Raw genomic sequence first — 55,319 nt, forward strand, 5'->3', positions numbered from 1 at the left:
TCAGTGAGCTGGCCTTCCCACCCTCAAAAGTGGTGGGTGGCGCGGCAGGGCTGATTGAAGAAGTGGCCGCCAGCAAGATCAGCGGGGAAGAAGATCGCTACAGCCATACCGACCTGTGGGACTTCCAGGCCAACGTCGAAGGCGCGCAGAAGATCGTTGACCTGCTGCGTCCTCAGCTGCAAAAAGATAACAGCGCCCTGCTGGAAAAAGTGGATGCCAACTTTAAGAAAGTGAATACCATTCTGGCGAAGTACCGCACCAAAGAGGGCTTTGAGACTTACGACAAGCTGACCGATGCCGACCGTAATGCCCTGAAAGGGCCGATTACCACCCTGGCGGAAGATCTGGCGCAGCTGCGTGGCGTACTGGGTCTGGACTAAGTTGATGAACAAGCATGACGAGTACGACGTGGCTGAACCTTCACGACGTCGGTTGTTAAAAGGGGTAGGGGCGCTTGGCGGCGCCCTTGCTCTGGCGGGTGGCTGTCCGGTGGCGCATGCGGCAAAACCGCAGAGTGCGCCGGGCACGCTCTCCCCGGATGCGCGAATGGAGACGCAGCCGTTTCACGGCCTGCATCAGGCCGGGATCTTAACCCCGCAGCAGGCTTCGATGATGCTGGTGGCTTTTGACGTGCTCGCCAGCGATAAAAGCGAGCTGGAGCGCCTGTTCCGTCTGCTGACCCAGCGCATTACCTTTCTGACCACCGGCGGCCCGGCGCCTGAGACGCCGAACCCGCGTCTGCCGCCGATGGATTCCGGTATTCTGGGGAGCTATATCGCCCCGGATAACCTCACCATGACGGTGTCGCTGGGGGCGTCGCTGTTTGATGACCGCTTTGGTCTGGCGGCGCAGAAACCGAAATCGTTGCAGAAGATGGTGCGCTTCCCGAATGACTCCCTGGATGCGGCGTTGTGCCATGGCGATCTGCTGATCCAGATCTGCGCCAATACCCAGGACACGGTGATCCACGCCCTGCGGGATCTCATCAAGCACACCCCGGATCTGTTAAGCGTACGCTGGAAGCGGGAAGGGTTTATCTCTGACCACGCCGCGCGCAGCAAAGGCAAAGAGACCCCGGTGAACCTGCTCGGCTTTAAGGATGGCACCGCCAACCCCAACAGCCAGGATGGGCCATTAATGGATCGGGTGGTGTGGGTGACCGCCGATCAGGGCGAACCGGCCTGGGCGGTGGGCGGCAGCTATCAGGCTGTACGCATTATTCAGTTCCGCGTGGAGTTCTGGGACCGGACGCCGCTGAAAGAACAGCAGACCATTTTTGGCCGCGACAAGCAGAGCGGTGCGCCGCTGGGCATGAAGAACGAGCACGACGTGCCGGATTACGCCAGCGACCCGGAGGGCAATGTTATCGCCCTCGACAGTCATATCCGCCTCGCCAACCCGCGCACTCAGGAGACCGAGCAAAACCTGATGATGCGCCGGGGCTACAGCTACTCGCTGGGGGTGACCAATTCCGGTCAGCTGGATATGGGGCTGCTGTTTGTCTGTTTCCAGCACGATCTGGAGAAGGGCTTTTTGACCGTGCAGAAACGCCTGAACGGCGAGGCGCTGGAGGAGTACGTCAAACCCATTGGCGGAGGCTACTTCTTTGCGCTGCCTGGCATACAGGACAAAAACGGCTGGCTTGCTCAGGGGCTGCTTGAGGCCTGAATACCGTCCCGCTTACCCCTTAAGCGGGACAGTTTTTTTCTCGTCCCACTATCTCTTTGTTATAATTCTGTAATATCCCCATAGCAGACTAAGTATCGCTGTCAGGCGAATCTTAAAAGTTGCATTCAGGTAAAAATAATGTTGCATTCATGCTAAATCCTGATGTACTTAAATTAAGAAAGCGGTAAACCTTACAGTGAACATGAATCACTCTGGAGATCGCGAATGGTTGGGTCCTCAACTGGACATGGTAAACGCAACAACCGCAGCACACGGCGCGGAGGCCCACACTCCGGCAGCGATCTCTTCACCGAAAAATTCTCCCCCTCCACAGCAAATCCTGATTTTTCCGACCTAACGAATGGTGAGCATAGCGATTCGGCCGGGTCATTTAACCAAGCAAGCTATGGCTTAGAAGGAAGCCAACCCTCAGATGTTTGTTCGCCTAATCGCACCGACTCTGGTGCGAGTGATGAATACCAACAACTCAAGGTGCTATCCATGGGAAGACAAAAAGCAGTGATCAAAGCTCGTCGTGAAGCAAAACGTGTGCTGAGACGGGATTCACGTAGCCATAAACAGCGTGAAGAAGAGTCGGTCACCTCGCTTGTGCAGATGAGTGGTGTTGAAGCAATTGGCATGGCGCGGGACTGCCGTGATACAACTCCAATTGCGGCACGCAACGACGCTCAGGCGCAGTACCTGAATGCTATTGAGAATAAGTCGCTTATTTTCGCCACCGGTGAAGCCGGGTGTGGGAAAACGTGGATAAGTGCAGCCAAAGCGGCAGAGGCTCTGATTCACAAAGATGTCGACAAGATCATTGTCACCCGGCCGGTGTTGCAGGCCGATGAAGATCTCGGCTTCTTGCCCGGTGATATTTCGGAGAAATTTGCGCCGTATTTCCGGCCCGTTTATGACGTGCTGGTGAAGCGTCTGGGGGCCTCTTTTATGCAGTACTGCCTGCGTCCCGAAATCGGTAAGGTTGAAATTGCGCCGTTCGCCTATATGCGCGGACGTACATTTGAAAATGCAGTTGTGATTCTCGACGAGGCTCAGAACGTAACTGCTGCGCAAATGAAGATGTTCTTAACGCGCCTCGGGGAGAACGTGACGGTTATCGTCAATGGCGATATCACCCAGTGCGACCTGCCGGCGGGGGTTCCGTCCGGGCTGAGCGACGCGCTGGCACGTTTTGAGGAAGATGAGATGGTGGGCATTGTGCGTTTCAATAAAGACGATTGCGTGCGCTCGGCGCTGTGCCAGCGGACGCTGCAGGTCTATTCCCGGTAATGGTATAACCTTCTCGTTTTACTTTCTTCTGCAATCCCTTCCCGGCGCAATGCCGGGAAGCTGCGTCTGTCAAAACACTTCTGTTGGGTTGTCTATTTAAAGATCACATTATGATGATGTCATACTTATTTCGTATAGAAAATGCCGGGTATTACGCAACGTTTTGCTGTATCTATAAGTCTTAACGTTAATTCAAATGGGCTTTTTAATAAAAAAATGCAGAAGTGTGATATTAAATCATAATACCCACAAAATATGTATGAAAATCATGAGCAGGCTAATTATAAATAATCAATTAAACGTGAATGTTGTCACAATTCATTACTGCCATGCGAATATTAAGTTGGTCTCTTTCGGGCTATTATCTATGTTTCGTAGTAATCCAAACACAATTCTATAAAGAAACTTCCAGGGAATCCGTTTTCTCTGGACCATCACGCTGAGGGCCATACATGAACGAACTGGTTGGTGCAATTAATGGTGTTATCTGGAGCCCGGCGTTAATATTTTTATGCCTGGGTGTCGGCCTCTATTTCTCACTGCGTAGTCGCTTTCTGCAATTACGCCATGTTAAACATATGGTCGCGCTGATGTTTCAGGGGCGCGCCACCGATGCAGGGGTGTCGTCGTTTCAGGCACTGACGATGACGCTGGCAGGACGTGTGGGGACCGGGAATATTGCCGGCGTAGCGACCGCCATTACCTTTGGTGGTCCTGGCGCGCTGTTCTGGATGTGGATGGTAGCCTTTTTGGGTGCCAGCTCTGCTTTTGTTGAATCCACGCTGGGTCAGGTTTATAAAGAGAAAATTAACGGTGAATATCGTGGTGGTCCTGCCTTTTATATTGAAAAAGGGCTGGGCGTAAAATGGTATGCATGGTTATTTGCTGTAGTGACTATTTTCTCCTGCGGCTTATTACTTCCAGGCGTACAGGCAAACTCTATTGGTGCCAGCCTGGATATTGCCTTCGGACTTAATCCGAATGTTACCGCCGCAATATTGGCCATACTGTTAAGCTTCATTATTTTCGGTGGTGTAAAAAGGATCGCCAGCTTTAGCAGCATGGTCGTTCCTTTTATGGCGCTCGGTTATATTATTGTGGCCTGCGTTATTATCGCCATTAATATTGAACAGCTTCCTTCCGTTATTCTGCTGATCTGGAAAAGTGCATTTGGCCTCGAAGCGGGCTTTGGCGCCGTTCTGGGGCAGGCGATCATGTGGGGCGTTAAGCGCGGGGTTTATTCCAACGAAGCGGCGCAGGGTACAGGGCCACATGCTTCATCAGCGGCCGAAGTCAGTCATCCGGCGAAACAGGGGCTGGTTCAGGCTTTCTCAGTCTATATCGACACGCTGTTCGTCTGCTCCGCTACCGGCTTTATGCTGTTGATCACCGGCTTGTATAATGTTCAGGGCGTTGATGGCGCGGCAATCTACACCGGCATCGCAGGCGTGGCAGCAGGCCCTGGCTATGTGCAGACCGCGATGGAAAGTATGATGCCTGGTTTTGGTAACTACTTTGTCGCCATTGCGCTGTTCTTCTTTGCCTTCACCACTATTATTGCCTACTACTATATTGCTGAAACAAATATTGCCTTTATCAACCGCAAAATTAACCGCCCATGGCTGACGTTCTTGCTGAAAATATTCCTGTTAACCTCCACGGTATATGGCACCGTGCGTACTGCGGATCTGGCATGGGGTCTGGGCGATATTGGGGTCGGATTGATGGCGTGGCTTAACATTATTGCAATTGTTCTTTTACATAAAAAAGCATTTGCCAGCCTTAAAGATTATGAAACGCAGAAAGCGCAAGGTATCGATCCACAATTTGACCCGATCCGGCTTGGGATTAAAAATGCCGATCACTGGGTTAAGGAACGTAAAGATGAAAAAGGTGTGAACCCGGATCAGACATCTTCTCTGCCGGGAGGCCGTACAATAAGCTGATGGCGCGAAAAAAGCCCGTACGAAAGTACGGGCTTTTTTTTAATAGCGTAGGGAGGGGGGATTGACTCGCTGCTCTCGCCCTACGGGCAGCCCACTCACTGCGTTCGCGGTCTGTCCAACTGGCTGTCGCCAGTTGTCGAACCCCGGTCGGGGATTCTCATCCCCCCCAGCGGAGAATATAAAAGAAAAAAGCCCGTACTTTCGTACGAGCTCTTATCTCGAATATGGCGGTGAGGGGGGGATTGACTCGCTGCGCTCGCCCTACGGGCAGCCCACTCACTGCGTTCGTGGTCTGTCCAACTGGCTGCGCCAGTTGTCGAACCCCGGTCGGGGATTCTCATCCCCCCCACAGGCGAGCAACATGCGAAAAAAAAGCCCGCATTTGCATGCGAGCTCTTCTTTAAATATGGCGGTGAGGGGGGGATTGACTCGCTGCGCTCGCCCTACGGGCAGCCCACTCACTGCGTTCGCGGTCTGTCCAACTGGCTGCGCCAGTTGTCGAACCCCGGTCGGGGATTCTCATCCCCCCCCACAGGCGAGCAACATGCGAAAAAAAAGCCCGCATTTGCATGCGAGCTCTTCTTTAAATATGGCGGTGAGGGGGGGATTGACTCGCTGCGCTCGCCCTACGGGCAGCCCACTCACTGCGTTCGCGGTCTGTCCAACTGGCTGCGCCAGTTGTCGAACCCCGGTCGGGGATTCTCATCCCCCCCCACAGGCGAGCAACATGCGAAAAAAAAGCCCGCATTTGCATGCGAGCTCTTCTTTAAATATGGCGGTGAGGGGGGGATTCGAACCCCCGATACGTTGCCGTATACACACTTTCCAGGCGTGCTCCTTCAGCCACTCGGACACCTCACCATATTGTTTTGCTGCCTTTCTTCTCGGGGGCAACGGGGCGCTACTATAGGGAGTCAGGCTAAAACGGTCAAGCAGATTTTCTGCTTTACTGCGCGTTCGGTTAAGCAATAAGCAGCTCCACGGTTTTCAGGCCGTGGAGCGGGCGATTAGCGCTGTGAATCGAGTGCTTCCCCGTTCTTTACGACCTCTTGCGCTTTACCGTAGCTTTCAATCAGCAGCTGATAAGCCGGGAAGATATGGGTATAGACTTCTGCCCACTGCGATGCATCTTCACGATTCCAGGTGCGCTGGATCTCCGAGGCGACGGCGGCGGTATCCATCGGTACGACGCCAGCCTGGACGATACGTGCCAGGGTAATCTCCTGCGCCATTTTGCTGTAAGTGCCTGACGCATCGATCACCGCAAATACCTTATAGCCGTCGGCCACCGCGCTGATCGACGGGAAGGCCATGCAGACGCTGGTAATGGTACCGGCGATAATCAGCGTCTTGCGCCCGGTCGCCTTCACAGCAGCGACGAAGTCCGGATTATCCCAGGCGTTAATCTCACCCTTACGCGCCACGTACTGCGCATGGGGTGCATTGGCGTGGATCTCCGGGATCAGCGGCCCGTTTGGCCCTTGCGGTACGGAGGCAGTGGTGATCACCGGGATATTCGCAAGAGTAGCGATTTTTGCCAGCGCCGCGGCGCGGGCACGCAGTTCCGGCATCGGCATATCACCCACGGTCTGGAACAGGCCGCTCTGGTGATCGATAAGCAACATCACCGCATCATCGACATCAATGGCCGGACGGGCGCCGTTAAAGTTAGCAGGGGTAGACATGATTTTCTCCTTTATTACCTTCAGATCTGGCCGAAGCGGCCGGAATTGAAATCGCGAACGGCTTCGGCGATTTCGCTTTTACTGTTCATCACAAACGGGCCGTAGCCGACGATGGGTTCATTCAGCGGCTCCCCGGCCATCAGCAGCACTTTGGCATCGCTGCTGGCTTCCAGATGCAGCTTCTCCCCTTGCTGGCTCAGTACCACCAGCTGGGCTTCACCTGCCTGTGCGACGCCGTTCACCGTCACGCTGCCCTCCAGCACCACCAGCGCGGTGCTCCAGCCCTCAGGTTGGCTGAGCGTAAGATGGCTACCCTGATGCAGGGCGATGTCCCAGACGTTCAGCGGGGAGTAACTGTGCGCCGGACCGGTGGTCTCCTCGTAGCGTCCGGCGATCACCCGTAGCGATCCGCCGTCGTCAGGTAGCGTCACCACCGGGATCTGACGTTTTGTTATGCTCTGATAGCCCGGCGCCGTCATCTTGTCCTTCGCGGGCAGGTTGACCCACAGCTGCAACATTTTTAGTTCCCCTCCGTTTTGCGCAAAGGCCCTGGAGTGGAACTCCTCATGCAAAATGCCGGAGCCTGCGGTCATCCACTGCACGTCACCCGGGCCAATCACGCCGCCTTTACCGGTGGAATCGCGGTGTTCAACTTCGCCGGAATAGACGATGGTCACCGTTTCAAAGCCGCGGTGCGGGTGATGGCCCACGCCGCGTTTCGCGCCATCCGCCGGGAACGAGTAAGGCCCGGCGTAATCCAGCAGTAAAAATGGGCTCAGTGGCTCACCATGGGTCTGGTATGAAAACATCGAACGCACCGGAAAACCGTCGCCAACCCAGTGCGGCCGGGGTGCGGTATAAATGCCTGTTACGTTTTTCATCGGTTTCTCCTGATGTTCTGTTGATGTAATTAGCTTATATTCAGGGTTAATATTCCGGTAGATAGTGAAAATGACATGCACTGTTCCATTTATGGAACGATGAGGACGTTATGCAGGATCTCAATGATTTCGCGTGGTTTGTCAAAGTGGTCGAGTACGGCGGTTTCGCGGCAGCCGGGCGGGCGCTCGATCTGCCAAAATCCCGGCTCAGCCGACGGATTGCCCAACTGGAGGCACGGCTTGGGGTACGTCTGATCCAGCGGACAACGCGGCAGTTTACGGTTACTGAAGTGGGGCAGACCTTCTATCAACACTGCAAGGCGATGCTGATAGAAGCCGAGGCAGCGGAGGAGGCGGTCGCGGCCTTGCAGGCGGAACCGCGTGGCCTGGTGCGGATCACCTGTCCGGTCACGCTGCTGCACGTCCACGTCGGGCCGATGCTGGCTAAGTTTATGGCGCATTACCCCGGTATTAATCTGCAGCTTGAGGCGACCAACCGGCGGGTGGATCTGGTGGCGGAGGGTGTTGATATCGCCATCCGTGTGCGTCCTCGCCCATTTGATGACAGCGATCTGGTGTTGCGGGTGCTTGCCGACAGAGGGCACTGCCTGGTGGCGAGTCCGCAGTTGATCCAGCGTCTGGGTGTGCCGGCCACGCCATCGGAGCTCAGCGCCTGGCCGGGCCTGAGTCTGGGGGAGGGGAGACAGGTTCATAAGTGGGCGCTAAGCGGGCCGGAGGGGGCAAAAGCGGAGATCCATTTTCAGCCGCGCCTGATGACCACCGATATGCTGGCGCTGCGGGAGGCGGCGATAGCGGGCGTGGGGCTGGTGCAGTTACCCATTTTGATGGTCAAAGAGCAACTGGCGTCCGGGACATTAATAAAAGTGCTGGAAGAGTGGGAGCCACGCCGGGAAGTGATCCATGCGGTCTATCCCTCCCGGCGCGGGCTGTTGCCGTCAGTCAGGACGCTGGTGGATTTTTTGACCGGGGAGTATGCGCGGATGGTGGAGGAGTGAGGCCGGGTTTGGGTTTCGTAGGTCGGGTAAGCCTGGCGCCACCCGACGCTTCCAGAGCGCGCGGTATTGCATTAAGGCAAAATGCCTGATGGCGCTGCGCTTATCAGGCCTACGGAATCGAGGCTGGATTTGGGTTTCATAGGTCGGGTAAGCGTAGCGCCACCCGACATGTACTGGCTGTCGCCAGTTGTCGAACCCCGGTCGCGGGTTCTCATCCCCCCACAGACGTGCAACATGCGAAAAAAAAGCCCGCATTTTCATGCGAGCTCTTCTTTAAATATGGCGGTGAGGGGGGGATTGACTCGCTGCGCTCGCCGTTACTCGGCCCATCCATGGGCCTCGCCCCTTCGGGGCCAACGCAAGCGTTGTTCAAAAACGCTCCCTGCGTTTTTGTTCGGGCAGCCTGTTCGCTGCGCTCTCAGTCTGTCCAACTGGCTGCGCCAGTTGTCGAACCCCGGTCGGGGGTTCTCATCCCCCCACAGGCGAGCAACATGCGAAAAAAAAGCCCGCATTTGCATGCGAGCTCTTCTTTAAAGATGGCGGTGAGGGGGGGATTGACTCGCTGCGCTCGCCCTACGGGCAGCCTGTTCGCTGCGCTCTCAGTCTGTCCAACTGGCTGCGCCAGTTGTCGAACCCCGGTCGGGGATTCTCATCCCCCCCCCACAGGCGAGCAACATGCGAAAAAAAAGCCCGCATTTGCATGCGAGCTCTTCTTTAAAGATGGCGGTGAGGGGGGGATTCGAACCCCCGATACGTTGCCGTATACACACTTTCCAGGCGTGCTCCTTCAGCCACTCGGACACCTCACCATATTGTCATCCCGTTGTTGCTGGGACGGGCGCTAATGTAAGGAAAAGCCTGACTTACGTCAATCAACTTTTTCAGTAAATTAGCGCGTTCAGACAAACTTCAGCCAACATGATTTTTAATTGCGCTGAAAGTGCCTTTTTTATCAGCAACGACCGCACTCGCAAAATTTGTTATGCTGCAATCCAGTTGATAATGAACATAAAACAGCGCAACAGAAGGCAATCGCAATGGATATTATTTTTTATCACCCAACATTTGATAACGCTTACTGGATAAAAACACTTTCGGCGGCGCTGCCAGGCGCCCGGGTTCGGGAGTGGAAGCGCGGCGATAACGAACCCGCAGATTATGCGCTGGTGTGGCACCCACCGGTTGAGATGCTGCAGGGGCGAAACCTGAAAGCGGTGTTTGCCCTTGGGGCAGGGGTGGACTCTATCCTCAGCAAGCTCAAGGCGCACCCGGAAATGCTGGCGGAGTCGATCCCCCTGTTTCGCCTGGAAGATACCGGCATGGGCCAGCAGATGCAGGAGTATGCGGTCAGCCAGGTGCTGCACTGGTTCCGCCGCTTTGACGATTATCAGGCGCTGAAACAGCAGGCCCGCTGGGAGCCGCTGGCCGACTATCAGCGCGAAGATTTTACTATCGGGATCCTCGGGGCCGGGGTGTTGGGATCGAAAGTGGCCGAAGCGCTGGCACCGTGGGGCTTCCCGCTGCGCTGCTGGAGCCGCACCCGCAAGCACTACCCTGGCGTCACCAGCTTTGCCGGGAAGGAAGAGTTACCGCAGTTTTTAGACGGCACGCGGGTGCTGATTAACCTGCTGCCGAATACGGCTGAGACGGTTGGGATCATTAATAAGGCGCTCATCAACCAGCTGGCGGACAACAGCTACCTGATGAACCTGGCGCGTGGCGTACACGTGGTGGAAGCCGATCTGCTGGCGGCACTGGAGAGCGGCAAGCTGAAAGGCGCGATGCTGGATGTCTACAGCAAAGAGCCGTTACCGGCGGACAATCCCCTGTGGGCGCACCCGCGCGTGGCCATGACGCCGCACATTGCGGCGGTGACGCGTCCGGCAGAAGCCATCGACTATATCGCCCGCACCATCTCGCAGCTGGAGAAGGGCGAACAGGTTACCGGGCAGGTCGACAGACAGCGCGGTTACTGAGTTATACCCGGCGATTGCCGGGTTTTTGCTGATAAACGCCCGTGATAACTGCTATCCTTTGGGAAACACGAGAGGAGAGAACGATGTACCCCGTTGACCTGCATATGCACACCGTCGCCAGTACCCACGCCTACAGCAACCTTCATGACTACATCGCCCAGGCAAAACAAAAAAACATTAAGCTCTTTGCGATCACCGATCATGGTCCGGATATGGCGGATGCGCCGCACTACTGGCACTTTGTGAACATGCGCATCTGGCCGCGGGTAGTGGATGGCGTTGGGATCCTGCGCGGCATTGAGGCCAACATCAAAAATACCCAGGGCGACATTGACTGTACCGGCCCGATGCTCACCTCTCTGGATCTGATCCTCGCCGGTTTCCATGAGCCGGTTTTCGCACCTCAGGATCAAGCCACCCATACCGAGGCGATGATCGCCACTATCGCCAGCGGTAACGTACATATCATCAGCCATCCGGGGAACCCGAAATACCCGATTGATATCCAGGCGGTCGCGCAGGCTGCAGCGGAGCATCGCGTGGCGCTGGAGATCAACAACTCCTCCTTTATTCACTCCCGTAAAGGGAGCGAAGCAAACTGCCGGGCAGTGGCGGCTGCGGTGAAGGAGGCGGGTGGCTATGTGGCGCTGGGCTCCGATTCCCATACCGCCTTCACGCTGGGCGATTTTAGCGAATGCCGCAAAATCCTCGACGCGGTGGACTTCCCGGAAGATCGCATCCTGAACGTCTCCCCGCGCCGGCTACTCGATTTCCTGGCGTCGCGTGGCATGGCGCCAATCAATGAATTTGCTGATTTTTAACTGTGTAATGGACTAAATAAATGAATGAGTTTTCCATCCTCTGTCGCGTACTGGGTTCTCTCTATTATCGCCAGCCGCAGGATCCGCTGCTGGTGCCGCTGTTTACCTTGATCCGCGAAGGCAAGCTGGCCCAGAACTGGCCGCTTGAGCAGGATGAATTGTTGCTGCGTCTGCAAAACAGCTGCGACATGCAGCAGGTCGCCGCCGACTACAATGCGCTGTTTGTTGGCGAAGAGTGCCGCGTGTCGCCGTATCGCTCTGCCTGGGAAGAGGGCGCTACCGAAGCCGAAGTACGCGCATTTCTCTCTGAACGCGGGATGCCGTTGACCGATACCCCAGCCGACCATCTCGGCACGCTGCTGCTGGCGGCCTCGTGGATTGAAGATCATGCGGCGGAAGATGAAAACGAGGCGCTGGAAACCCTCTTCGGGGAGTATATCCTGCCCTGGTGCGGGACGTTCCTCGGGAAGGTTGAAGCGCACGCCACCTCGTCCTTCTGGCGTACCATGGCCCCACTGACTCGCGATGCCATTGCCGCGATGTGGGATGAGCTACAGGAAGAGAATGAAGAGTGATTTAGATCACTATCTGTATGTAACAGCAAATATCAATCTGCATATTATGTGTTCCTGATCTCATTTCATGGCCGCGTATCTGTTAAGATGCGCGCCATGAACATTCTACTTTCTATCGCAATCACGACAGGCATCCTCTCCGGTTTATGGGGCTGGGTTGCCGTCTCTCTCGGACTCCTCAGTTGGGCGGGCTTCCTTGGCTGCACGGCCTATTTCGCCTGCCCGCAGGGGGGCGTGAAGGGGCTGTTTATCTCGGCCTGTACGCTGATGAGCGGCGTGGCGTGGGCGATGATTATCATCCACGGCAGCGCGCTGGCACCCCATCTGGAAATCGTTGGCTACGTTATGACCGGCGTGGTGGCGTTTTTGATGTGTATCCAGGCGAAACATCTGCTGCTCTCGTTTGTGCCCGGCACCTTTATGGGCGCCTGCGCCACTTTTGCAGGGCAGGGGGAGTGGCGGCTGGTGGTGCCTTCGCTGGCGCTGGGACTGGTGTTTGGCTACGCCATGAAAAACAGCGGCCTGTGGCTGGCGGCGCGCAGGGAGAAAACGCGAAACGTCACGGCGTTGAGCGAATAAAAAAGGCGAGACCAGGGTCTCGCCTTTTTAATGCGCTTTCTGTCAGGATTCTGGCGGCGTCGACATCTCGCGGTATTTCACCAGAATATCGTTTTTCACTTCATTTTTGTTTTGCAGGTCCCACAATCCGCGATCGATACCGTCGTTAATCAGGAAGATCACCCCGGTTTCGATAGCAGACATCAGGCAGAGCATGACCGGCTCGTTAGAGGTATAACCGATTTCTCCCTCCAGCAGACGCTGGTAGTCGATGAAACGGAACACCCCGGCCTGCACTTCATACGAGAGAATGGTTTTGCTGGTGGTCACGGACGACAAAATTTCGCCGGTACTGACGTTGACCACACGCAGGTTCACCGCAATCTGGTCAAGCTGGTACTGCGTATCGCCGCCAATACCGAAATACCGGGCCCCCACACCGCCCGATTTCACGTTACTTTCGTAGCCGATAATCGAACCTTCAACCATCACGTTCGCCGCCGTGAGCGAATGCAACGGAATACGGTTGTTCATTGCCACGGTACCGTTATCCTGCGCAGCACGAATGATCTTACGTTCGTTGAGCAGGTTTTGCAGCCCCTGACGTTCCAGAGGAATAAACCAGCGAGAATCTTTTAACGCAGTGACCAGCATGGCGGTGGCGCTCTGCGGTACAGCCGTTGAGAAGTTACTTGCCGGATACGGTTTAAACTGCCCGGTTTCATCCTGAATATTATAAACCGACACGTAGATCTTACCCGTTGGCAATGGCAATTTGGTTAAATCACGATAGCTCTGGGCGCGAGGCATTAATGTCGGTTTCGCTGCTTCTTTCGGAGGAGCAGTTAAACAGCCGCTCAATAAGCACACTGCAACAAGGAGGAGAAAGCGCTGCATGATTATTATCCTTATCTCGACATTATTTAAAAGTCGGTAGAACCGCTTTGCAAGCCAGCAACCTGAATGGTGGACGTTTTCCCCGTTTTGCGGTCTGTCACGTTCAGCTGCATTTGTCCGTCCGCATTAGCGATGTCGACTATAAAGTCGCTGGTCACCATACGGCCGGGTTTGCCGGTGTTAATATTGGTCAGCAGCCCGCCCAGAACCTGGGCCTGGATTGCCTGGGTAAAGTTATCCAGCGCGCTCGGGGTTTCAAACCCGAAGTCGTCAGAATTTGGATCCGTATAAGAGTTTTGTGCCTGGGCCGAGTTTAAAAGAAAAGAACCGTTATTAGGGTTTCCACCAAAGTTCGGGTTGCGGAACTGGAAGGTCATATTTCCGGCCCAACTCAGAGATGGAATAAGCATTAAAGCTACAACTGCATGGACAACACGCATGGATGCCTCCGAATTAAAATTCGTCTGGTGCTAAATCGCCCGTACCCAGCAGAGCTTTATCGATCTGCAGGCGATTTAATGCCTCTTCGGTTTGAGCCAGAGCAAAGACCACATTTTTATCCAGGTCAGTTTTCGTGGGGTATAAAAAGGTCTGGAAAATAACGTCCTGATTAACCGTTATGGTGATCCAGCTTCCCCAACGTGCGCTGGGCCGTTCACTGATAGTTAAGTTACCGGGATAATCACTTTCCCATTTGTCGCTAAAGCCGCGATAAAAAGCATGGCCGACTGCGGAGACGGTGTGGTCAGTTAACAATCCCGGGATCTCTACTTCAACCGCATGAAGATTCCCGGCAGCAAGCCATAAGCCTGCTGCGGCAATCCAACTCACTGTGCGTTTCATAGGGTTAACGCCTGAGGTTATCATTTGCCCATGAAACCGCCTGAGTCCGGTTTTTGACAGCTATCTTCTTGAAAAGATTGTAAAGATGAGTCTTAACCGTATTTTCGCTGATAAATAACGAACGGGCGATTTCATTATTTGAAGCACCGATACGTAATTTATTCAGAATCTCTTTTTCGCGGTGGGTCAGCAAAGCGGACTCTGAACTGTTATAGCGATAATTTCCGGAGTGCGTTATGAGGTAGCTGGCAAGTTTCTGTGAAAAGTAACATTCACCACGCAGAACCCCCTGCAAGCCTTCAACCACGCGGGTTTCATCCTCATTGACGTAAAAGACGCCATTGATATGTGGCCAACTTTCAATATCCCTGAAGGGGTATTCTTCGGGCGTATTTAACAACAACACACGGATATTGTTGTTTTTCCTGCTTAAAATATCTTGCCAGTATTGGATAAGTTTTTTATCCGCTTCCATCATATCGAAAAGAATAATGCTGCCAGGCGCAATGTCATCGAAAGAGCGTTGAATGCTATGCAATTTTCCGCTCAACGTTAAACTATGCTTTAAATGCTGTAGTAAAGCTGTCGCTTGTAAAGAAGGTTTGGTCACTAACAATAAACTCTGACCATGCAAGCTATGGACTTCATTAAACATGATGAAACCCCTTTTTATGAAACACCTGGCAGTTGCCCCCAATATATTATTGGGGGCACCAGAAGTACTGACAGATGTTGCACTGCTGTGTGTAGAAGAAAGACCATATCCCTTAGAGAGAAGGGAAAATTAATTCGCAATGCCGAACTTCTGTTTTCAATCTAGCTTTAACGTTTTTTAAAGCAAGTGTTAAACTTGTAACAGGATGTAAAAATCAATATTACTTTGTAAAAAATGAGTTCATGAATTGATTAGAAATCATCAAAAAGTTGTACATTAAGATATTGGTGCACACATTTTAAAAGTCATACAAATTGGATTAAGTTATTGATTTTTATAGGTCATATAAATTTTAGGCTATTAGCGATAAGGTATGAGCCAGGGCAAAACGCTAAGCCTATTTTTACAATGTGTAAACGCCTTAAGAAATCACGGACTTTGTCACGCAATCATGGATATATTCCGTTTTCTCTCTTCTTGACCAGCGAAACGGCAAATCCACGCATTTGTGGTTTTCCATTTCTGCAAAGTGAAAATGGTCCTTGCTGACCCTCTGTAAAATCGTTGTATCGCCACGGTATTTAATTTTAATTAATACTTTGGGGTGAACGAAAGAATAAAAATACAACTGGCGGGTGAGATATTAAAATTGTTTCGGCAGACATACTCTTCATCGTAACGCCGGGTTAACAAAATATTTGCTCTTGTTAACGCAGTTATTATACCACCAGGTCCAGGGTGATAACATGAAGAACAAGTTGTTATTGATGTTGACATTACTGGGTGCACCTGGATTTGTTTTCGCAGCGACTGATTTAGCTTCGGCAGAATACAATTTCGCGGTTAATGAGCTGAGTAAATCCTCATATAACCAGGCTGCAATCATTGGACAAGCTGGCGTAAATAATAACGCTAACGTTCAACAACACGGCCAGAAATTGTTGTCTGTCGTTTCTCAGGAGGGCGGAAATAATCGGGCGAACATTGATCAATCAGGGAGTTATAACCTTGCCTATATTGATCAAAAAGGGAACTCGAACAATGCGAGTATTAATCAAGGTGCATATGGTAATACCGCAGTGATTATTCAGAAAGGTTCTGGTAATAAAGCGAATATTACGCAGTACGGTACGCAAAAAACGGCAGTTGTAGTACAGAGACAGTCGCAAATGGCAATTCGCGTAATCCAACGCTAGCTATTGAGCGATAATTAATCAATCCGATGGGGGCTTTACAATGAAACTTTTAAAAGTGGCAGTAATTGCAGCAATCGTGGTTTCTGGCAGTGCTATGGCTGGTTCTGTTCCACAGTGGGGTAATAACCATGGTGGTAATGGAAATAACAACGTCAGCCCAGAATCGCTGACCGTTTATCAATATGGTGGCCGTAACAATGTGGACGCTTTGCAAAGCGATGCCCGTGGCTCTGAAATCACCGTTCGTCAGAATGGCTTCGGTAACGATGCCGATCTGTCTCAGGGTGCTGACAGCAGCGAAATCAGCCTGACCCAGCGTGGCCAGGGTAACGACGCAACCATCAGCCAGTGGAGTGGCCGTAACCTCTCTGCAACTGTAAGCCAGTCTGGTGGTCGTAACGAAGTCGATCTTCGTCAAACTATGAACGGCGCGTCTGCTAACATCACTCAGGTTGGCTTCGGCAACACCGTGACTGCTGGTCAGCACTAATACTGCCGCTGTACGTCGAAAAAACAGGGCTGAGGCCCTGTTTTTTTTTGGGGAGAAGATGATGAATACACTTTTATTACTTGCCGCGCTGACCAGTCAGATTACCTTTCAAACCACCACCGAAGGTGAGAACGTGACCATTATTCCTCAGGTGACCGTCACAGAACCGTGTTTATGCCAGGTGCAAATCCTCACCTCGCGCAGTGGCCCAGGCGGTCAGAGCACCTCGCGTCAACAAAACACCGTCTCATTACCGGCAAATAAAACGGTCAACCTTTCCCGTATGACCCTGAACTCCGGACCCAATGACAAGATAAACGTCATTGTGACGGTCTCGGATGGTAAGTCGTTGCATCTGTCGCAACAATGGCCTCCGTCGAAAGCCTGATGTTCAAAACATTCATGAAATCAATATATTGATTAAAGTAGCGCGGATGTTATTCCATTGTTATTCTCATGTTGCTGGTGTCGCCGATGCCAGTCGACAGCCCTCCATGAGGGGCGTTGTTTAAGCGTCAGGGACGATATCAATGAGGATTACAATGATGGTTTCGTCCCATATCACCCTGGCCGCAGCCTTTGTTGCTGCGGTTACGCTTACGCCAGTCTGCACGGCCAATGTTATCCATTTTATCGGCCGGATTGTCGAAGAGCCTTGTAACATCACCCCTGATGCGCGCGCCTTAACCGTCTCCTGTCCGCAAAATAATAGAATGTCTGTTCAACAGGTCAGCTATAAAGAGGCGCTTGACGGCAGGGTGAATGCCGCAGATCTCGCCACTGTCAGCATGAAGTACATCAATCCGGAAAAATCGCTCGCCATCGTGCAGGTTGATTACCGCTGAGGCAGGGCCGTTTTCTGTCAACCGGACTTCCACAACCCAACCTCTGCGATACACTTAAGAAAAAACGGTATGCAGAGGTTGATTATGTACTCCCGAATTGAAGTCTTTCATGGTGATATCACCACGCTGCATGTGGATGTGGTCGTTAACGCAGCCAATCCTTCATTAATGGGCGGTGGTGGCGTGGACGGGGCTATTCATCGGGCGGCAGGACCCGCCCTGCTGGAGGCGTGTAAGCTGGTTCGCCAGCAGCAGGGCGAGTGCGCCCCGGGGCAGGCGGTGATTACGCTTGCCGGAAACCTGCCCGCCAAAGCGGTGATCCACACCGTTGGCCCCGTCTGGCATGGGGGCGAACATCATGAAGCACGGCTCCTGGAAGAGGCCTACCGCAACAGCCTGAACCTGGCGGCGGCCAACGGTTATCAGACTCTCGCCTTCCCGGCAATCAGTACTGGCGTTTATGGCTATCCCCGCGCGGCGGCGGCTGAAATCGCCGTTAACACGGTTTCGGATTATCTCACCCTCAAGCCTCTGCCGGAGCGGGTATACTTTGTCTGCTATGATGAAGAAAATGCCCGACTATACAAGCGACTGCTTACCCAACGAGGACAGGAAACCGACGCATAACACGCGACTGGGACGCGCGATTGCACCGGTCAGCTCTTCACATCCTGGCCTTTGTGGGCTTCTCCCTCTTGATAACAGTCTTGACGCCTTCGCCTGCCGCTTCCGGCTGGCGGAGATGGCGGAAAAGACGCTGGATGTGCAGTACTACATCTGGGAAGACGACATGTCTGGACGCCTGTTGTTTTCCGTCTTATTGTCCGCCGCCATGCGCGGCGTCCGCGTGCGCCTGTTGCTCGACGACAACAATACCCAGGGGCTGGACAGCATCCTGCGCCTGCTGGACGCGCATCCTAACTTTGATGTCCGGCTGTTCAATCCCTTTTCGTTCCGCTCCCTGCGCGCGCTGGGCTATCTCACCGATTTCGCCCGTCTCAATCGCCGGATGCACAACAAGAGTTTTACCGTGGACGGCGAGGTCACCATTATCGGTGGGCGAAACATCGGTGATGCCTATTTTGGCGCAGGTGAAGAGCCGCTCTTTTCCGATCTGGACGTGATGGCGACTGGCCCGGTGGTGCAGGATGTGGCCAACGATTTTGAGCGCTACTGGAACTGCGCCTCGGTCTCCACGCTCCAGCAGGTGCTGGAGCTTTCCGAGGCGGAAATTGAAGATAAAATTCATCCCCCCGAAGAGTGGTATCGCGACGACATCACCCGCCGATATCTGGATAAATTACAGTCCAGCGACTTTATTACCAATCTGGAAGCGGGCAATTTGCCGCTGATTTGGGCCAAAACCCGGCTACTCAGTGACGATCCGCGTAAAGGGCAGGGGCGGGCAAAACGGCACTCGCTGCTGCCGCAGCGCCTGATGGGGGTGATGGGCTCGCCAGTGCAGCAAATCGATATCATCTCCGCTTATTTTGTTCCGACCCGTGCGGGGGTGGCGCTGCTGCTACAGATGGTGCGCAAAGGGGTGAAAGTCGCCATCCTCACCAATTCGCTGGCAGCAAACGACGTCTCCGTTGTGCATGCCGGTTATGCCCGCTGGCGAAAAAAGCTGTTGCGCCACGGCATCGAGCTTTATGAACTAAAGCCCATTCAGGATGGCGTACCGCCAGCGCACGATCGCGGGATCACCGGGAACTCCGGCTCCAGCCTGCATGCCAAGACGTTCAGCGTCGACGGCGAGAAAGTGTTTATCGGTTCACTTAATTTTGATCCCCGTTCAACCATGCTCAATACCGAGATGGGCTTTGTCATTGAAAGCGAGAAGCTGGCAAGGATGATCCATACCCGGTTCGTGCGCAGCCAGCGCCATGAAGCCTGGCAACTCCGGCTGGATAAAATGGGACGTCTGAACTGGATTGAGCGTAAGGAGGGGCAGGAGATCGTGCATAAAAAGGAGCCCAAAACCCGCTTCTGGCAGCGGATGCTGGTGCGTCTGGCCTACTGGCTGCCGGTAGAGTGGCTGCTGTAATGACGCGCCGGTTCAGCGACCGGCGCGCAACGGCTTAGCTGGTAACCTGCGGTGATTTTTCCGCCTTGGCGGCCGGTTTGCCGGAAAAGAGAAAGCGCAGCAGCGGAATACGCAGATGAATTTCGTATAGCGCAATGGCAATGCCTACCACAAACACCAGCCCACAGATAAAGCCAAGCAGATTTGAGCTGATATGCGGCGTAATGTAGGCGCCAAAGAAGAGCGTTAACGGATGGTGCACCAGATAAATGAACAGCGAGGCGTTGACGAAATAGGTGACGCGCGCCGATTTAAAGTTCAGCAGGCGGTGTCCCAGCGCAAAGACCACATTCACCATCCACAGCCCCAGCAGCATGGTGATCACGCTTTCGGTTTCATACATCCAGGCATCGCCGCTGCCATAACGCTGGTTGAGCAGATACGCGATAAATGCCAACAACGCCCCGAGGGCGCAGCCGCGTGACGGCGTGGTAAACAGCGCTTTCAGCTTCGGATGCACAAACGCCAGGGCGCCAATCAGGAGGAAGGGCAGGTAGAAGAGCGTCTGCATTACCACAAAATTAAACAGGCCGTCGCTGAGGATCGGTGACCAGACGAGTAAAAGCGTGCGGCGCAGCGCGGCATAGATGATACCCAGGATTAAAAACAGCACCGACAGCTTGCCCCAGGTGATATCGCCAAAAAAGGCGTCCGACCGGGCGCTGAGATGCTGGCGCATGCGGCTGAAGAGCCACAGGCTGACCGTGGTCATCACCACCAGCACCAGCAGGAACCACAGATGAGAGACCAGTTCCCAGGCGAGGGTGTTGTATTTATCGTACAGCGACAGGGTGTGCCAGCAATCCGCTTTGCCTTTGACATGTTGCAGCATGATGAATTGCGGCAGCGTCAGCAGGGGGATGGCGGTAAGCATCGGAATACCGACGCGCTCCACGCGCACTTTCCACCAGCGTTTAAGCGGGTAGCGCAAAAAAAGCATGTAAGAGAAGTAGCCCGAAATAACGAAAAAGACCTGCATCCGGAAGGAGTGGATAAAATCGTTAAACAGCGTCAGCCACCACGACGACTCCGCACTATTGACGTGCCAGACGTGGCTCGAATAAATCAAGGAAATGTGAAAAGGGATCCCCAGCAGCATGAGCCATGCCCGGATGGAATCAAGGAAATATTCGCGTTGTGCGGGTACGGTACTCATATAACGTTGCGCATTCTCAGACTTTTCGTCTTATCCCTAAGACCAATAGTGTTTACATTCGGTGCCAACCCTACACGAAGTCTGACACACTGTCTCCAGGATAAGCACGCAAAGTGAAAACGGGTTACTTTCACTTGCTTAAACCATGAGCCAGCACGCTGAACAAAGCGGTGATTATGTTGTCGGAATGCCTGATTTTCCATTAAAATGGATCGGATCGATATAAGCACACAAAGGGGGAAGTGCTTACTTATTATGAAACATAAACCACAAATGATGAAAATGCGTTGGTTAGGAGCGGCAGTCCTGTTGTCTCTGTATACCTCATCGGCCCTGGCCTTTACCATCGACGATGTCGCAAAACAGGCAAAATCGATGGCCAGTAAAGGGTACGAAGCGCCAAAAAGTAACTTACCCTCCGTTTTCCGCGACATGAAATATGCGGACTATCAGCAGATCCAGTTTAATCACGATAAAGCTTACTGGAATAAAATTAAAACCCCGTTCAAGCTCGAGTTTTACCATCAGGGGATGTACTTCGACACGCCTGTCACCATTAATGAAGTGACCGCTAACGCGGTACGCAAAATCAAGTACAGCCCGGACTACTTTAATTTCGGCAATGTGCAACACGATAAAGACACCGTGAAAGATTTAGGCTTCGCGGGCTTCAAAGTGCTTTATCCCATCAACAGTAAAGATAAAAACGACGAAATTGTCAGCATGTTGGGGGCAAGCTATTTCCGTGTGATTGGCGGCGGCCAGGTTTATGGCCTCTCTGCACGCGGTCTGGCGATTGATACCGCGCTGCCTTCCGGGGAAGAGTTCCCACGCTTTCGCGAGTTCTGGATCGAACGTCCAAAACCAACCGACAAACGCCTGACCATCTATGCGCTGCTGGATTCCCCGCGCGCAACGGGCGCCTATCGCTTTGTCATTATTCCTGGCCGCGATACGGTGGTCGACGTGCAGTCTAAAGTCTATCTGCGCGATAAAGTCGGCAAACTGGGCGTTGCTCCGCTGACCAGTATGTTCCTGTTCGGGCCAAACCAGCCTTCTCCTGCCACCAATTTCCGCCCGGAACTGCACGACTCTAACGGTCTGTCGATCCTTGCTGGCAACGGGGAGTGGATCTGGCGTCCGCTGAACAACCCGAAACACCTGGCGGTAAGCAGCTTCAGCATGGAGAACCCGCAGGGGTTTGGCTTGCTCCAGCGTGGCCGTCAGTTCTCCCGCTTTGAAGATCTGGACGATCGTTACGATCTGCGCCCAAGCGCCTGGATCACTCCGAAAGGCGAGTGGGGCAAAGGCAAAGTGGAGCTGGTAGAGATCCCAACCAACGACGAAACCAACGACAACATCGTCGCGTACTGGACGCCGGACCAGCTGCCGGAAGCCGGTAAAGAGATGAACTTCAACTACAGCATCACCATGAGCCGCGATGAAGACAAGCTGCATGCGCCGGACAACGCGTATGTTCTGCAAACCCGCCGCTCAACAGGGGATGTGAAACAGTCCAATCTGATTCGCCAGCCTGATGGCACCATCGCGTTTGTCGTTGATTTCACCGGCCAGGATATGAAGAGCCTGGCACCGGAAACCCCGGTCACCGCTCAGGCGAGCATTGGTGACAATGGTGAGATCGTTGAGAATAGCGTGCGGTATAACCCGGTCACCAAAGGCTGGCGTTTAACCCTGCGCATTAAAGTGAAAGACGCGAAACAGCCGACTGAGATGCGTGCCGCCCTGGTCAACGCCGATCAGCCGTTGAGTGAAACCTGGAGCTATCAGCTACCTGCCAATGAATAAGATAACTGAGTATATCGATGCCATGCCGCTGACCGATATCGAGAAGGCGGCACTGCCGAAGGGTGACATCAGCGCGGTTCACACCGCGCTGGATGCCGATCATCATCCGTTTACGCGTGAAGATGATACCCCGCTGGGCTCGGTTAAAAGCCGTCTCGAACAGGCCTGGCCCGATTCACTGGCTGAAGGCCAGCTGATCCGCGATGACGAAGGGCGCACCCAGCTTGAGGCGATGCCGAAAGCGACGCGCTCCTCCATGTTCCCGGATCCCTGGCGCACCAACCCGGTGGGCCGTTTCTGGGATCGCCTGCGCGGCCGCGACACCAATCCGCGCTATCTCTCTCGCCTCTCTAAAGAGCAGCAGGCCAGCGAGGAAAAATGGCGTACCGTCGGCAGTATTCGCCGCTACATCCTGCTGCTGTTGACCATCGCGCAGACCGTCGTCGCCACCTGGTATATGAAGACGATTCTTCCTTACCAGGGCTGGGCGCTGATCAATCCGGCCGATATGTTCGACCAGGATCTGCTGGTCTCGTTTATGCAGCTGCTGCCTTATATTCTGCAAAGCGGCATCCTGCTGCTGTTCGCCATCCTCTTCTGCTGGGTATCGGCCGGTTTCTGGACCGCGCTGATGGGCTTCCTGCAGCTGCTGATAGGCCGGGATAAGTACAGCATTTCGCACTCTACGGTGGGGGATGAACCCCTCAATCCTGAACACCGTACCGCGCTTATCATGCCTATCTGTAACGAAGATGTGGATCGCGTTTTTGCCGGCCTGCGCGCCACCTGGGAGTCGGTTAAAGCTACCGGTAACGCCGAACACTTCGACGTTTACATCCTGAGTGACAGCTACAACCCGGACATCTGCGTGGCAGAACAGAAAGCGTGGATGGAGCTTATTGCCGAAGTGCAGGGCGAAGGGCAGATCTTCTACCGCCGTCGTCGTCGTCGCGTTAAGCGTAAAAGCGGTAATATCGATGACTTCTGCCGTCGATGGGGCAGTCAGTACAGCTATATGGTGGTGCTGGATGCCGACTCGGTGATGACCGGTGAGTGTCTGACGGGCCTTGTGCGCCTGATGGAAGCGAACCCGAATGCCGGGATCATTCAGTCTTCGCCGAAAGCGTCGGGCATGGATACGCTGTACGCGCGTTGCCAGCAGTTTGCGACCCGCGTCTACGGGCCGCTGTTTACTGCCGGTCTGCACTTCTGGCAGTTGGGTGAGTCGCACTACTGGGGGCATAACGCCATCATCCGCGTGAAGCCGTTCATTGAGCACTGTGCGCTGGCGCCGCTGCCGGGTGAAGGCTCGTTCGCGGGCTCGATCCTGTCGCACGACTTCGTGGAAGCCGCGCTGATGCGTCGTGCCGGTTGGGGGGTGTGGATCGCCTATGACCTGCCGGGCTCCTATGAAGAGTTGCCGCCAAACCTGCTGGATGAACTGAAGCGTGACCGCCGCTGGTGTCACGGGAACCTTATGAACTTCCGTCTGTTCCTCGTGAAAGGGATGCACCCGGTACACCGCGCCGTCTTCCTGACCGGCGTAATGTCCTACCTCTCCGCGCCGCTGTGGTTTATGTTCCTGGCCCTGTCGACTGCCCTGCAGGTGGTACACGCCCTGACCGAGCCGCAGTACTTCCTGCAGCCGCGCCAGCTGTTCCCGGTCTGGCCGCAGTGGCGCCCTGAGCTGGCGATAGCGCTCTTTGCCTCGACAATGGTGCTGCTCTTCCTGCCGAAGCTGCTGAGTATTGTGCTCATCTGGTGCAAGGGCTCGAAGGAGTACGGTGGTTTCTTCCGCGTGACGCTCTCCCTGCTGCTGGAGGTCTTATTCTCCGTGCTGCTGGCGCCGGTGCGTATGTTGTTCCACACCGTCTTCGTGGTCAGCGCCTTCCTCGGCTGGGAAGTGGTCTGGAACTCGCCGCAGCGTGACGATGACTCTACGCCGTGGAGCGAAGCGTTTATGCGTCACGGTTCGCAGATGCTGCTCGGTCTGGTCTGGGCGGTGGGCATGGCGTGGCTGGACTTGCGCTTCCTGTTCTGGCTGGCGCCGATTGTCTTCTCGCTGATCCTCTCCCCGTTTGTGTCGGTGATTTCAAGCCGTTCGACGGTGGGTCTGCGCACCAAACGCTGGAAGCTGTTCCTGATCCCGGAAGAGTATTCACCGCCGCAGGTGCTGGTTGATACAGACAAGTATCTGGAGCTCAACCGCAGTCGTTCGCTGGAAGATGGGTTTATGCATGCGGTGTTTAACCCGTCATTCAACGCCCTGGCCATCGCTATGGCGACTGCCCGTCACCGTGCCAGCCGTGTGCTGGAGATCGCCCGCGATCGTCACGTTGAGCAGGCGCTGAACGAGACGCCAGAGAAGCTGAACCGCGACCGTCGTCTGGTGCTGCTAAGCGATCCTGTCACCATGGCGCGGATGCATCATCGTGTCTGGGCCGCCCCGGAGAAATACTCTTCGTGGGTGAACTATTACCAGACGCTGAAGCTGAATCCGCAGGCATTGAAAGCGAAGTGATGTGTCGGAAGGCGCTACGCTTACCCGGCCTACAAAATCTGTAGGCCCGTGCAAGCGCAGCGCCGCCAGGCAAATAAATACCGGCCCTGGAGCCGGTATTTTTATCTTTTGAGGTACTGGATGAGATTTTTCATCGTCATCACAATGGCGCTATTACTGAGCGGCTGCGGCAGTATCATTAGCCGGACGATCCCAGGTCAAGGACACGGCAATCAATATTACCCGGGCGTGCAATGGGATGTCCGTGACTCCGCATGGCGCTACCTGACGATACTCGATCTGCCGTTCTCCCTGGTCTTCGATACGCTACTGCTGCCCATCGACGCTCAGCACGGGCCCTATGAATAATTAACGTTCGTCCCACTCATCCGCTGCGGTTTGTCCCTCTTCGGTATCCAGCGGCGGCTCAAGCTGGAATTCACCCTCATCCCATTCATGCAGGGTGTTCTCTTCCAGCCACTCCTGACGCAGCTCAATCTCGTCATAATCGCCATCAAACACCGCCTGAGCCGCTTCGCCGCTCAGTACGGGCAGGCACTCGCCGTCTTCGCCGTCATCGGCAAAAAATTCGGCCTGCCACATAATGTCCCCATCCTGCATGACATATTTCTGGATATTGAGTTGCTCAATATTCGCGTCTTCTTCCTCAATGCCGGGATTATCGGCGAGAAACTCTTCGCGCGCGGCATCAATCGCTTCCTCTAAAGTGGCAAACATAGTCATCGGCGTCTCCCTGTGAATTGACGTGGTGTTCAGGGAAAGAATAGCTGATTCTCCATAATTGCAAGTATGAAAGCGGCAAAAGCCTTCACGCAGCGGTCTTAATCGGCGGCAGAGACCTTATCTGATTCCGGAATAGCCCTGGGTCGGCGCACGGCACGGGACAGACTGAACCACGAATAGATCGCGTTGAATAGCACCACGCAGGCGGTGACGATAAATACCGCGCGAAAACCGTAGCTGGCGGCAATACCGGCCCCCAGAAGAGGGCCGGTGACGTTGCCGATATCGCGGAACGACTGGTTGTAGCTGAAGATTCGTCCGGCAATCTGATTGGTAGAGTTATAGACCAGCAGGGTCTGCACCGCAGGCAGCAGGGCACCATCGGCCGCCCCGAGTAAAAAGCGCAGAACACCCAGCTGCCACGGGGATTGCACAAATGACATCGGGATGAGGAGCAGCACAGAGATCACCAGCGCGACGATCAGGATCCTTTCCGGACCAATCCGATCGCCCAGTTTCCCTAGTCGCGGGGCGCTGATCAGGGCGGCCACGCCGGGCACCGAGGCAATCATGCCGCTGATAAAGGCGATATTGCCCACATGCCCGGCCAGGTCGCGCACGTAGAGCGTCAGGATCGGCGCAATGGAGCCGGTAGCGACCTGAATAATCATGGTGGTGACAAACAGGCTGATGACCAGGCGAGGATTTTTAAGGGAGGCAAAGACCTCGCGGGCATGCAGCATCTCTTTTTTCGGCACCGGGGTAAAATTTTCCCGGATGCAGAATAAGGTCACCAGGAAGCAGGCAAACAGTACCCCCGCGGTGATAAAAAATACTGGCCGCAAACCGTAGCTGTCCGCCATTAATCCCCCGGCCAGTGGGCCAAGCAGGGCGCCGCTTACCGCACCAGTAGAGAGTGTTCCCAGCGCCCAGCCGCTTTTATGGCGGGGGATCTGCGTGGCGATAAGCGCGTTGGCATTAGGCACAAAGCCGCCCAGCAGACCCAGTAGCGCGCGCAATACCAGAAACTGCCAGATGTTTTGCGCCAGCCCCATCAGCAGCATGATGATGGCCATTCCCAACGCCGAACGCAGCAGCATAATCTTGCGCCCTTTGCGGTCGGCCAGCCCGCCCCAGAAAGGGGAGGCGATAGCGGAGAAGAGAAACGTGATGCTGAATACTAGCCCGGACCACATATTGAGCGCGCTGTGGCCGCTGACGCCGAGTTGTTCTACGTAGAGCGGCAGAAAAGGCATCACCAGGCTAAAAGCGGCGCCCGTGAGAAAGCAGCCCAGCCAGGCAACCATAAGGTTCCGCTTCCAGTTTATTGGCGTTTCTGAGGGAGACATAGCTATCCGCGTTATGATGCGCGACGGCATCATTTATAAAAGAAGGTAATAAGCCTGCTAATTATGCGCCTGGGTGATGGTTGCTGCAATGACGGAGAGCATTATAAGCTTAAAGAGCAGTGCGGCCCGGAGGCCGCAGGGGAGGATTAATAGCGGGAAGGGACACCTTCCGGACGGGTTTTAAAGCGGCGATGTAGCCACATGTACTGTTCGGGCGCCAGCAGAATGCACTTTTCCACCACCTCATTCATCCACGCGGCAGTGGTTCTGGCATCATCCAACGGCGGGGAGCACTCCGGTTCCAGCATCATCAGCTCGTAGCCCTTGCCGTCAGGTTTGCGACGCGGCACAAAAGGAACAATCGCCGCGTTCGACAGACGGGCCAGCGTCCATGTGCCGGTGGTGGTAGCTGCCTCGTCGACCGCAAAGAAGGGCACAAAGACGCTGGCGGTTGGGCCGTAGTCATGATCTGGCGCGTACCAGATCACCTCCCCGGATTTCAGGGCGCGGATCATCCCCTTGAGATCTTTACGGTCGATCATGCTCTTGTTGGAGCGCATCCGCCCCCAGGTCTGCAGCCAGTCGATCACCGGGTTGTCGTTCGGGCGATAGACGCCAATACCGGGCGCCTGCATGCCAAACATCCGCGCGCCGATCTCCAGCGTCAGAAAATGGACGCCGATCAGCAGAACGCCAGTTTTATTGGCCTGCAGATTGTGCACCGGATCCATGCCGGTGCCGGTCACTTCCGTCCAGCGCGCCATACGCTTATTGGACCAGAACCAGGCCATTCCGGTCTCCATCAGCCCCATGCCAACGGATTCAAAATTTTTCACTACCATGGTGTCGCGCTCGTGCTCGCTCATCTCCGGGAAACAGAGTTCCAGATTACGGCGGGCAATGCGGGCGCGGCGGGACATAAAGCGCATCGCCAGTCGACCCAGACCGCAGCCAAGACGGTAGATCAGCGGGTAGGGCAGCTGCACCAGTAACCATAATAAACCGATGCCAGCCCAGGTCAGCCAGTAACGAGGATGTAGAAGCGCAATGGAAAATTTAGGGAGTTGAGTCATGTCGTTCCTGTTTGTGATACGTCCTGTTGGCGTAGTGTCGCATTTTTCCATTGATAACCAAAATGCATCGCTATGGAATGGTCATGAATAGAGCAAATGTTATACCCTCGGCATTTTAACGTGAGAAATGTAGCGCAAAATGAAGGGATGTAAATTCCCAATGTTTGCTATATGATGCCGACCGATTTTCATTCTCATACGATTGCAGGAACCGTACACCATGCCAGTGTTACACAACCTCATTTCGAACGAAGAGCTGAAAGCGCGCATGTTGGCTGAAACCGAGCCGCGCAGGACGATCTCGTTCTATAAATATTTCACCATCGTTAACCCGCAGGCTACCCGCGACGCGCTGTACAAGGCGTTAACCGCGCTGAACGTCTTTGGCCGTATCTATCTGGCCCATGAGGGCATCAATGCTCAGATCAGCGTGCCTGAAAGCAAGCTCGATGAGCTGCGCAGCTTCCTCTATGGCTTCGATCCGGCTCTGGACGGCCTGCGCCTGAATATTGCGCTGGACGATGATGGTAAATCCTTCTGGGTGCTGCGCATGAAGGTGCGGGAGCGCATTGTGGCGGACGGCATTGATGACCCGACCTTTGATGCCAGCGACGTGGGCGATTACCTGAAAGCGTCAGAAGTGAACGCCATGCTGGACGATCCTGACGCCGTGTTTATCGATATGCGTAACCACTATGAATATGAAGTGGGCCATTTCGAAAACGCACTGGAAATCCCGGCAGATACTTTCCGTGAGCAGCTGCCAAAAGCCGTTGAGATGATGCAGGAGCATAAGGACAAAAAAATTGTCATGTACTGCACCGGCGGGATCCGCTGCGAAAAAGCCAGCGCCTGGATGAAGCACAACGGCTTTAACAAGGTGTGGCATATCGAAGGCGGGATCATCGAGTATGCCCGTCGCGCCCGCGAGCAGGGGCTACCAGTGCGCTTTATCGGCAAGAACTTCGTCTTTGACGAGCGCATGGGTGAGCGCATCTCTGATGATGTGATTGCCCACTGTCATCAGTGCGGCACCGCCTGCGACACCCATACCAACTGCAAAAATGACGGTTGTCATCTGCTGTTTATTCAGTGTCCGGCCTGCGCTGAGAAGTTTAACGGCTGCTGCAGCGAGCTGTGTAGCGAAGAGAGCATGTTGCCTGAAGAGGAGCAGCGCCGCCGCCGTGCCGGGCGCGAAAATGGCAATAAGATCTTTAATAAGTCGCGGGGGCGTCTGAATACCCGCCTGGGCATTCCTGACCCGGAGTGACCCTGAAACCTTGCCCGGTCGCGTGACCGGGCGAGGGTATTATTTCTGCTGAACCCCTTCTACCGAAATGATCAGCTCTACGTCCTGCGACGCCGGGCCCAGATCGGTAGTGATGTTGAAGTCTTTCAGGTGAATTTTACCTGATGCCTCAAACCCGGCGCGTTTCCCGCCCCACGGATCGTCACCCTGACCAATCAGTTTTGCATCCAGCTTAACCGGTTTCGTTACGCCGTTCAGCGTCAGGTTGCCGGTAATATCCAGCCCGTCACCATCCTTTTTCACCTCGGTCGAGGTAAAGGTCGCCTGCGGGTATTTCGCCACGTTGAGGAAGTCTGCGCTGCGCAGATGCTTGTCGCGCTCGGCGTGGTTAGTATCGAGGCTGTTGGTGTTCAGGGTGACATTGACTTTATCATTCGCCGGATTGCTCTCATCAAAGGTAAATGAGCCATCGAAATCCTTGAATGTGCCGTACAGCCAGCTGTACCCCAGATGCTGAATACGGAAGTTCACAAAGGCGTGCTGGCCTTGTTTATCAATTTTGTAGTCCGCTGCCACGGCGGCGCCGGTGGTGAACAGCAGAGACGCTAAGGTTAATCCCAGCAGGCTTTTCTTCATTTTATGCTCCAGAGTCAGGGGACGCTTTGCCCAACATACGTGTCAGGGTGGCGTCTTTGTCGATAAAGTGATGTTTCATGGCGGCAAGTCCATGTAATACGGAGAGAATAACTACGCCCCAGGCCAGCCATAAATGCACGGATCCAGCCAGATCGGCCTGGGGGCCGGCATCGGCCAGCAGGGCGGGGACGTCAAACAGGCCGAAGACACTGATAGGTTTTCCGTCAGCGGTGGAGATCAAATAGCCGCTGATCAGGATGGCGAAAAGCAAGGCGTACAGGGCGATATGGGCGGCGGCAGCGCTAATACGTGTAAAGCGAGTCTGGCTTTTCAGCGCCGGCGGAACAGGGGAGATATGGCGCCAGAGCAGCCGCACCACCAGCGCCAGCATCAGCATAAAGCCGATGCTTTTGTGCAGCTCCGGTGCCTGGTGATACCAGCCATCGTAATAGCTCAGGGTCACCATCCAGAGGCCAAGACCAAACATGCCGTAAACCGCAATCGCCATCAGCCAGTGCAGACTCATGGAAATAACGCCATAGCGTGTGGGGGAATTTCGCACCTGCATTTTGAGCACCATTATTAATTCGCAAGCGCTAAAAATGGCGTGAGCAAAACATTAATGCAAATGATATTTACACATATTCAATATTAATTTTATTTGTTCGATTATTTTGAATGAATATTAGAAATGATAGTCAATGGCGCTGTTAATGATTTGCTGGAGCGGCTGATTTTTGGCGGGTTGTGACATTTTTATGATGTTCAAATAATTTATGGGGAAATTATAGTTATTTTAAGAAATGTCAGTTTTTGTCAATGAATCTCATCAGAAAAATACAATGTAAAGAATATCGAGGACTGCTAACAGCGACCACAGCAAAATATAGAGCATCAGGTGCTCGCGAATATTATTGACCAGATAGTTAACGATACGACGCATGAGAAAACCGGTAAAAAGATGCATGAAAGGCTTCGGAAACCCGAAGCCTGACACCATTATCGGCTAAAGCGAGACAGGGAGAAAGGCGTGAGATCAAACGGCGGCGCGATATTCTGAGAGAATTGCGCGGCAATTTCACCCAGCACGCTGGCAAACTTGAACCCGTGCCCGCTCAGGCCGGTGATCAGCAGCGTATTATCATGACCCGGCAGGGTATCGATGATGAAATCTTCGTCCGGCGTGTTGTCATAGGTACAGGCTGCACCGTGTAACAGGCCGCCGATACCCGGCAGTACATTGCGCAGGAATTTGAATGCTTCAGAGCCATCCCCAGGATACGCGCCAAACGGCTTACGCTCTTCCGGCGAGTTAATCACCTGCCCGCCGTTATGTTTGCCGATCTTCAGGGCATCTTTTTCGGACGGGAAGCCGTAAAACTGGTCGCCGTCAGGCAGTTCGCCGGTAAAGGCAGGGAAGTGATTCTGATGGCTGTAGCGCCCGTCAGCCTGGAACCAGGAGAAAACTTTGCGTACCGGCTGCACCGGCAGGCCGGGAACCAGACGTGAAACCCAGGTGCCGGCGCTTACCAGCAGGCGGCTTGCGCTGTAGGGGCCTTCCGGGGTATCAACGGTGACGCCGTCCTCATGATGGGTAATGGCGCTCACCGGGCAGTTAAACAATTGGGCGCAACCGGCCTCTTTGGCCAGCGCAATCCAGGTTTTAATCGCCAGTTCGCTGCGCAGTACGCCCGACCCGGATTCATACAGGCCGATATAGTCCGCCGGGACGTTGATCTCAGGCCAGCGCTTCATGATCGCTGCCGCGTCCAGTCGTTCAAGATTGAGGCTGAACTGGCGGGCGCTCTGTTCAACGGTCGCCAGAAATGGCGAGTCGGAGGGCCCAAGATTGACTACCCCCGTGCGTTCAAAGACCGGCTCACCGCTGATTTGCACCAGTTCATCCCACAGCGCCTGCGCCCGTAACACCAGCGGCACATAGCGTTCACCTTCGCCGTAAGCGTGGCGCATCAGACGGGTATCACCGTGGTGGCTCCCTTCGGTGTGGGGTGGCATATGGGCATCGATCATCAGTACGTTCTGACCGGCTCGCGTTGCGTAATAGCCTGCCGCCGCACCGACAGATCCGCTGCCAATAATAATAAGATCGTATTTCATGAGGCTCTCTTTACGCGTTTCGTTGGTTAGCAGGGTAATTAAGAAGGCAGGGTTATACAAGGGAGAAATAAACGAGGCACCGTGAGGTGCCTGTTGGGTGAAAAAGTGTCGTGACGCTAGTGTCGCCGGTACTCATTTTCCTGGTAGTCACTGGATTCTATTTTTGCAATACCGGCTTCTAAAATAGAAATAAACTGGCGTGCAACATCTGTGGTTAACCACAACGTCTGCCCAACTTCCGCTTCTTCAGTGTCAGGATGATTTGGAGTCTGGTAGTGCAAACGCAGCATCAGTGCGTCGTAGCTATCTACAGTGCTGATATCCCAGCCTACAAGCGGATGGGTCTGGATGACTTCATTATTCTTTTCCATCATAACCCCCTGAATACGTGTTAAAAAGACAACGACTGTGAGGTTCAATGCGTGTTTTTCTGAAGCAATTTCAGTATATCAATAAATAAGGCTTCTGAAGGGAAAAAGAAACAGGCAGTCCCAAATATTTATGCGTTTTAGGATTGTTTGAACATTAAAACGTCATCTTGCTGATGATTTTTGACGAAGTCAGTCAGATTATTCGTGCTTTCACATAAAAAGAGGAAAAAAAGCCGGGGCGACCCGGCAAAAAAACACAATGAAGGAGAAAATTTAATCGGTAATAAACCAGTCGTCAGCGCTCTCCCAGGTTTCCTGTAAAATTTCGCTGATACGCTCTTTATCATCTTTTGCGCCACCGATGACCGAGAGATTGTTTGACCCCGCATAACGCACGGTGACGGCACCTTCGCGTTCGGGAAAGGAGTTGTTTATACGGCGGGATAATTCACCCGCCAGTGCGTCCAGCGCACCAGCAGGCAAAGGCGTTGTTCTGGCAATGATCACTTCAATACGCATAATTGCCCCCTGTGTTATATACTGTGTATTTATACAGTCATATTGTTGAATTTACAACAGGGGGCAAACAATTTTTAACGCTTCACTGTCCACTGAACGGTTTCACCCGCGAGGAAGGGGATCAGGGTGTCGTCAGTCAGGGGGATGGATTCCACGACGCTGCTCTCTTCGCGCACCAGCTCAACAACGCCCTCATTCACCGGCAGACCGTAGAAACGCGGCCCGTTCAGGGAGCAGAACGCCTCGAAATGTTGCAGGGCATTCATCTCGTCAAAAACCTGCGCGTAGCTGGCAAGGGCGGTCGGGGCATTAAAGCAGCCTGCACAGCCACAGCTGGCCTCTTTACGATGACGGGCATGGGGCGCGGAGTCGGTGCCGAGGAAGACGCGCGCAAAGCCGCTGGCAACCAGCTCGCGCAGCGCTTGCTGGTGGACATTGCGTTTGAGGATCGGCAGGCAGTAGAGGTGCGGACGCACGCCACCTACCAGCATATGGTTGCGGTTGAACATCAGGTGCTGCGGGGTGATGGTGGCCGCCAGGAGCTCGTTGCCATCGCGCACGTACTCCGCGGCATCTTTGGTGGTGATGTGTTCAAACACCACTTTCAGACCCGGCAGGCGCTGGCGCAGCGGCTCCATCACGGTTTCGATGAAACGCGCTTCACGGTCGAAAATGTCGACGTCGGCATGAGTCACTTCGCCGTGCACCAGCAGGGGCATCCCCAGTTTTTCCATGCGCTCGAGCACCGGCATAATCGCGTCAATGCTGGTGACACCGTGGCTGGAGTTGGTGGTGGCGTTGGCCGGATAGAGTTTGGCGGCGGTAAAGACCCCTTCGCTAAAGCCGCGCTCAATCTCATTCGCATCGAGCGTGTCGGTCAGATAACAGGTCATCAGCGGGGTAAAATCGTGACCGGCAGGCACGGCATCAAGAATGCGCTGGCGATAGGCGATCGCCGCATCGACCGTGGTGACCGGCGGCACCAGGTTTGGCATGACAATCGCGCGGCCATAAATTTCACTGGTATACGGCACGACGGTTTTCAGCATATCGCCATCGCGAAGATGGATATGCCAGTCGTCTGGGCGGCGGATTTTCAAAACCTGGGATTGTGCAGTCATGGATAGGCTCCGGCTGAGTGAGATGATTTTTGCCGGACACAAAGAATAGGGGGAAACGTTTTCGTTTGCACTCTTTTCTGTAAAAAAAGGCGCCGAAGCGCCTCACGGGTTAATCGACGAAGGGGATGACAATCTCACCCGGCTTCACTTCGATACCTTTTGCATATTTTTTCGCCAGCGCTTCGCCCTTGCTGTTGTCTTCGCTCAGGATATAAGCCGGCTGGTGATTAAAGTAGTTTTGCAGGGACTGATTCAGGTATGGCATCAGCGTCTGCAGAACCGGTTTCATCTTCTCCGGCGAGACCACGGCGTCGGTGATCTCCATCTGTTGCAGGTAGATGGCGCCCTGATCCTTATTGAAGACCGGCAACGCTTTTAACTTCAGCTTAATATTGGCTTTCTGGCTGCCGAACAGCGAATTCATGTCCAGACTGGCGTCGCCGGAGAGCATCACTTTGTTCGGCTCTTCGCGGCCAATCTGGCTGGCAAGATTGCTCAGGACGATATGCGCATCGGCGACGCCGGGCACACCGATATCTTTCGCAAAGTTATTGCGCTTCTGCAGGGCCTGGTTAATCTCCTGTTCACTGACCGTGTACTGGGTGAGCTGATTACAACCAACCAGCAGACCGCTGATGATCAACGCAGTGGCAATAACAATCTTTTTCATGATTTTCCTCGACATACTGGCGCTTCAATCCTGACGCGCCAGTATGTCAGGGGAGTGTCCCTCAGACCAGCAGAATAAACTGATAACGGCGAAGAACAGGAATAGTGCCTGAGTCCCGGTCAGGCTCCGGGCTCCAGCACGCCGGGTGCAGCGCGCTTGTGGCTGAACTGCCAGCCCAGCGCGAAGAAAGTAGTTACCCCAATCAAAGTCAGCATCACCCACGGCAGTTCAGGCTGGTTAAAGGCTTTCCCGGCATCGAACAGCCAGCCGCCCCCGGCATAGCCCAGCGCGCCACCAATCGCCAGACCGAGACGGCTGAAGCCCATATAGCTGCCCCGCGCGCGCGGATCGGCCAGCTCGGCGCTCAGCGTTTCACGGGCGGGTTCGGCGATGATGGAGCCGATATAGAAGGTACAAATCAGCATAAACAGCTGTTGCAGGGAGCTCACCATCCCAATGGGCAGCATACTCAGGGACATCAGCAGCAGGCCCGCCATCAAGCGATGCTCGAGGCGGAAGCGTTTTTCGCTCCAGCGAGCAATAGGGTAGAGGAGGGTGAGGGAGAGGCAGGCCTCAATGGCGTACATCCACTTCACCGCCGCCGGCGATCCGGCGATATCGTTAACCATGATCGGCAGCATCAGCATCACCTGTACGCCCAACATGTAATAGCCCGCCAGCGTCAGCACGTAGGTAATGAAACGTTTATCGCGCCAGACGCGGTCGAGTCCCTCCCGTACCGGCGCTTTGACGGTGGAGAGCTTCCAGGCGGGCAGCAGCCAGGCGTTAAAGGCCGCACACAGAATAAACAGCACCGCCCCAGTGGCGCAGACCAGCCGAAAATCGTACTGCAACAGCCAGCTTCCCAGCAGCGCACCCACCACCGCGCCCGCGCTGTCCTGCATCATCAGCAGCGAGAAAAAACGCCCGCGATGCCGGGGACGGATCAGCTTCACGACGAGCGCCGTGCGCGGCGGATCGAACAGCGTGCCGCCAAGCCCGGAAACAATACAGGAGACCCATAGCAGCCAGGGTTCATGGGCAATCGCCATCGTGGCAAAACCCGCCGCCCGCAGCAGCATGCCGGTGACAATCATCGGTTTCGCGCCAAAGCGGTCGGCAATCGCGCCGCCAAACACCCCCAGCCCCTGCTGGACAAACTGGCGCAGCCCCAGCGCAATGCCGACCATCAACGCTGCCCAGCCCATCTGATCGACAAAGCGAATAGAGATGAGGGGGAAAACGACAAAAAAGCCGAGTACAACCAGCATGTTATCAACAAGCAGGAAATATTTACCCAGGCTCCGGGCCTGTGAGATATGGGACATTTCCCCTCCAGGGAAATATACCCGTCATACTTCAGGTTGCCGGTGCGTTGGCCTCCTCGCTCACCCCTGTCACTTACCGGAGTAAGCTCCAGGGGATTCGCTGCGTCGCCGCCTTCCTGCAACTCGAATTATTTAGGGTATCAAGATAATGAGCGCGCTAATATTCTGCGGTGTCGGCAGGTTTTTTCCCACTACGCAGGCGACAATATTTTTTTATCAAAAAGGGGTTTTGATTGAGGGTTTTAATCGAAAAATGTGAAAAGTCTTCAAAATGGTATGTCACTGTTTTCCCAGAAGGCAGCGGCGCAGGTATAGTAAAGCTAACGGGTCAAAGTTGTAACATGAAGGAGTAGTATCCATGTTTGGCTATCGCAGTAATGTGCCGAAAGTACGCCTGACGACCGACCGGCTGGTGGTTCGCCTCGTGCATGAGCGTGATGCCTGGCGTCTGGCGGACTACTACGCTGAGAATCGTCAGTTTTTAAAACCCTGGGAACCCGTGCGGGATGAGAGTCACTGCTATCCTTCCGGCTGGCAGGCCCGGCTGAGCATGATCGCCGAGTTTCACAAGCAGGGCTCAGCGTTCTACTTTGCCCTGCTGGACCCCGATGAAAAAGAGATCATTGGCATCGCCAACTTCTCTAACGTGGTGCGGGGCTCGTTTCATGCCTGCTATCTGGGGTACTCCATCGGGCAAAAATGGCAGGGGCAGGGGCTGATGTTTGAAGCGCTGACCTCGGCAATCCGCTATATGCAACGTACCCAGCACATGCACCGCATTATGGCCAACTATATGCCGCACAATCAGCGCAGCGGCGGTCTGCTGGCGCGCCTCGGATTTGAAAAGGAGGGCTACGCCAAAGATTACCTGCTGATTGACGGCGAATGGCGCGATCATGTCCTGACGGCGCTGACAACCAAAGAGTGGAGCGCGGGGCGCTAAGGAACAGAGATGAAATATCAGTTAAGCGCCACTGAAGCGCGCGTCATTGGCTGCCTGCTGGAGAAGCAGGTCACGACGCCGGAGCAGTATCCGCTCTCGGTAAATGCGGTCACCCTGGCCTGCAACCAAAAAACCAACCGTGAACCGGTGATGAACCTTGCCGAACATGAGGTACAGGATCTGCTGGATGCGCTGGTGAAACGCCACTACCTGCGCACCGTCAGCGGCTTTGGCAATCGCGTCACCAAATATGAGCAGCGTTTTTGCAACTCCGAGTTTGGCGCCCTGAAGCTAAACTCCGCCGAAGTGGCGCTGATCGCCACCCTGCTGCTGCGCGGGGCACAGACCCCGGGCGAGCTGCGCACCCGGGCGGCGCGCATGCATGAATTCGCCGATATGCAGGAGGTGGAACAGACCCTCGAAGGCCTGGCGGCAAGAGAGGATGGCCCGTTTGTCCTGCGCCTGGCGCGGGAGCCGGGCAAGCGTGAAAGCCGCTATATGCATCTCTTCAGCGGAGAGGTTGAAACTGCCGCCGCCGCTGAGACAGTGGCTCCCGCCACGGAAGAAACCTTACTGGCCCGCGTTGAAGCGTTGGAAAACGAAGTCGAAGAACTGAAGCAGCGCCTCGATTCGCTGCTGGCACATCTGGGAGATTAACGGTGACAAAATTACGAGTGGGCGTGGTAGGGCTGGGGGGGATCGCCCAGAAAGCCTGGCTGCCGGTGCTGAGCGCCGCGTCAGACTGGACATTGCAGGGGGCCTGGTCACCCTCTCGGGATAAGGCGATCAGGATCTGTGAATCGCTGCGTATGCCTTACTATGAGTCGTTGCAGGAGCTGGCCCGCGCCTGTGATGCAGTCTTTGTCCATACTTCCACCGCCACCCATTACCAGGTGGTTAGCGAGCTACTGCATGCCGGGGTGCATGTCTGTGTTGATAAACCACTGGCGGACAATCTGGCCGACGCCGAGCGCCTGATTGAGCTCGCTGCACAGAAAAAACGCACCCTGATGGTCGGTTTCAACCGTCGCTTTGCGCCGCTCTATCAGCAGCTGAAAAATGGGCTTCAGGAGGCGGCATCCCTGCGGATGGATAAGCATCGCGCCGACAGCGTCGGCCCCAACGATCTGCGTTTTACCCTGCTGGATGATTATCTGCACGTGGTGGACACCGCGCTGTGGCTGGCGGGAGATAATGCGCGTCTCACCGGCGGCACGCTGCAAACCAACGAGCAGGGGGCGATGATCTATGCTGAGCACCATTTCAGCACGGGCAATATGCAGATCACCACCTCCATGCACCGCCGGGCAGGCAGCCAGCGGGAGTGGGTCCAGGCGGTAACGGACGGCGCGCTGCTGGACGTGACCGATATGCGCGAGTGGCGCGAAGAGCGGGGCGCTGGAGTGTTTACGCCGGCTATTCCTGGCTGGCAGAGCACCCTGGAGCAGCGTGGTTTTGCGGGCTGCGCGCGCCACTTTATTGAATGCGTGCAAAATCAGACGGTTCCTGAAACCTCGGGTGAACAGGCGATCCGTGCCCAGCGCATCGTGGAGAAGCTCTGGCGCGATGCCATGAGCGAATAACCCTCTGTAACATCTGCCCATAGCAATTCCTGTTTTTACGAGTAGACTAGGCGCGTTTTGCGTTTTCCAGGCCGGGTAAGCATAGCGATACCCGGCGAAATGACGCCTGCTTTGCAGGCGTTTTGTTTCAGGTAGTGGAAGCTCACGTTAATGAACCTATTAAAATCGCTGGCCGCCGTCAGCTCGATGACCATGTTTTCGCGCGTGCTGGGTTTTGCGCGCGACGCCATTGTGGCGCGGGTCTTTGGCGCAGGGATGGCCACTGACGCCTTTTTTGTCGCGTTCAAACTGCCCAACCTGCTGCGTCGAATTTTTGCCGAAGGCGCCTTTTCCCAGGCGTTCGTGCCTATCCTCGCGGAATATAAAAGTAAGGAGGGTGAAGACGCCACCAGGGTCTTTGTCGCGTATGTGTCGGGGCTGTTGACCCTCGCGCTGGCCATCGTCACCGTGATTGGGATGCTGGCGGCGCCCTGGGTGATCATGGTGACCGCCCCCGGCTTTGCCGATACCGCCGACAAGTTTGCCCTGACTACGCAGCTGCTGCGCATCACCTTTCCTTATATACTGCTGATCTCCCTGGCGTCGCTGGTCGGAGCCATCCTCAACACCTGGAACCGCTTCTCGGTACCGGCCTTTGCGCCCACCTTCCTTAACGTCAGCATGATCGGCTTTGCGCTGTTTGCCGCGCCGCATTTCCATCCGCCAGTACTGGCGCTGGCCTGGGCTGTGACGGTAGGGGGGGTACTCCAGCTGGCGTATCAGCTGCCGCACCTGAAGAAAATCGGCATGCTGGTCCTGCCGCGCATTAACCTGCGCGATGCCGGCGCGATGCGCGTGGTGAAGCAGATGGGGCCGGCGATCCTTGGCGTGTCGGTGAGCCAGATTTCACTCATCATCAACACCATCTTCGCCTCCTTCCTCGTCTCCGGGTCGGTTTCCTGGATGTACTACGCCGATCGCCTGATGGAGTTTCCCTCCGGGGTGCTGGGGGTGGCGCTGGGCACCATTTTACTGCCTTCACTCTCCCGCAGTTTCGCCAGTGGCAACCATGACGAATATTGCCGCCTGATGGACTGGGGGTTACGCCTCTGCTTCCTGCTGGCGCTGCCAAGCGCTGTAGCGCTGGGGATCCTGGCGAAACCGCTCACCGTCTCCCTGTTCCAGTACGGTAAATTTACCGCCTTTGATGCTGCCATGACCCAGCGGGCGCTGATCGCCTATTCCGTGGGACTGATGGGCCTTATCGTGGTGAAAGTGCTGGCCCCGGGCTTCTATTCGCGCCAGGACATCAAAACCCCGGTGAAGATCGCCATTGTGACGCTGATTATGACCCAGGTGATGAACCTCGCATTTATCGGTCCGCTGAAGCATGCCGGTCTGTCGTTATCCATCGGTCTGGCGGCCTGTCTCAACGCCGGGCTGCTCTACTGGCAGCTGCGTAAGCAGCAGATCTTTACCCCACAGCCGGGCTGGTCGCGCTTCCTGCTGCGTCTGGTGATTGCGGTGCTGGTAATGGCGGCCGCGCTGGTGGGGATGCTCTACGTAATGCCGGACTGGTCGCTGGGCACCATGCCATATCGTCTGCTGCGCCTGATGGCGGTCGTGCTGGTGGGGGTAGTGGCCTACTTTGCCACCCTCGCGGTGCTGGGCTTTAAGGTGAAAGAGTTTGCCCGCCGCACGGCGTAATGCAAAAAAAGGGGAGCGCCTGTCGGTGCTCCCCATTCCTGTGGCTATCGCCTGATTAAATCGAAATTTTCTTTCCGCCGCTGCGTGAGCTGGCTGTCTGGCCATCGGCGCCATACAGTCCTGTCTCCTGATGCGGCTTAAGCACGGCAAGCGCCTGCTGGTTACGGAGGATCTGCCCTTCCAGTAACCACCCGTTGTGCTGATTCAGATCGCGCAGATGCTGCGTTTTTTCAGTAATAGTTTGCCAGCGTTCGACGACATCATCATTTGCACTATGGCGCGCGGATTGCTCGCTGCGTCGCTGCTGTTCAAGGTAGTCCAGCGTGGCCAGCAGTGAGCTTTTATCTTCTGTAATGCGCTGCAGCGCGCTGCCATGAACATTTCCGGCAGAGAGCTGCTGCTGTTCGGCGTCCATGACCGTTTTCAGGTCGTTCAACACGACCGTCATTTGATCCATTATTTCCGTCAGACGACTCATACAGTGGTTACTCTAAGAAACTTTGCGCATCCTGGATCAGCGCATCAGCGATTTTACTGGTATCCATTTTCAGCTCGCCATTGCGGATGGCGGTTTTCAGCGCTTCAACACGCTCCATGTTGATATCGTTGCTACCAGGCTGCATCAGTTTCGCCTGGGCATCGCTCAGCGTGACGCTGGTGCTGTTGGCGGTCGCCGATTTTTGCGGGCGAGTCTTTGCAGTGGCAGTGTCATTCATTTCGCGCGGTTGAACTGGGCTAACCGGCTTCAGGGGCGATGTACGATCAATGCTCATTATATTGTCCTCATCGAGGGTTCGCGGCGTTGGCGCCTGACATTATCATTAAGTTACTTCTATATCGGCAGCCGCCGCATAATCTTTAAAAAGATTATAGGTTAATCAGAATATTCCCATCAGAATCCACCGTTCCGCTCACCACCTGGCCCGAAGACATTCTCACCCGGGCGTTTTGCGCAACCGCCGCATTGTTTAGCGCCTGACCTTCACCGTTAACGCTAAAGCCGTCGCCGCTGGCGATAACCATCACCCGCTGCCCCGCTTTGATCCGCCAGGACTGACGCAGCATCGATAGCTGCAAAGGCTGCCCTGGCACCAGATCGCGCAGGCTGACGGCATTCTGCACCTGGTTAATGTCCAGGATGGCCCGGGGCGGAAGCTGATCCAGCCTGCCGCGCTTCACCGTAACGCTGTCCGGCTGCAGGGCGGCACCCCGGGGGATACTCCGGGACGCGACAACATAATCGCCCGTGGCCTGAACTGCAACCTGTATAAATCGTTTTTCATTGCCACATCGGGCGGTAACGCTGACGTTGCCCCACAGCTTCGTATTGCCGAGAACGCTGAATGCAGGCGTCTCGCACGAAGGACGCATGCTGGCTGGCGTGCGAACCTGCACCGAAACCTCATCGCTGAACCCCGCCAGCCGCTGGGCAAAAAATGTTGTCAGCTGGGCATCAAGATCCTGCGCCTGCGTGAGGGCGCTCCAGAGGAGCAGGGTTGCGGTGAAACCACGTTTGAGTGCCATATCGCCCGTTACCGTCGGTTTAATGATGAGCAGAATTCTACCTGTAGGGGTTTGCCATCAACGCAATAAATAGCGACGCATTTTGTGCTTATTCCGTCGATGAAGTAGACGGGGTGAGATTTAAGCTATCCACTGAAATTTTGCCATCAGCGGAGGAGACATGCTCGATAAACTCGACGCCGCGCTACGTTTTCAGCAGGAAGCGCTCAACTTACGCGCCCAGCGTCAGGAGATTCTGGCCGCCAATATCGCTAACGCCGACACCCCCGGGTTTCAGGCGCGCGATATCGATTTTTCCAGTGAATTAAAGAAAGTGATGGAGCGCGGTCGGGCCGAAAATAGCGGTGTCGCCCTTGCGCTGACGTCTGCACGCCACATTCCCGCACAGACCGTGACCACCCCGAGTATCGATTTACTTTATCGCATTCCCGATCAGCCATCCCTGGACGGTAACACCGTCGATATGGACCGGGAGCGTACGCAGTTCGCCGATAACAGCCTGCAGTACCAGATGGGGCTGACCGTTCTCGGCGGGCAGATTAAAGGCATGATGAATGTTCTGCAGGGAGGCAATGGTTAATGGCCTTACTCAATATCTTTGATATCGCGGGTTCAGCCCTGACCGCGCAATCGCAACGACTGAACGTCGCCGCCAGTAACCTGGCGAACGCCGACAGCGTGGCGGGTCCGGACGGGCAACCTTATCGCGCCAAACAGGTGGTGTTCCAGGTCGATGCGGCACCGGGCGCCGCAACCGGCGGGGTAAAAGTCGCCAGCGTAATTGAGAGCCAGGCACCGGACAAACTGGTCTACGAGCCGGGCAACCCGCTGGCCGACGCCAACGGCTACGTCAAAATGCCGAACGTGGATGTAGTGGGCGAGATGGTGAACACCATGTCAGCGTCCCGCAGCTACCAGGCCAACGTTGAAGTACTGAACACCGTGAAGAGCATGATGCTTAAAACGCTCACTCTGGGCCAGTAAAGGAGAGATCAATGTCCATTGCAGTCAATGTCAATGACAGGTCGAGTGCCACAGGCGTCAGCGGCACCACCGGCAACAGTTCGCTTACCGGCAGCAACGCGTCCGATCTGCAAAGCAGCTTCCTGACGCTGCTGGTCGCACAGCTGAAAAACCAGGATCCAACCAACCCGATGCAGAACAACGAACTGACCACGCAGCTTGCGCAGATCAGTACGGTGAGCGGCATCGAGAAACTGAACACCACGTTGGGTTCTATTTCCGGGCAGCTCGACAGCAGCCAGTCGATGCAGGCCAGCACGCTGATTGGGCATGGCGTGATGATCCCGGGCTCCACCATTCTGGCAGGCAGTAGCAGCACCGACGGCACCAGCACCACCTCCACCACGCCGTTTGGTGTTGAGCTGCAGCAGAGCGCCGATAAAGTGACCGCCACCATCACCGACAGGAACGGTGCGGTGGTTCGTACCATTGATATCGGCGAACTGAAAGCGGGAGTACACACCTTTACCTGGGACGGCACGATGACCGACGGCAGCAGTGCGCCAAATGGTTCCTATAACGTTGCCATCTCCGCCAGCAGCGGCAGTACGCAGCTGGTGGCCCAGCCACTGCAGTTCGCGATGGTGCAGGGTGTGATCCGCAGCAGCAACGGTAACACGCTGGATCTGGGGACTTACGGTACAACTACGCTCGACGAAGTTCGGCAGATTATATAAGCCTTAACCTTTATCAGGAGTAACAAATGGCCTTTTCACAAGCGGTCAGCGGCCTGAATGCTGCAGCCACTAACCTCGACGTCATTGGTAACAACATTGCCAACTCCGCGACCTATGGCTTTAAGTCTGGTAGCGCGTCGTTCGCAGATATGTTCGCCGGTTCCAAAGTCGGTCTGGGCGTAAAAGTCGCCGGGATCACTCAGGACTTCAGCGACGGTACCACCACTAATACCGGTCGTGGTCTGGACGTGGCGATCAGCCAGAACGGTTTCTTCCGTATGCTCGACAGCAACGGTTCCGTCTATTACAGCCGTAACGGCCAGTTCAGCCTGGACGAAAACCGCAACCTGGTAAACATGCAGGGTCTGCAGGTGACCGGCTATCCGGCAGCGGGTAGCCCGCCAACGGTACAGACCGGCGCGAACCCGCAGCCGATCACCATTCCTAACAATCTGATGGCCGCTAAAGCGACCAGCACCGCAGCCCAGCAGATCAACCTGAACTCCACGGACAGCGTGCCTAACATCCCGTTTGACGTGACCAGTGCCAACCCGGATTCAGACAGCTTCAACAAGAAAGGCACCATCACCGTCTATGACAACCAGGGTAACGCCCACAACATGTATGTCTACTACGTGAAAATGGCGGACAACAAGTGGGATCTCTACACCCAGGACGGTAGCGCCGCGAACGGCCAGATCACCAAATCTGCCCAGATGAGCTTCGACCCCAACGGCAACCTGGAAGGGATCTATAACTACAGCCCAGCCGGTGTTTTGAGTGCGACGCCAAACGCCAATCCGGCCATTAACGTGACCACCGATCCGCTGAGCGGCGCGCTGCCGGTGACCTTCTCCCTGAGCTTCCTGAACTCCATGCAGCAGAACACCGGGGCGAACAACATCGTGGCGACCAACCAGAACGGCTACAAGCCGGGCGACCTGGTGAGCTATCAGATCAACGACGACGGTACCGTGGTAGGTAACTACTCCAACGAACAGAACCAGGTGCTGGGTCAGATCGTACTGGCAAACTTCGCCAACAACGAAGGTCTGCAGTCTGAGGGGAACAACGTCTGGTCTGCCACGCAGTCTTCAGGCGTGGCGCTGCTGGGCACCGCCGGTTCCGGTAACTTCGGTACCCTGACCAACGGCGCGCTGGAAGCCTCCAACGTCGACCTGAGTAAAGAGCTGGTCAATATGATCGTCGCGCAGCGTAACTATCAGTCGAACGCGCAGACCATCAAAACCCAGGATCAGATCCTCAACACGCTGGTTAACCTCCGCTAAGTGGCTGACGGGATAGCTTAATGGATCACGCAATATATACCGCGATGGGCGCCGCCAGTCAGACGCTCAATCAGCAGGCCGTCACCGCCAGCAACCTGGCGAACGCTTCGACGCCGGGCTTTCGCGCGCAGCTCAATGCGATGCGCGCCGTCCCGGTGGAAGGGCTCTCCCTGCCGACGCGTACGCTGGTGACCGCCTCCACCCCGGGAGCCGATATGACGCCCGGGCAGATGGATTACACCTCGCGCCCGCTTGATGTGGCGCTGCAGCAGGACGGCTGGCTGGCGGTTCAGACCGCAGACGGCGGCGAAGGCTACACCCGTAACGGGAACATCCAGGTGGACGCGGTCGGGCAACTGACCATCCAGGGACGTCCGGTTATTGGTGAAGGTGGCCCGATCACCGTGCCGGAAGGCTCGGAGATCACCATCGCGGCCGACGGCACCATCTCCGCCCTGAACCCGGGCGATCCGCCAAACACCGTCGCGCCGGTTGGCCGCCTGAAGCTGGTAAAAGCCGAAGGTTTTGAAGTGCAGCGTGGCGACGACGGCATGTTCCGTCTGACCCAGGCGGCGCAGGCTACCCGTGGCGCAACGTTACAGGCTGACCCGACCATTCGCGTCATGTCTGGCGTGCTGGAAGGCAGTAACGTTAAGCCAGTAACCGCGATGACCGACATGATCGCCAGCGCCCGCCGTTTTGAAATGCAGATGAAGGTGATTTCCAGCGTTGATGAAAACGCCAGTCGCGCCAACCAACTGCTGTCAATGAGTTAACAGGACTACTTATGATCAGTTCTTTATGGATCGCGAAAACCGGCCTCGACGCGCAGCAAACCAATATGGATGTCATCGCCAACAACCTGGCGAACGTCAGCACCAATGGGTTTAAGCGTCAGCGTGCGGTTTTCGAAGATTTGCTTTATCAAACCATTCGCCAGCCAGGGGCACAGTCGTCTGAACAGACTACGCTGCCTTCCGGTCTGCAGATTGGTACCGGTGTTCGCCCGGTAGCGACTGAACGTCTGCACAGCCAGGGCAACCTCTCCCAGACCAACAACAGCAAAGACGTGGCGATCAAGGGCCAGGGCTTCTTCCAGGTTCAGCTCCCGGACGGGACCTCTGCCTATACCCGTGACGGTTCGTTCCAGGTGGATCAGAACGGCCAGCTGGTGACCGCGGGCGGTTTCCAGGTGCAGCCGGCGATCACCATTCCGGCGAACGCCCTGAGCATTACCATCGGGCGTGACGGGATCGTGAGCGTGACCCAGCAGGGCCAGGCTGCGCCGGTGCAGGTTGGCCAGCTTAACCTGACCACCTTTATGAACGACACCGGTCTGGAAAGTATCGGTGAAAACCTGTACATCGAAACCCAGTCCTCCGGCGCACCGAACGAGAGCACGCCGGGTCTGAACGGTTCAGGTCTGCTGTATCAGGGGTATGTGGAAACCTCAAACGTCAACGTCGCGGAAGAGCTGGTGAATATGATCCAGGTTCAACGCGCGTACGAAATTAACAGTAAAGCAGTGTCGACGACCGACCAGATGCTGCAGAAACTGACGCAACTCTAAGGTGTAGCCCGGTGCGGTTCACGCCGCACCGGCTCCCTGTTTTCGAAGATGAAGGCAATGCAAAAACACGCGGCGATTCGTTATCCCATAGTGACTCTCCTGGCCGTTACCCTCAGCGGTTGCGCCTGGGTTCCGTCTCAACCTTTGGTGCAGGGTGCGACTTCCGCCCAACCCATTCCTGGCCCGACGCCGGTAGTGAATGGCTCAATTTTCCAGACCGCGCAGCCGATTAACTACGGTTATCAGCCGCTGTTTGAAGACCGTCGCCCACGTAATATCGGCGATACGCTGACCATCCAGCTACAGGAAAACGTCAGCGCCAGTAAGAGCTCGTCGGCGAATGCCAGCCGCGACGGGAAAACCAATTTTGGCTTCGACACTGTGCCACGCTATCTCGAAGGACTCTTCGGTAACGCGCGCGCCGATGCCGAGGCGTCTGGCGGCAACTCCTTTAACGGTAAAGGCGGCGCCAATGCCAGCAACACCTTTAGCGGCACGTTGACGGTAACCGTCGACCAGGTGCTGGCGAACGGCAATTTACATGTAGTGGGTGAAAAACAGATCGCCATCAACCAGGGCACGGAATTCATTCGCTTCTCCGGTGTGGTTAACCCTCGCACCATCAGTGGCTCCAACACCGTACCGTCCACTCAGGTGGCCGATGCGCGCATTGAGTATGTCGGCAACGGCTACATCAATGAGGCGCAGAATATGGGCTGGTTGCAGCGTTTCTTCCTTAACTTATCACCGATGTAATCGAGGTGACCTATGTTTAAATCCCTCTTCGGGTTCCTGCTGGTGCTGGTGGCAACATGTGCCCAGGCTGACCGTATTCGCGATCTCACAAGCGTACAGGGTGTGCGGGAAAACTCACTGATCGGTTACGGTCTGGTTGTGGGGCTTGACGGGACGGGTGACCAGACCACCCAGACGCCGTTCACGACCCAGAGTCTGAATAATATGCTCTCCCAGCTCGGCATCACGGTGCCCGCCGGGACCAACATGCAGCTGAAAAACGTGGCGGCGGTAATGGTCACCGCCTCTTTCCCGGCCTTTGCGCGCCAGGGGCAAACCATCGACGTGGTGGTCTCCTCCATGGGGAATGCGAAAAGCCTGCGCGGCGGGACTCTGCTGATGACCCCCCTGAAAGGGGTAGATAGCCAGGTGTATGCCCTGGCGCAGGGTAACATCCTTGTCGGCGGGGCGGGTGCCTCCGCAGGCGGCAGCAGCGTGCAGGTCAACCAGCTTAACGGCGGCCGTATTACCAACGGGGCGGTTATTGAGCGTGAACTGCCGACCCAGTTCGGCAGCGGCAACACCATTAACCTGCAGCTGAATAATGACGACTTCACTATGGCGCAGCAGATTGCGGACACCATCAACCGCAACCGCGGCTACGGCAGCGCTACCGCGCTGGATGCCCGCACCGTGCAGATCCGCGTCTCCAGCGGCGGCAGTAACCAGGTGCGTCTGCTGGCGGATATCCAGAATATGGAAGTGAACGTCACGCCGCAGGATGCCAAAGTGATCATCAACTCCCGCACCGGCTCGGTGGTGATGAACCGTGAGGTGACGCTGGATAGCTGTGCCGTGGCGCAGGGCAACCTGTCGGTGACCGTCAACCGCTCGGCTAACGTCAGCCAGCCAGATACGCCGTTTGGCGGCGGTGAAACGGTGGTGACGCCGCAGACCCAAATCGATTTGCGTCAGAGCGGCGGCTCGCTGCAGAGCGTGCGCTCCAGCGCCAACCTGAACAACGTGGTACGTGCCCTGAACGCGCTGGGCGCCACCCCGATGGATCTGATGTCGATTCTGCAATCCATGCAGAGCGCGGGCTGCCTGCGCGCCAAACTGGAAATTATCTGATGCTGACCGATAGCAAACTGCTGAGCAGCGCGGCCTGGGATACCCAGTCGCTCAACGAACTGAAGTCTAAAGCGGGTAAAGATCCGGCGGGCAATATCCGCCCGGTTGCCCGCCAGGTGGAGGGGATGTTTGTCCAGATGATGCTGAAAAGCATGCGTGAAGCCCTGCCAAAAGATGGCATCTTCAGCAGCGATTCCACGCGTCTGTACACCAGCATGTATGACCAGCAGATTTCGCAGCAGATGACTGCCGGTAAAGGGTTAGGACTTGCCGATGTGATCGTTAAGCAGATGGCGGCCGCGCAGGGCGTGCCGCCAGAAGAGGCACCGCAGCAGGTGCCGATGAAGTTCGATCTGGAAAGGGTCACCAGCTATCAAAACCAGGCTCTGACGCAGATGGTGCGTAAAGCGGTGCCGAAGGTGCCTGAGAGCAATGATGAACCCCTTACCGGCGACAGCAAAGACTTCCTGGCGCAGCTCTCCCTGCCGGCGCGTCTCGCCAGCCAGCAGAGCGGGGTGCCGCATCACCTGATCCTCGCCCAGGCGGCGCTGGAGTCGGGCTGGGGGCAACGGCAGATCCGTCGTGAGAACGGTGAGCCGAGCTTTAACATCTTTGGGGTGAAGGCCTCGGGGAGCTGGAAAGGGCCGACTACCGAGATCACCACCACCGAGTATGAAAACGGCGAAGCGAAGAAGATCAAAGCCAAATTCCGCGTCTACAGCTCCTATCTCGAGGCACTTTCAGACTATGTCGGCCTGTTGAGTCGTAACCCGCGCTATGCGGCAGTGACCCAGGCCGCGACGGCAGAGCAGGGTGCGCAGGCGTTGCAGAACGCGGGCTATGCCACCGATCCACAGTATGCCCGCAAGCTGACCAGCATGATCCAGCAGCTGAAAGCGATGGGTGAAAAAGTCAGCAAAGCCTACAGCAACGATATCGAAAATCTGTTCTGAAAGTTCTCAAGTCCGGCTGGGGCCTGCCGATAATCTCCAGCAGGACTCGTGTCTGAAAGTATAAAAGGAACCTCCATGTCCAGTTTGATCAACAGCGCCATGAGTGGCCTCAGTGCAGCACAGGCTGCGCTGAATACCGCCAGTAATAACATTTCGAGCTACAACGTGACGGGCTATACCCGTCAGACGACGGTGCTGAGTGCCTCAAACAGCACGCTGACGGGCGGCGGTTGGGTTGGCAACGGCGTGTATGTCTCTGGGGTACAACGCGAATATGATGCATTCATTACCAACCAGCTGCGCACCGCGCAGAACCAGAGCAGTGCCCTGACGACCCGCTACCAGCAGATGTCCAAAATTGACGACATTCTCTCTGGCAGCACCAACAGCCTGGCGACCACCCTGCAGGGTTTCTTTACCAGTCTGCAGACTCTGGTGAGCAACGCCGAAGATCCGGCGGCGCGCCAGACGGTACTGGGCAAGGCTGATGGTCTGGTGAACCAGTTCAAGGTGAACGATCAGTATCTGCGGGATCAGGATAAGCAGATCAACACCGCCATCGGTACCAGCGTTGATCAGATCAACAACTACGCTAAACAGATTGCCAACCTGAACGATCAGATTTCCCGCCTGACCGGCGTGGGTGCGGGCGCATCCCCGAACAATCTGCTCGACCAGCGTGACCAGCTGGTGAGCGAGCTGAACCAGATCGTGGGGGTTGAAGTCTCCGTTCAGGATAGCGGCACCTATAACGTCTCCTTTGGCAATGGCTACAACCTGGTTCAGGGCAGCACCGCTAATCAGCTGGCGGCCGTGAAGTCGAGCGCCGATCCATCCCGCACTACGGTGGCGTTTGTTGACGGCACCTCGGGCCCCGTAGCGATCCCGGAAAAACTGCTGACCAGCGGCTCTCTGGGCGGCATGTTGACTTTCCGTACCCAAGAGCTCGACGCGGCACGTAACACTCTTAACCAGCTGGCGCTCTCTTTCGCTAACGAGATGAACAGCCAACACGCAAAGGGCTTTGATCCAGAAGGTAACGCTGGCGGTGAGTTTTTTAAAATTGGTGCTCCCGCGGTACTGGGAAACACCAAAAATACCGGCTCGGCCTCCGTCACTGCCGCCATTAACGTGGCAGACAGCGCTAAAGTACAGGCTACCGACTACAAGATGGAGTTTGACGGCGGCAGCTGGAAGATCACCCGCCTCTCGGATAAAACCACGGTTAAGCCAGTTGATGACGGCAAAGGTAACTTGTCCTTTGATGGCCTGACGGTGAACGTATCGGGCACGGCGAATAACAAAGACAGCTTTATCGTTAAGCCTGTCGTCAATGCCATCGTCAATATGGATGTGGCGATTAGCGATGAGTCTAAACTGGCGCTGGCGTCTGACGCCACCGGCGGTGAAAGCGATAACCGCAACGGCCAGGCGCTGCTGGATCTGCAAAGTAGCAAAGTGGTCGGCGGCAATAAAACCTTTAATGATGCCTACGCCTCGCTGGTCAGTACCGTCGGCAGCAAAACCGCGACGCTGAAAACCAGCAGCACCACCCAGGCAAACGTGACGACGCAGCTGAGCAACCAGCAGCAGTCGATCTCCGGGGTTAACCTCGATGAAGAGTATGGCAACCTCCAGCGCTACCAGCAGTACTACCTGGCCAATGCCCAGGTGCTGCAAACTGCCAGCACGCTCTTTGACGCGTTAATCAATATTCGCTAAGGCCGAGGTGAACGATGCGTATTAGCACCCAGATGATGTACCAGCAGAACATGCGTGGGATCACCGACTCCCAGAGCAAGTGGCTGAGCTACGGTGAGCAGATGTCCACCGGTAAACGTGTTAACCGTCCTTCTGACGATCCTATCGCTGCGTCTCAGGCGGTAGTATTGTCCCAGGCGCAGGCGCAAAACAGCCAGTATACGCTGGCCCGCTCTTTTGCCTCCCAGCGAGTCGGGCTGGAAGAGAGCGTTCTGGGCCAGGTGACCACTGCGCTGCAATCAGCACAGGATAAAATTGTTTATGCCGGAAACGGCTCTCTGAGTGATAACGACCGCAGTTCCATTGCCACCGATTTGCAGGGTATCCGCGATCAGCTGTTGAACCTGGCAAACAGTACCGATGGCAACGGACGCTATATTTTTGCCGGTTATAAAACGGATGCTCCGGCATTCGATCAGGCAACCGGAAAGTATGATGGCGGCGACACGCCGATCAGGCAGCAGGTCGATTCCGCGCGTAACATGCAGATCAGCCATACCGGCCTGGAAGTGTTTGAATCTTTCACCAGCAATGCCGCGCCAGAACCTGATGGCTCTGCCCCGGAAAAGAATTTGTTCAAAATCCTGGATAACGTGATTGCGGCTTTGAAAACGCCAGTCAGCGGCGATCAGGGCAAGAGTGATCAACTGACTCTGGACATTGATAAAGCAAACCGCGGATTACGTAATTCCCTTGATAACGTGCTGACAGTGCGCGCTGACCTGGGCACCAAACTGACTGAACTCGATGCACTCGATACGCTGGGCAGTGACCGGGCGTTAGGCCAGACCCAGCAGATGAGCGACCTGGTGGACGTTGACTGGAACTCGGCTATCTCATCTTATGTGATGCAGCAGGCGGCGCTTCAGGCATCTTATAAAGCATTCAGCGATATGCAGGGTATGTCTCTGTTCCAGTTGAATAAATAACTGACTTGACCTTTAGAACATGGCTTGAAACTGGTTATGTTCTGTATGCCCAATCCGTTTTGCGGATTGGGCTTTTTTTCAGGAATTTTGCAGGGCCGATGAGCGGGTGCGGACGTTTTCAGTCATACGGATAATCAGCGCCACGCCTGCTGTAAGGGTCGCCAGCGCAATAACGCCCGGCCAACCGGCCATGGTATAGAGCTGACTGCCGAGCGCGGAACCTAACGCCATCCCGATAAACACACCGGTAAAGAGCAGAGCGTTCAGACGGCCACGGGCCTGGGGCTCAAGGCTATAAACCAGGTTCTGGTGAGCCACCAGGCTCGACTGCAGACCGAGATCAAAACCTACCGCGGCAACGGCAATCAGGATCAGCTGGCCCTGTACACCTAATGCCGGCATGAAAAACATCAGGGCGAAGGAGACGGTTACCAGCGCGGCACCCAGCTGAGTGACTTTACCAGCGCCCAGTTTATCCGCCAGACCGCCAGCGAGTGGCGCGGCCAGAGCGCCTGCGGCACCGGCAATGCCATAGCCACCGGCAACGGCGCTGCCAAGACCGTAGTGTTCCATCAGCATCACCGCGAGGGTAGACCAGAAGGCGCTAAAGGCGATGGAGAGAAAACCCTGTGCCAGTGCGGCGCGGCGCAGAGCGGGGTAGCGACGCCACAGGTGTGCCATGGAGCGCATCAGCTGCGGATAACGCAGGTTCGACGGCACCGCGAAGCGGGGCAGAATAAACCACATTACGGCGGCGAGGATCGCAATACTGCCTGCCGCCAGCTGGTACATCACGCGCCAGCCAAAAGCTTCACCTACCACGCCGCTCACCGTACGGGAAAGCAGGATCCCCAGTAACAGGCCGGTCATCACCGTACCGACGGTTTTCCCCTGTTTACCCTCCGGGGCGAGGATCGCCGCAGCCGGAACGATATCCTGCGCCATGGTGGCGGTCATCCCAATCAGCAGGCTGACCAGCAGCAGGGAATGCATCTGAGCCGTCAGGCTACAGGCCAAAAGTAGCAATGCCAGCGCGATGCTTTTCACCACAATCAGGGTGCGGCGGTCATAGCGATCGCCAAGCGGCAGCAGGAAGAGGATCCCCAGCGCATAGCCTGCCTGCGTCAGGGTGGGCACCATCCCCATCCCTTCAATACTGAGATGCAAATCTGCGCCCATCAGCGGCAGTAGCGGCTGAGCATAATAGATGGCGGCGACGCTAAAGCCCGCGCCGATGGCAAGGATGAAAATTACCCAACGGCTGACGGCTGGGCTCAGGGTACTGGAGTTCATATGCAGTTCCTCATTTCGGGTGTGTCGCTATTCTTTATCACCACGCCTTGCGGTGGTAGCGGGCCCGGTGTTAAAACACTTATACGTGTAACGTATAACCGGATTAAAAATGAAACGTTCGGAACGTATAGACCGGGTAGAGCTGATGCGTACTTTTGTGCGCATCGTGGAGACGGGCTCTCTTTCTGCCGCAGCGGTGCAGATGGCGACCAGCCAGGCCACCGTCAGCCGTCGTCTGCAATCACTGGAGACGCTGCTGGGCGTGCGCCTGATCCTGCGAACGACACACGCCATGAAGCTGACGGATGACGGCGAACGCTGCTATCAACATGCCCGGCGGGTCATTGACAGCTGGTACGCGCTGGAGGATGAAGTCGGGCAAACAGAAGATGAGCCGGTCGGGGTGCTTCGCGTGCGTGCGCCGCATGCCTTTGGACAGGAGCAGTTGCTGGAGCCATTAACGGCGTTCCTGCTGCGCTATCCACGACTCAATGTGGAGTGGATGCTCAACGACCGCTCGGCTGATTTTTTAAGTGACAATATCGACTGCGCTATCCGGGTAGGGGCGGAGATCGACCCGGCTACGGTGTCGGTATTGCTGGCCGAGGTGCCGCGCAGCATTGTGGCGTCACCCGAGCTGCTGGCACGGTTTGCGCCAGTAGAAAAACCGGAAGATCTCTCCGCACTGCCCTGGGTGGCGCTCAATACTTTTTATCGTCAGCATGTTGAACTGTTCAGTGCGGAAGCCGCACAACCGCTGCGGGTGGCTATCTCCCCGCGCTTGAGTACCGACAGCCTCTACGTAGCGCGTAAAAGCGCGCTCACCGGGCTGGGTGTTGCCGTGGTCTCAAGCTGGACTGTCGAAGCGGATATCTGTGAGGGCAGGCTGATTCATCTGGTGCCTGACTGGCAGCCCGCCGCGTTGCCGGTTCATCTTGTCTATCCCTGGTCTCGCTACTATCCGGCGCGACTGCGTCGTTTTCTGGAGATGATGAGAGAGGTGATGCCTGAAATCGCAGGGATGCGCAGGCCAGAACAGAGGCAATAAAAAAGCCGACCCGAAGGTCGGCTTTTGCGCTTAAGCAGGCTTATTCAGCCGGCTGTGGGCGCGTGGCTGGCGCAGTGGCGTGATGGGTGGCGCTGTGCCCCCCCGCAGAGCCTTTACCGTCAAATTCAAATGCCGGACGTACCCAGTCACTCTGGCGCGGCGCTTCCGGAACATATTCCGGTGCCGGCGCACGGGTCATCGGAGCCGTCGCGTGATGGGCTTCAGCGTGAACCTGAGCGGCTGGCGCTGGCTTCACTGCAGGAACCGGCTTCACTTCTGGCTCGTCGACGTGAGCGACGTCAGTGACTTCAGGTTCCACTTCAGCGGCCTCAACCGGTTCAACATCGATTTCAATCTCAGGTTGAACTTCCGTTTCTACTTCAACTTCCACGACCGGCTGCGGCTCGACGGCTGCTTCGGTGGTTTCAGTCGTTTCAACGGCAGCGGCTTGTTCGACAGCAGGTTCAGCTACGGCAGCGTCCTCTGCAATCTGCTTCGCGACGACCGCATCGTCAGGAGTGACGATCTGCGGCTGTTCTGTCACTGGCGCAGCAATCACTTCCGGATGTGAAGTTTCAACTTCAGCCACCTGCGGCTCTGGGATCACAACGGCAGCAGCGTCAGCGATCGCTTCAACTTCGACTGGCGCAACAGGGAGCGCAGTTTCCTGAGCGACGGTCTGCTCTTCAAACTGTGGCTCCTGAGGGCGAGCTACCGGATAACGGATCCAGGCTTTACCTGATGCCATTTCTGGGGAGGCACAGGCAATAGCCAGCGGCATTGGCGACTGCAGCGGATAACGCTCGTCACGATAACGACGGCGACGCTGACCACTCACGCGCAGGTGACGCGGAGAGCGGCGTGAACGGCGCGGCATGCCGGCGTTTTCACGGCCTTCAGCATTTTCTTCCTGCTCAGGTGCGTTTTCAATCACCGCAGGCAGATCAACTTTAGCCAGCTCGGTACGCTGTGCAGGCTCGGCCTGTGGTGCGATCGCTTCAACCGCAGCTTCTTCAGCCTGAGACTGGAAACGCACTTTCTGGTTCATCTGACGCTGCTTACGGCGCGGCATCACCTGAACGCGTTCTTCCTGTTCAGTA

Annotated in this window: 59 protein-coding genes, 2 tRNA genes and 5 other RNA genes (2 of these 66 running past the window's edge); 35 read left to right on the forward strand and 31 right to left on the reverse strand. The window is 55.6% G+C overall.

From position 1 onward, the window contains the following. From efeO to C2U54_RS13200, 4 genes are all read left to right on the forward strand, one after another. A protein-coding gene (gene efeO, locus C2U54_RS13185) for an iron uptake system protein EfeO (RefSeq protein ID WP_103179033.1) crosses the window boundary here: on the forward strand, positions 1-380 show its 3' end. 748 nt of this gene lie to the left of the window's left edge; only the last 380 of its 1,128 coding nucleotides appear in the window; the start codon falls outside the window, past its left edge; it ends in the stop codon at positions 378-380. 4 nt (positions 381-384) lie between these two features. Beyond that, complete coding sequence (efeB, locus tag C2U54_RS13190) at positions 385-1,668, forward strand: iron uptake transporter deferrochelatase/peroxidase subunit (RefSeq protein WP_103179034.1); 1,284 nt, start codon at positions 385-387, stop codon at positions 1,666-1,668. A gap of 501 nt (positions 1,669-2,169) precedes the next feature. Continuing rightward, positions 2,170-2,961, forward strand: a complete 792-nt coding sequence (gene phoH / locus C2U54_RS13195) for a phosphate starvation-inducible protein PhoH (RefSeq protein WP_168192048.1) — start codon at positions 2,170-2,172, stop codon at positions 2,959-2,961. Positions 2,962-3,413: 452 nt separating this feature from the next. Further along, positions 3,414-4,907, forward strand: a complete 1,494-nt coding sequence (locus C2U54_RS13200) for an alanine/glycine:cation symporter family protein (RefSeq protein ID WP_103179036.1) — start codon at positions 3,414-3,416, stop codon at positions 4,905-4,907. Between the two features lie 45 nt (positions 4,908-4,952). On the opposite strand, the gene C2U54_RS13205 is transcribed toward C2U54_RS13200, so the two are convergent. From C2U54_RS13205 to C2U54_RS13235, 7 genes are all read right to left on the reverse strand, one after another. Beyond that, a non-coding RNA gene (locus tag C2U54_RS13205) (RtT sRNA) lies at positions 4,953-5,089 on the reverse strand. 43 nt (positions 5,090-5,132) lie between these two features. Then, positions 5,133-5,269, reverse strand: a non-coding RNA gene (locus C2U54_RS13210) — RtT sRNA. A 45-nt stretch (positions 5,270-5,314) separates the two neighbouring features. After that, a non-coding RNA gene (locus C2U54_RS13215) (RtT sRNA) lies at positions 5,315-5,451 on the reverse strand. 46 nt (positions 5,452-5,497) lie between these two features. Then, positions 5,498-5,634, reverse strand: a non-coding RNA gene (locus C2U54_RS13220) — RtT sRNA. A 46-nt stretch (positions 5,635-5,680) separates the two neighbouring features. After that, a tRNA-Ser gene (locus C2U54_RS13225) sits at positions 5,681-5,768 on the reverse strand. 146 nt (positions 5,769-5,914) lie between these two features. Continuing rightward, on the reverse strand, positions 5,915-6,592 hold the full coding sequence (locus tag C2U54_RS13230) for an isochorismatase family protein (protein WP_103179037.1): 678 nt from the start codon (positions 6,590-6,592) through the stop codon (positions 5,915-5,917). Between the two features lie 20 nt (positions 6,593-6,612). Next, complete coding sequence (locus C2U54_RS13235) at positions 6,613-7,473, reverse strand: pirin family protein (RefSeq protein ID WP_103179038.1); 861 nt, start codon at positions 7,471-7,473, stop codon at positions 6,613-6,615. Between the two features lie 110 nt (positions 7,474-7,583). Here C2U54_RS13235 and C2U54_RS13240 point away from each other — a divergent pair, with 110 nt between their 5' ends. After that, complete coding sequence (locus tag C2U54_RS13240; protein ID WP_103179039.1) at positions 7,584-8,489, forward strand: LysR family transcriptional regulator; 906 nt, start codon at positions 7,584-7,586, stop codon at positions 8,487-8,489. Positions 8,490-9,026: 537 nt separating this feature from the next. Here C2U54_RS13240 and C2U54_RS13250 read toward each other — a convergent pair. Together C2U54_RS13250 and C2U54_RS13255 are read right to left on the reverse strand one after the other, a co-directional pair. After that, positions 9,027-9,163, reverse strand: a non-coding RNA gene (locus C2U54_RS13250) — RtT sRNA. Positions 9,164-9,210: 47 nt separating this feature from the next. Then, a tRNA-Ser gene (locus C2U54_RS13255) sits at positions 9,211-9,298 on the reverse strand. Positions 9,299-9,526: 228 nt separating this feature from the next. Between C2U54_RS13255 and ghrA the strand changes: the two genes are divergently transcribed. From ghrA to C2U54_RS13275, 4 genes are all read left to right on the forward strand, one after another. Further along, positions 9,527-10,465, forward strand: coding sequence for a glyoxylate/hydroxypyruvate reductase GhrA (gene ghrA / locus C2U54_RS13260; RefSeq protein WP_103179041.1), 939 nt, complete (start codon positions 9,527-9,529; stop codon positions 10,463-10,465). Positions 10,466-10,548: 83 nt separating this feature from the next. Next, positions 10,549-11,286, forward strand: coding sequence for a phosphatase (locus tag C2U54_RS13265; protein ID WP_103179042.1), 738 nt, complete (start codon positions 10,549-10,551; stop codon positions 11,284-11,286). Positions 11,287-11,306: 20 nt separating this feature from the next. After that, on the forward strand, positions 11,307-11,861 hold the full coding sequence (locus C2U54_RS13270; protein WP_103179043.1) for a TorD/DmsD family molecular chaperone: 555 nt from the start codon (positions 11,307-11,309) through the stop codon (positions 11,859-11,861). Positions 11,862-11,957: 96 nt separating this feature from the next. Beyond that, a complete protein-coding gene (locus C2U54_RS13275; protein ID WP_201304715.1) occupies positions 11,958-12,440 on the forward strand; it encodes a DUF1097 domain-containing protein in 483 nt (160 codons plus the stop codon). Between the two features lie 42 nt (positions 12,441-12,482). Here the strand turns inward: C2U54_RS13275 and csgG are convergent, their stop codons facing one another. From csgG to csgD, 4 genes are read right to left on the reverse strand one after another with little or no spacing between them, the layout of a single operon-like run. Then, entirely contained in the window at positions 12,483-13,316 is an 834-nt protein-coding gene (gene csgG / locus C2U54_RS13280) for a curli production assembly/transport protein CsgG (protein ID WP_039032323.1), read from the reverse strand. Positions 13,317-13,342: 26 nt separating this feature from the next. Then, complete coding sequence (csgF, locus tag C2U54_RS13285; RefSeq protein ID WP_103179044.1) at positions 13,343-13,756, reverse strand: curli production assembly/transport protein CsgF; 414 nt, start codon at positions 13,754-13,756, stop codon at positions 13,343-13,345. Positions 13,757-13,769: 13 nt separating this feature from the next. Beyond that, a complete protein-coding gene (csgE, locus tag C2U54_RS13290; protein ID WP_103179045.1) occupies positions 13,770-14,159 on the reverse strand; it encodes a curli production assembly/transport protein CsgE in 390 nt (129 codons plus the stop codon). 4 nt (positions 14,160-14,163) lie between these two features. Continuing rightward, complete coding sequence (gene csgD, locus C2U54_RS13295; protein ID WP_103179046.1) at positions 14,164-14,814, reverse strand: biofilm master transcriptional regulator CsgD; 651 nt, start codon at positions 14,812-14,814, stop codon at positions 14,164-14,166. Positions 14,815-15,560: 746 nt separating this feature from the next. Between csgD and csgB the strand changes: the two genes are divergently transcribed. From csgB to C2U54_RS13325, 6 genes are all read left to right on the forward strand, one after another. Beyond that, complete coding sequence (gene csgB, locus C2U54_RS13300) at positions 15,561-16,010, forward strand: curli minor subunit CsgB (RefSeq protein ID WP_103179047.1); 450 nt, start codon at positions 15,561-15,563, stop codon at positions 16,008-16,010. Positions 16,011-16,050: 40 nt separating this feature from the next. Next, the gene (gene csgA / locus C2U54_RS13305) at positions 16,051-16,500 is read left to right on the forward strand and encodes a curli major subunit CsgA (protein WP_103179048.1); all 450 of its coding nucleotides are present in this window, start codon (positions 16,051-16,053) and stop codon (positions 16,498-16,500) included. A 61-nt stretch (positions 16,501-16,561) separates the two neighbouring features. Further along, positions 16,562-16,888 (forward strand): curli assembly chaperone CsgC, encoded by a 327-nt coding sequence (gene csgC / locus C2U54_RS13310; RefSeq protein WP_103179049.1) that lies wholly within the window; start codon positions 16,562-16,564, stop codon positions 16,886-16,888. A gap of 154 nt (positions 16,889-17,042) precedes the next feature. Next, positions 17,043-17,345, forward strand: coding sequence for a type 1 fimbrial protein (locus tag C2U54_RS13315; protein WP_233210502.1), 303 nt, complete (start codon positions 17,043-17,045; stop codon positions 17,343-17,345). Positions 17,346-17,429: 84 nt separating this feature from the next. Then, positions 17,430-17,972, forward strand: coding sequence for an O-acetyl-ADP-ribose deacetylase (gene ymdB / locus C2U54_RS13320; protein WP_103179050.1), 543 nt, complete (start codon positions 17,430-17,432; stop codon positions 17,970-17,972). After that, positions 17,908-19,392 (forward strand): phospholipase D family protein, encoded by a 1,485-nt coding sequence (locus tag C2U54_RS13325; RefSeq protein WP_168192049.1) that lies wholly within the window; start codon positions 17,908-17,910, stop codon positions 19,390-19,392. Before ymdB ends, C2U54_RS13325 begins: the two co-directional genes overlap by 65 nt. Positions 19,393-19,426: 34 nt before the next feature. Here C2U54_RS13325 and mdoC read toward each other — a convergent pair whose 3' ends face one another. Further along, entirely contained in the window at positions 19,427-20,587 is a 1,161-nt protein-coding gene (gene mdoC, locus C2U54_RS13330) for a glucans biosynthesis protein MdoC (RefSeq protein ID WP_103179052.1), read from the reverse strand. A 273-nt stretch (positions 20,588-20,860) separates the two neighbouring features. On the opposite strand from mdoC, the gene mdoG reads away from it, so the two are divergent. The 3 genes from mdoG to C2U54_RS13350 all read left to right on the forward strand — a co-directional run bounded on the left by mdoG (position 20,861) and on the right by C2U54_RS13350 (position 25,265). After that, positions 20,861-22,396 (forward strand): glucans biosynthesis protein MdoG, encoded by a 1,536-nt coding sequence (mdoG, locus tag C2U54_RS13340; RefSeq protein WP_139156330.1) that lies wholly within the window; start codon positions 20,861-20,863, stop codon positions 22,394-22,396. Continuing rightward, positions 22,389-24,917, forward strand: a complete 2,529-nt coding sequence (gene mdoH / locus C2U54_RS13345; protein ID WP_103179055.1) for a glucans biosynthesis glucosyltransferase MdoH — start codon at positions 22,389-22,391, stop codon at positions 24,915-24,917. Before mdoG ends, mdoH begins: the two co-directional genes overlap by 8 nt. A gap of 120 nt (positions 24,918-25,037) precedes the next feature. Continuing rightward, positions 25,038-25,265 (forward strand): YceK/YidQ family lipoprotein, encoded by a 228-nt coding sequence (locus C2U54_RS13350; protein WP_103179056.1) that lies wholly within the window; start codon positions 25,038-25,040, stop codon positions 25,263-25,265. Here the strand turns inward: C2U54_RS13350 and C2U54_RS13355 are convergent, their stop codons facing one another. The 3 genes from C2U54_RS13355 to C2U54_RS13365 all read right to left on the reverse strand — a co-directional run bounded on the left by C2U54_RS13355 (position 25,266) and on the right by C2U54_RS13365 (position 28,062). Beyond that, entirely contained in the window at positions 25,266-25,640 is a 375-nt protein-coding gene (locus tag C2U54_RS13355; RefSeq protein WP_103179057.1) for a MysB family protein, read from the reverse strand. It lies immediately after the preceding gene. Positions 25,641-25,738: 98 nt separating this feature from the next. Further along, positions 25,739-26,989, reverse strand: coding sequence for a multidrug efflux MFS transporter MdtG (mdtG, locus tag C2U54_RS13360; protein ID WP_103179058.1), 1,251 nt, complete (start codon positions 26,987-26,989; stop codon positions 25,739-25,741). 146 nt (positions 26,990-27,135) lie between these two features. Next, entirely contained in the window at positions 27,136-28,062 is a 927-nt protein-coding gene (locus C2U54_RS13365) for a Kdo(2)-lipid IV(A) acyltransferase (RefSeq protein WP_103179059.1), read from the reverse strand. A gap of 220 nt (positions 28,063-28,282) precedes the next feature. Here C2U54_RS13365 and trhO point away from each other — a divergent pair, with 220 nt between their 5' ends. Continuing rightward, positions 28,283-29,332, forward strand: coding sequence for an oxygen-dependent tRNA uridine(34) hydroxylase TrhO (trhO, locus tag C2U54_RS13375; RefSeq protein WP_103179060.1), 1,050 nt, complete (start codon positions 28,283-28,285; stop codon positions 29,330-29,332). 39 nt (positions 29,333-29,371) lie between these two features. Here the strand turns inward: trhO and C2U54_RS13380 are convergent, their stop codons facing one another. From C2U54_RS13380 to mdtH, 9 genes are all read right to left on the reverse strand, one after another. Then, positions 29,372-29,947, reverse strand: a complete 576-nt coding sequence (locus C2U54_RS13380; RefSeq protein ID WP_103179061.1) for a YceI family protein — start codon at positions 29,945-29,947, stop codon at positions 29,372-29,374. A 1-nt stretch (position 29,948) separates the two neighbouring features. Continuing rightward, on the reverse strand, positions 29,949-30,515 hold the full coding sequence (locus C2U54_RS13385; RefSeq protein WP_103179062.1) for a cytochrome b: 567 nt from the start codon (positions 30,513-30,515) through the stop codon (positions 29,949-29,951). Positions 30,516-30,776: 261 nt separating this feature from the next. Next, a complete protein-coding gene (locus C2U54_RS13390) occupies positions 30,777-30,890 on the reverse strand; it encodes a YceO family protein (protein ID WP_103181065.1) in 114 nt (37 codons plus the stop codon). 56 nt (positions 30,891-30,946) lie between these two features. Further along, complete coding sequence (solA, locus tag C2U54_RS13395) at positions 30,947-32,065, reverse strand: N-methyl-L-tryptophan oxidase (RefSeq protein ID WP_103181066.1); 1,119 nt, start codon at positions 32,063-32,065, stop codon at positions 30,947-30,949. 116 nt (positions 32,066-32,181) lie between these two features. After that, positions 32,182-32,436, reverse strand: a complete 255-nt coding sequence (gene bssS, locus C2U54_RS13400) for a biofilm formation regulator BssS (RefSeq protein ID WP_103179063.1) — start codon at positions 32,434-32,436, stop codon at positions 32,182-32,184. Between the two features lie 273 nt (positions 32,437-32,709). Beyond that, entirely contained in the window at positions 32,710-32,955 is a 246-nt protein-coding gene (dinI, locus tag C2U54_RS13405; protein WP_103179064.1) for a DNA damage-inducible protein I, read from the reverse strand. 74 nt (positions 32,956-33,029) lie between these two features. Continuing rightward, positions 33,030-34,076 (reverse strand): dihydroorotase, encoded by a 1,047-nt coding sequence (pyrC, locus tag C2U54_RS13410; RefSeq protein ID WP_103179065.1) that lies wholly within the window; start codon positions 34,074-34,076, stop codon positions 33,030-33,032. A 109-nt stretch (positions 34,077-34,185) separates the two neighbouring features. Next, a complete protein-coding gene (locus tag C2U54_RS13420) occupies positions 34,186-34,746 on the reverse strand; it encodes a lipoprotein (protein WP_103179066.1) in 561 nt (186 codons plus the stop codon). 119 nt (positions 34,747-34,865) lie between these two features. Beyond that, complete coding sequence (gene mdtH, locus C2U54_RS13425) at positions 34,866-36,074, reverse strand: multidrug efflux MFS transporter MdtH (protein ID WP_103179067.1); 1,209 nt, start codon at positions 36,072-36,074, stop codon at positions 34,866-34,868. Positions 36,075-36,432: 358 nt separating this feature from the next. On the opposite strand from mdtH, the gene rimJ reads away from it, so the two are divergent. From rimJ to murJ, 4 genes are all read left to right on the forward strand, one after another. Then, a complete protein-coding gene (gene rimJ, locus C2U54_RS13430) occupies positions 36,433-37,017 on the forward strand; it encodes a ribosomal protein S5-alanine N-acetyltransferase (RefSeq protein ID WP_103179068.1) in 585 nt (194 codons plus the stop codon). Positions 37,018-37,026: 9 nt separating this feature from the next. Continuing rightward, on the forward strand, positions 37,027-37,674 hold the full coding sequence (locus C2U54_RS13435; protein WP_103179069.1) for a YceH family protein: 648 nt from the start codon (positions 37,027-37,029) through the stop codon (positions 37,672-37,674). A 2-nt stretch (positions 37,675-37,676) separates the two neighbouring features. After that, the gene (locus tag C2U54_RS13440) at positions 37,677-38,600 is read left to right on the forward strand and encodes a Gfo/Idh/MocA family protein (RefSeq protein ID WP_103179070.1); all 924 of its coding nucleotides are present in this window, start codon (positions 37,677-37,679) and stop codon (positions 38,598-38,600) included. A 150-nt stretch (positions 38,601-38,750) separates the two neighbouring features. Beyond that, positions 38,751-40,286, forward strand: coding sequence for a murein biosynthesis integral membrane protein MurJ (gene murJ, locus C2U54_RS13445; protein WP_103179071.1), 1,536 nt, complete (start codon positions 38,751-38,753; stop codon positions 40,284-40,286). A gap of 55 nt (positions 40,287-40,341) precedes the next feature. Here the strand turns inward: murJ and flgN are convergent, their stop codons facing one another. The 3 genes from flgN to flgA form a co-directional block, all read right to left on the reverse strand. Continuing rightward, positions 40,342-40,764, reverse strand: a complete 423-nt coding sequence (gene flgN, locus C2U54_RS13450; protein ID WP_103179072.1) for a flagella biosynthesis chaperone FlgN — start codon at positions 40,762-40,764, stop codon at positions 40,342-40,344. Positions 40,765-40,771: 7 nt separating this feature from the next. Next, the gene (gene flgM / locus C2U54_RS13455; RefSeq protein WP_103179073.1) at positions 40,772-41,059 is read right to left on the reverse strand and encodes a flagellar biosynthesis anti-sigma factor FlgM; all 288 of its coding nucleotides are present in this window, start codon (positions 41,057-41,059) and stop codon (positions 40,772-40,774) included. 94 nt (positions 41,060-41,153) lie between these two features. Beyond that, positions 41,154-41,810 carry a flagellar basal body P-ring formation chaperone FlgA gene (gene flgA, locus C2U54_RS13460; protein ID WP_103179074.1) on the reverse strand — a complete coding sequence of 219 codons (657 nt, stop codon included), beginning with the start codon at positions 41,808-41,810 and terminating at the stop codon, positions 41,154-41,156. 160 nt (positions 41,811-41,970) lie between these two features. Here flgA and flgB point away from each other — a divergent pair, with 160 nt between their 5' ends. The 11 genes from flgB (at position 41,971) to flgL (ending at position 51,878) form a co-directional block, all read left to right on the forward strand. Continuing rightward, on the forward strand, positions 41,971-42,390 hold the full coding sequence (gene flgB, locus C2U54_RS13465) for a flagellar basal body rod protein FlgB (protein WP_103179075.1): 420 nt from the start codon (positions 41,971-41,973) through the stop codon (positions 42,388-42,390). Beyond that, positions 42,390-42,794, forward strand: coding sequence for a flagellar basal body rod protein FlgC (gene flgC / locus C2U54_RS13470; protein ID WP_103179076.1), 405 nt, complete (start codon positions 42,390-42,392; stop codon positions 42,792-42,794). The genes flgB and flgC overlap by 1 nt, the downstream gene beginning before the upstream one ends. Before the next feature lie 11 nt (positions 42,795-42,805). Further along, on the forward strand, positions 42,806-43,510 hold the full coding sequence (gene flgD / locus C2U54_RS13475) for a flagellar hook assembly protein FlgD (protein ID WP_103179077.1): 705 nt from the start codon (positions 42,806-42,808) through the stop codon (positions 43,508-43,510). Between the two features lie 26 nt (positions 43,511-43,536). Further along, entirely contained in the window at positions 43,537-44,799 is a 1,263-nt protein-coding gene (flgE, locus tag C2U54_RS13480; RefSeq protein WP_103179078.1) for a flagellar hook protein FlgE, read from the forward strand. A gap of 20 nt (positions 44,800-44,819) precedes the next feature. Further along, positions 44,820-45,575, forward strand: coding sequence for a flagellar basal body rod protein FlgF (locus tag C2U54_RS13485; protein WP_103179079.1), 756 nt, complete (start codon positions 44,820-44,822; stop codon positions 45,573-45,575). Between the two features lie 11 nt (positions 45,576-45,586). Continuing rightward, a complete protein-coding gene (gene flgG, locus C2U54_RS13490) occupies positions 45,587-46,369 on the forward strand; it encodes a flagellar basal-body rod protein FlgG (RefSeq protein WP_032617536.1) in 783 nt (260 codons plus the stop codon). A 57-nt stretch (positions 46,370-46,426) separates the two neighbouring features. Beyond that, positions 46,427-47,125, forward strand: a complete 699-nt coding sequence (flgH, locus tag C2U54_RS13495; protein ID WP_039028917.1) for a flagellar basal body L-ring protein FlgH — start codon at positions 46,427-46,429, stop codon at positions 47,123-47,125. Positions 47,126-47,137: 12 nt separating this feature from the next. Beyond that, a complete protein-coding gene (locus C2U54_RS13500) occupies positions 47,138-48,235 on the forward strand; it encodes a flagellar basal body P-ring protein FlgI (RefSeq protein WP_103179080.1) in 1,098 nt (365 codons plus the stop codon). After that, the gene (gene flgJ / locus C2U54_RS13505; RefSeq protein WP_103179081.1) at positions 48,235-49,188 is read left to right on the forward strand and encodes a flagellar assembly peptidoglycan hydrolase FlgJ; all 954 of its coding nucleotides are present in this window, start codon (positions 48,235-48,237) and stop codon (positions 49,186-49,188) included. Before C2U54_RS13500 ends, flgJ begins: the two co-directional genes overlap by 1 nt. 75 nt (positions 49,189-49,263) lie before the next feature. Beyond that, positions 49,264-50,910 (forward strand): flagellar hook-associated protein FlgK, encoded by a 1,647-nt coding sequence (flgK, locus tag C2U54_RS13510; RefSeq protein WP_103179082.1) that lies wholly within the window; start codon positions 49,264-49,266, stop codon positions 50,908-50,910. 14 nt (positions 50,911-50,924) lie between these two features. Beyond that, entirely contained in the window at positions 50,925-51,878 is a 954-nt protein-coding gene (gene flgL, locus C2U54_RS13515; RefSeq protein ID WP_103179083.1) for a flagellar hook-associated protein FlgL, read from the forward strand. 78 nt (positions 51,879-51,956) lie between these two features. Here the strand turns inward: flgL and C2U54_RS13520 are convergent, their stop codons facing one another. After that, a complete protein-coding gene (locus C2U54_RS13520) occupies positions 51,957-53,171 on the reverse strand; it encodes an MFS transporter (protein ID WP_103179084.1) in 1,215 nt (404 codons plus the stop codon). Positions 53,172-53,280: 109 nt separating this feature from the next. Between C2U54_RS13520 and C2U54_RS13525 the strand changes: the two genes are divergently transcribed. Continuing rightward, positions 53,281-54,219 (forward strand): LysR family transcriptional regulator, encoded by a 939-nt coding sequence (locus C2U54_RS13525; RefSeq protein ID WP_103179085.1) that lies wholly within the window; start codon positions 53,281-53,283, stop codon positions 54,217-54,219. 40 nt (positions 54,220-54,259) lie between these two features. On the opposite strand, the gene rne is transcribed toward C2U54_RS13525, so the two are convergent. Further along, positions 54,260-55,319, reverse strand: the 3' end of a protein-coding gene (gene rne / locus C2U54_RS13530; RefSeq protein WP_103179086.1) for a ribonuclease E. It continues 2,156 nt past the right edge of the window; 1,060 of the gene's 3,216 nt are visible here — the last part of the coding sequence; its start codon lies off the right edge, out of view; its stop codon occupies positions 54,260-54,262.

This window comes from Leclercia sp. LSNIH1, from assembly GCF_002902985.1.
Classification (GTDB): Bacteria; Pseudomonadota; Gammaproteobacteria; order Enterobacterales; family Enterobacteriaceae; genus Enterobacter.

Bases quoted from the DNA above. Each gene is read 5' to 3' on its own strand.
- efeB (WP_103179034.1), top strand. From the start codon at position 385: ATGAACAAGCATGACGAGTACGACGTGGCTGAACCTTCACGACGTCGG.
- phoH (WP_168192048.1), top strand. From the start codon at position 2,170: ATGGGAAGACAAAAAGCAGTGATCAAAGCTCGTCGTGAAGCAAAACGT.
- C2U54_RS13200 (WP_103179036.1), top strand. From the start codon at position 3,414: ATGAACGAACTGGTTGGTGCAATTAATGGTGTTATCTGGAGCCCGGCG.
- C2U54_RS13230 (WP_103179037.1), bottom strand. From the start codon at position 6,592: ATGTCTACCCCTGCTAACTTTAACGGCGCCCGTCCGGCCATTGATGTC.
- C2U54_RS13235 (WP_103179038.1), bottom strand. From the start codon at position 7,473: ATGAAAAACGTAACAGGCATTTATACCGCACCCCGGCCGCACTGGGTT.
- C2U54_RS13240 (WP_103179039.1), top strand. From the start codon at position 7,584: ATGCAGGATCTCAATGATTTCGCGTGGTTTGTCAAAGTGGTCGAGTAC.
- ghrA (WP_103179041.1), top strand. From the start codon at position 9,527: ATGGATATTATTTTTTATCACCCAACATTTGATAACGCTTACTGGATA.
- C2U54_RS13265 (WP_103179042.1), top strand. From the start codon at position 10,549: ATGTACCCCGTTGACCTGCATATGCACACCGTCGCCAGTACCCACGCC.
- C2U54_RS13270 (WP_103179043.1), top strand. From the start codon at position 11,307: ATGAATGAGTTTTCCATCCTCTGTCGCGTACTGGGTTCTCTCTATTAT.
- C2U54_RS13275 (WP_201304715.1), top strand. From the start codon at position 11,958: ATGAACATTCTACTTTCTATCGCAATCACGACAGGCATCCTCTCCGGT.
- csgG (WP_039032323.1), bottom strand. From the start codon at position 13,316: ATGCAGCGCTTTCTCCTCCTTGTTGCAGTGTGCTTATTGAGCGGCTGT.
- csgF (WP_103179044.1), bottom strand. From the start codon at position 13,756: ATGCGTGTTGTCCATGCAGTTGTAGCTTTAATGCTTATTCCATCTCTG.
- csgE (WP_103179045.1), bottom strand. From the start codon at position 14,159: ATGAAACGCACAGTGAGTTGGATTGCCGCAGCAGGCTTATGGCTTGCT.
- csgD (WP_103179046.1), bottom strand. From the start codon at position 14,814: ATGTTTAATGAAGTCCATAGCTTGCATGGTCAGAGTTTATTGTTAGTG.
- csgB (WP_103179047.1), top strand. From the start codon at position 15,561: ATGAAGAACAAGTTGTTATTGATGTTGACATTACTGGGTGCACCTGGA.
- csgA (WP_103179048.1), top strand. From the start codon at position 16,051: ATGAAACTTTTAAAAGTGGCAGTAATTGCAGCAATCGTGGTTTCTGGC.
- csgC (WP_103179049.1), top strand. From the start codon at position 16,562: ATGAATACACTTTTATTACTTGCCGCGCTGACCAGTCAGATTACCTTT.
- C2U54_RS13315 (WP_233210502.1), top strand. From the start codon at position 17,043: ATGATGGTTTCGTCCCATATCACCCTGGCCGCAGCCTTTGTTGCTGCG.
- ymdB (WP_103179050.1), top strand. From the start codon at position 17,430: ATGTACTCCCGAATTGAAGTCTTTCATGGTGATATCACCACGCTGCAT.
- C2U54_RS13325 (WP_168192049.1), top strand. From the start codon at position 17,908: ATGAAGAAAATGCCCGACTATACAAGCGACTGCTTACCCAACGAGGAC.
- mdoC (WP_103179052.1), bottom strand. From the start codon at position 20,587: ATGAGTACCGTACCCGCACAACGCGAATATTTCCTTGATTCCATCCGG.
- mdoG (WP_139156330.1), top strand. From the start codon at position 20,861: ATGATGAAAATGCGTTGGTTAGGAGCGGCAGTCCTGTTGTCTCTGTAT.
- mdoH (WP_103179055.1), top strand. From the start codon at position 22,389: ATGAATAAGATAACTGAGTATATCGATGCCATGCCGCTGACCGATATC.
- C2U54_RS13350 (WP_103179056.1), top strand. From the start codon at position 25,038: ATGAGATTTTTCATCGTCATCACAATGGCGCTATTACTGAGCGGCTGC.
- C2U54_RS13355 (WP_103179057.1), bottom strand. From the start codon at position 25,640: ATGACTATGTTTGCCACTTTAGAGGAAGCGATTGATGCCGCGCGCGAA.
- mdtG (WP_103179058.1), bottom strand. From the start codon at position 26,989: ATGTCTCCCTCAGAAACGCCAATAAACTGGAAGCGGAACCTTATGGTT.
- C2U54_RS13365 (WP_103179059.1), bottom strand. From the start codon at position 28,062: ATGACTCAACTCCCTAAATTTTCCATTGCGCTTCTACATCCTCGTTAC.
- trhO (WP_103179060.1), top strand. From the start codon at position 28,283: ATGCCAGTGTTACACAACCTCATTTCGAACGAAGAGCTGAAAGCGCGC.
- C2U54_RS13380 (WP_103179061.1), bottom strand. From the start codon at position 29,947: ATGAAGAAAAGCCTGCTGGGATTAACCTTAGCGTCTCTGCTGTTCACC.
- C2U54_RS13385 (WP_103179062.1), bottom strand. From the start codon at position 30,515: ATGCAGGTGCGAAATTCCCCCACACGCTATGGCGTTATTTCCATGAGT.
- C2U54_RS13390 (WP_103181065.1), bottom strand. From the start codon at position 30,890: ATGCGTCGTATCGTTAACTATCTGGTCAATAATATTCGCGAGCACCTG.
- solA (WP_103181066.1), bottom strand. From the start codon at position 32,065: ATGAAATACGATCTTATTATTATTGGCAGCGGATCTGTCGGTGCGGCG.
- bssS (WP_103179063.1), bottom strand. From the start codon at position 32,436: ATGGAAAAGAATAATGAAGTCATCCAGACCCATCCGCTTGTAGGCTGG.
- dinI (WP_103179064.1), bottom strand. From the start codon at position 32,955: ATGCGTATTGAAGTGATCATTGCCAGAACAACGCCTTTGCCTGCTGGT.
- pyrC (WP_103179065.1), bottom strand. From the start codon at position 34,076: ATGACTGCACAATCCCAGGTTTTGAAAATCCGCCGCCCAGACGACTGG.
- C2U54_RS13420 (WP_103179066.1), bottom strand. From the start codon at position 34,746: ATGAAAAAGATTGTTATTGCCACTGCGTTGATCATCAGCGGTCTGCTG.
- mdtH (WP_103179067.1), bottom strand. From the start codon at position 36,074: ATGTCCCATATCTCACAGGCCCGGAGCCTGGGTAAATATTTCCTGCTT.
- rimJ (WP_103179068.1), top strand. From the start codon at position 36,433: ATGTTTGGCTATCGCAGTAATGTGCCGAAAGTACGCCTGACGACCGAC.
- C2U54_RS13435 (WP_103179069.1), top strand. From the start codon at position 37,027: ATGAAATATCAGTTAAGCGCCACTGAAGCGCGCGTCATTGGCTGCCTG.
- murJ (WP_103179071.1), top strand. From the start codon at position 38,751: ATGAACCTATTAAAATCGCTGGCCGCCGTCAGCTCGATGACCATGTTT.
- flgN (WP_103179072.1), bottom strand. From the start codon at position 40,764: ATGAGTCGTCTGACGGAAATAATGGATCAAATGACGGTCGTGTTGAAC.
- flgM (WP_103179073.1), bottom strand. From the start codon at position 41,059: ATGAGCATTGATCGTACATCGCCCCTGAAGCCGGTTAGCCCAGTTCAA.
- flgA (WP_103179074.1), bottom strand. From the start codon at position 41,810: ATGGCACTCAAACGTGGTTTCACCGCAACCCTGCTCCTCTGGAGCGCC.
- flgB (WP_103179075.1), top strand. From the start codon at position 41,971: ATGCTCGATAAACTCGACGCCGCGCTACGTTTTCAGCAGGAAGCGCTC.
- flgC (WP_103179076.1), top strand. From the start codon at position 42,390: ATGGCCTTACTCAATATCTTTGATATCGCGGGTTCAGCCCTGACCGCG.
- flgD (WP_103179077.1), top strand. From the start codon at position 42,806: ATGTCCATTGCAGTCAATGTCAATGACAGGTCGAGTGCCACAGGCGTC.
- flgE (WP_103179078.1), top strand. From the start codon at position 43,537: ATGGCCTTTTCACAAGCGGTCAGCGGCCTGAATGCTGCAGCCACTAAC.
- C2U54_RS13485 (WP_103179079.1), top strand. From the start codon at position 44,820: ATGGATCACGCAATATATACCGCGATGGGCGCCGCCAGTCAGACGCTC.
- flgG (WP_032617536.1), top strand. From the start codon at position 45,587: ATGATCAGTTCTTTATGGATCGCGAAAACCGGCCTCGACGCGCAGCAA.
- flgH (WP_039028917.1), top strand. From the start codon at position 46,427: ATGCAAAAACACGCGGCGATTCGTTATCCCATAGTGACTCTCCTGGCC.
- C2U54_RS13500 (WP_103179080.1), top strand. From the start codon at position 47,138: ATGTTTAAATCCCTCTTCGGGTTCCTGCTGGTGCTGGTGGCAACATGT.
- flgJ (WP_103179081.1), top strand. From the start codon at position 48,235: ATGCTGACCGATAGCAAACTGCTGAGCAGCGCGGCCTGGGATACCCAG.
- flgK (WP_103179082.1), top strand. From the start codon at position 49,264: ATGTCCAGTTTGATCAACAGCGCCATGAGTGGCCTCAGTGCAGCACAG.
- flgL (WP_103179083.1), top strand. From the start codon at position 50,925: ATGCGTATTAGCACCCAGATGATGTACCAGCAGAACATGCGTGGGATC.
- C2U54_RS13520 (WP_103179084.1), bottom strand. From the start codon at position 53,171: ATGAACTCCAGTACCCTGAGCCCAGCCGTCAGCCGTTGGGTAATTTTC.
- C2U54_RS13525 (WP_103179085.1), top strand. From the start codon at position 53,281: ATGAAACGTTCGGAACGTATAGACCGGGTAGAGCTGATGCGTACTTTT.